At 60.0% G+C, this 57,671-nt stretch carries 50 protein-coding genes and 1 pseudogene (2 of these 51 running past the window's edge); 23 read left to right on the forward strand and 28 right to left on the reverse strand.

Annotated features, from left to right (window positions below; all coding sequences use genetic code 11):
* From N2601_RS13510 to N2601_RS13530, 5 genes are all read right to left on the reverse strand, one after another.
* Positions 1 to 820, reverse strand: the 5' portion of a protein-coding gene (locus N2601_RS13510) for a Re/Si-specific NAD(P)(+) transhydrogenase subunit alpha (protein WP_260303143.1). It extends 344 nt beyond the left edge of the window; the window shows 820 of its 1,164 coding nt (coding positions 1–820); the start codon lies at positions 818 to 820; its stop codon lies beyond the left edge, outside the window.
* A gap of 126 nt (positions 821 to 946) precedes the next feature.
* Positions 947 to 1,171, reverse strand: a complete 225-nt coding sequence (locus N2601_RS13515; RefSeq protein ID WP_104824295.1) for an aa3-type cytochrome c oxidase subunit IV — start codon at positions 1,169 to 1,171, stop codon at positions 947 to 949.
* Positions 1,172 to 1,353: 182 nt separating this feature from the next.
* A complete protein-coding gene (locus tag N2601_RS13520) occupies positions 1,354 to 2,109 on the reverse strand; it encodes an N-acyl amino acid synthase FeeM domain-containing protein (RefSeq protein ID WP_104824296.1) in 756 nt (251 codons plus the stop codon).
* A gap of 351 nt (positions 2,110 to 2,460) precedes the next feature.
* A complete protein-coding gene (locus tag N2601_RS13525; RefSeq protein ID WP_104824297.1) occupies positions 2,461 to 4,764 on the reverse strand; it encodes a putative bifunctional diguanylate cyclase/phosphodiesterase in 2,304 nt (767 codons plus the stop codon).
* Positions 4,765 to 4,994: 230 nt separating this feature from the next.
* The gene (locus tag N2601_RS13530; RefSeq protein WP_104824298.1) at positions 4,995 to 6,101 is read right to left on the reverse strand and encodes a TRAP transporter substrate-binding protein; all 1,107 of its coding nucleotides are present in this window, start codon (positions 6,099 to 6,101) and stop codon (positions 4,995 to 4,997) included.
* Between the two features lie 286 nt (positions 6,102 to 6,387).
* Between N2601_RS13530 and N2601_RS13535 the strand changes: the two genes are divergently transcribed.
* Complete coding sequence (locus tag N2601_RS13535; protein WP_104824299.1) at positions 6,388 to 7,176, forward strand: gamma-glutamyl-gamma-aminobutyrate hydrolase family protein; 789 nt, start codon at positions 6,388 to 6,390, stop codon at positions 7,174 to 7,176.
* Here the strand turns inward: N2601_RS13535 and N2601_RS13540 are convergent, their stop codons facing one another.
* From N2601_RS13540 to N2601_RS13550, 3 genes are all read right to left on the reverse strand, one after another.
* Complete coding sequence (locus tag N2601_RS13540; protein WP_104824300.1) at positions 7,177 to 8,145, reverse strand: 2-hydroxyacid dehydrogenase; 969 nt, start codon at positions 8,143 to 8,145, stop codon at positions 7,177 to 7,179.
* Between the two features lie 32 nt (positions 8,146 to 8,177).
* The gene (locus N2601_RS13545) at positions 8,178 to 9,200 is read right to left on the reverse strand and encodes a LacI family DNA-binding transcriptional regulator (RefSeq protein ID WP_104824301.1); all 1,023 of its coding nucleotides are present in this window, start codon (positions 9,198 to 9,200) and stop codon (positions 8,178 to 8,180) included.
* A 120-nt stretch (positions 9,201 to 9,320) separates the two neighbouring features.
* Entirely contained in the window at positions 9,321 to 9,833 is a 513-nt protein-coding gene (locus tag N2601_RS13550; protein ID WP_104824302.1) for a MarR family winged helix-turn-helix transcriptional regulator, read from the reverse strand.
* A gap of 86 nt (positions 9,834 to 9,919) precedes the next feature.
* Between N2601_RS13550 and N2601_RS13555 the strand changes: the two genes are divergently transcribed.
* The 6 genes from N2601_RS13555 to N2601_RS13580 all read left to right on the forward strand — a co-directional run bounded on the left by N2601_RS13555 (position 9,920) and on the right by N2601_RS13580 (position 17,292).
* The gene (locus N2601_RS13555) at positions 9,920 to 10,711 is read left to right on the forward strand and encodes a creatininase family protein (RefSeq protein ID WP_104824303.1); all 792 of its coding nucleotides are present in this window, start codon (positions 9,920 to 9,922) and stop codon (positions 10,709 to 10,711) included.
* Positions 10,712 to 10,901: 190 nt separating this feature from the next.
* Complete coding sequence (locus tag N2601_RS13560; protein ID WP_104824304.1) at positions 10,902 to 11,996, forward strand: CobW family GTP-binding protein; 1,095 nt, start codon at positions 10,902 to 10,904, stop codon at positions 11,994 to 11,996.
* On the forward strand, positions 11,996 to 12,985 hold the full coding sequence (locus N2601_RS13565) for a WD40 repeat domain-containing protein (protein ID WP_104824305.1): 990 nt from the start codon (positions 11,996 to 11,998) through the stop codon (positions 12,983 to 12,985). The genes N2601_RS13560 and N2601_RS13565 overlap by 1 nt, the downstream gene beginning before the upstream one ends.
* A 16-nt stretch (positions 12,986 to 13,001) precedes the next feature.
* Positions 13,002 to 13,817, forward strand: coding sequence for a serine O-acetyltransferase (cysE, locus tag N2601_RS13570; RefSeq protein WP_104824306.1), 816 nt, complete (start codon positions 13,002 to 13,004; stop codon positions 13,815 to 13,817).
* Positions 13,818 to 14,264: 447 nt separating this feature from the next.
* Positions 14,265 to 15,890, forward strand: coding sequence for a phospholipase C (locus N2601_RS13575; protein ID WP_104824307.1), 1,626 nt, complete (start codon positions 14,265 to 14,267; stop codon positions 15,888 to 15,890).
* Between the two features lie 22 nt (positions 15,891 to 15,912).
* Positions 15,913 to 17,292: a cytochrome-c peroxidase gene (locus N2601_RS13580; RefSeq protein WP_104824308.1), complete on the forward strand. Its 1,380-nt coding sequence runs from the start codon at positions 15,913 to 15,915 to the stop codon at positions 17,290 to 17,292.
* A 40-nt stretch (positions 17,293 to 17,332) separates the two neighbouring features.
* Here the strand turns inward: N2601_RS13580 and N2601_RS13585 are convergent, their stop codons facing one another.
* Together N2601_RS13585 and odc2 are read right to left on the reverse strand one after the other, a co-directional pair.
* On the reverse strand, positions 17,333 to 17,923 hold the full coding sequence (locus tag N2601_RS13585; protein ID WP_104824309.1) for a GNAT family N-acetyltransferase: 591 nt from the start codon (positions 17,921 to 17,923) through the stop codon (positions 17,333 to 17,335).
* A gap of 113 nt (positions 17,924 to 18,036) precedes the next feature.
* Positions 18,037 to 19,170 carry an ornithine/lysine decarboxylase gene (odc2, locus tag N2601_RS13590; RefSeq protein WP_104824310.1) on the reverse strand — a complete coding sequence of 378 codons (1,134 nt, stop codon included), beginning with the start codon at positions 19,168 to 19,170 and terminating at the stop codon, positions 18,037 to 18,039.
* Positions 19,171 to 19,700: 530 nt separating this feature from the next.
* Here odc2 and N2601_RS13595 point away from each other — a divergent pair.
* From N2601_RS13595 to N2601_RS13605, 3 genes are all read left to right on the forward strand, one after another.
* Positions 19,701 to 20,594, forward strand: coding sequence for a LysR family transcriptional regulator (locus N2601_RS13595; protein ID WP_104824311.1), 894 nt, complete (start codon positions 19,701 to 19,703; stop codon positions 20,592 to 20,594).
* Between the two features lie 90 nt (positions 20,595 to 20,684).
* Positions 20,685 to 21,341 carry a DUF1007 family protein gene (locus N2601_RS13600; protein ID WP_199773487.1) on the forward strand — a complete coding sequence of 219 codons (657 nt, stop codon included), beginning with the start codon at positions 20,685 to 20,687 and terminating at the stop codon, positions 21,339 to 21,341.
* Positions 21,335 to 22,447, forward strand: coding sequence for a nickel/cobalt transporter (locus tag N2601_RS13605; protein WP_104824313.1), 1,113 nt, complete (start codon positions 21,335 to 21,337; stop codon positions 22,445 to 22,447). Before N2601_RS13600 ends, N2601_RS13605 begins: the two co-directional genes overlap by 7 nt.
* A gap of 9 nt (positions 22,448 to 22,456) precedes the next feature.
* Here the strand turns inward: N2601_RS13605 and N2601_RS13610 are convergent, their stop codons facing one another.
* From N2601_RS13610 to N2601_RS13620, 3 genes are all read right to left on the reverse strand, one after another.
* Entirely contained in the window at positions 22,457 to 22,672 is a 216-nt protein-coding gene (locus N2601_RS13610) for a hypothetical protein (protein ID WP_199773488.1), read from the reverse strand.
* A 92-nt stretch (positions 22,673 to 22,764) separates the two neighbouring features.
* Positions 22,765 to 23,472 (reverse strand): tellurite resistance TerB family protein, encoded by a 708-nt coding sequence (locus N2601_RS13615; protein ID WP_104824315.1) that lies wholly within the window; start codon positions 23,470 to 23,472, stop codon positions 22,765 to 22,767.
* 184 nt (positions 23,473 to 23,656) lie between these two features.
* Positions 23,657 to 24,295, reverse strand: coding sequence for a 2-dehydro-3-deoxy-phosphogluconate aldolase (locus N2601_RS13620; RefSeq protein WP_104824316.1), 639 nt, complete (start codon positions 24,293 to 24,295; stop codon positions 23,657 to 23,659).
* A 160-nt stretch (positions 24,296 to 24,455) separates the two neighbouring features.
* Here N2601_RS13620 and N2601_RS13625 point away from each other — a divergent pair, with 160 nt between their 5' ends.
* From N2601_RS13625 to N2601_RS13635, 3 genes and pseudogenes are all read left to right on the forward strand, one after another.
* Positions 24,456 to 24,941, forward strand: coding sequence for a CYTH domain-containing protein (locus tag N2601_RS13625; RefSeq protein ID WP_104825212.1), 486 nt, complete (start codon positions 24,456 to 24,458; stop codon positions 24,939 to 24,941).
* 14 nt (positions 24,942 to 24,955) lie between these two features.
* On the forward strand, positions 24,956 to 25,378 hold the full coding sequence (locus N2601_RS13630; protein WP_245463895.1) for a CHAD domain-containing protein: 423 nt from the start codon (positions 24,956 to 24,958) through the stop codon (positions 25,376 to 25,378).
* Between the two features lie 241 nt (positions 25,379 to 25,619).
* Positions 25,620 to 28,009: pseudogene (locus N2601_RS13635) on the forward strand (arylsulfatase).
* A gap of 60 nt (positions 28,010 to 28,069) precedes the next feature.
* On the opposite strand, the gene N2601_RS13640 reads toward N2601_RS13635, so the two are convergent.
* On the reverse strand, positions 28,070 to 28,531 hold the full coding sequence (locus tag N2601_RS13640; protein ID WP_104824317.1) for a GNAT family N-acetyltransferase: 462 nt from the start codon (positions 28,529 to 28,531) through the stop codon (positions 28,070 to 28,072).
* A gap of 144 nt (positions 28,532 to 28,675) precedes the next feature.
* On the opposite strand from N2601_RS13640, the gene trhO reads away from it, so the two are divergent.
* The gene (trhO, locus tag N2601_RS13645; RefSeq protein ID WP_104825213.1) at positions 28,676 to 29,620 is read left to right on the forward strand and encodes an oxygen-dependent tRNA uridine(34) hydroxylase TrhO; all 945 of its coding nucleotides are present in this window, start codon (positions 28,676 to 28,678) and stop codon (positions 29,618 to 29,620) included.
* Positions 29,621 to 29,728: 108 nt separating this feature from the next.
* On the opposite strand, the gene N2601_RS13650 is transcribed toward trhO, so the two are convergent.
* The 8 genes from N2601_RS13650 to N2601_RS13685 form a co-directional block, all read right to left on the reverse strand.
* Positions 29,729 to 31,942 (reverse strand): bifunctional diguanylate cyclase/phosphodiesterase, encoded by a 2,214-nt coding sequence (locus tag N2601_RS13650; protein WP_104824318.1) that lies wholly within the window; start codon positions 31,940 to 31,942, stop codon positions 29,729 to 29,731.
* 109 nt (positions 31,943 to 32,051) lie between these two features.
* The gene (locus N2601_RS13655; protein ID WP_104825214.1) at positions 32,052 to 32,597 is read right to left on the reverse strand and encodes an NADPH-dependent FMN reductase; all 546 of its coding nucleotides are present in this window, start codon (positions 32,595 to 32,597) and stop codon (positions 32,052 to 32,054) included.
* A 74-nt stretch (positions 32,598 to 32,671) separates the two neighbouring features.
* Positions 32,672 to 34,045 (reverse strand): GH1 family beta-glucosidase, encoded by a 1,374-nt coding sequence (locus N2601_RS13660; RefSeq protein ID WP_104824319.1) that lies wholly within the window; start codon positions 34,043 to 34,045, stop codon positions 32,672 to 32,674.
* Between the two features lie 193 nt (positions 34,046 to 34,238).
* Positions 34,239 to 35,426, reverse strand: a complete 1,188-nt coding sequence (locus N2601_RS13665) for a Gfo/Idh/MocA family protein (protein WP_104824320.1) — start codon at positions 35,424 to 35,426, stop codon at positions 34,239 to 34,241.
* Between the two features lie 319 nt (positions 35,427 to 35,745).
* Positions 35,746 to 36,798: a sugar phosphate isomerase/epimerase family protein gene (locus N2601_RS13670; protein ID WP_104824321.1), complete on the reverse strand. Its 1,053-nt coding sequence runs from the start codon at positions 36,796 to 36,798 to the stop codon at positions 35,746 to 35,748.
* 261 nt (positions 36,799 to 37,059) lie between these two features.
* On the reverse strand, positions 37,060 to 38,007 hold the full coding sequence (locus N2601_RS13675) for a substrate-binding domain-containing protein (protein ID WP_104824322.1): 948 nt from the start codon (positions 38,005 to 38,007) through the stop codon (positions 37,060 to 37,062).
* A 62-nt stretch (positions 38,008 to 38,069) separates the two neighbouring features.
* Positions 38,070 to 39,086, reverse strand: a complete 1,017-nt coding sequence (locus N2601_RS13680; RefSeq protein ID WP_104824323.1) for an ABC transporter permease — start codon at positions 39,084 to 39,086, stop codon at positions 38,070 to 38,072.
* Between the two features lie 61 nt (positions 39,087 to 39,147).
* Complete coding sequence (locus N2601_RS13685) at positions 39,148 to 40,671, reverse strand: sugar ABC transporter ATP-binding protein (protein WP_104824324.1); 1,524 nt, start codon at positions 40,669 to 40,671, stop codon at positions 39,148 to 39,150.
* Positions 40,672 to 40,837: 166 nt separating this feature from the next.
* Between N2601_RS13685 and N2601_RS13690 the strand changes: the two genes are divergently transcribed.
* The gene (locus N2601_RS13690) at positions 40,838 to 41,863 is read left to right on the forward strand and encodes a LacI family DNA-binding transcriptional regulator (protein ID WP_104824325.1); all 1,026 of its coding nucleotides are present in this window, start codon (positions 40,838 to 40,840) and stop codon (positions 41,861 to 41,863) included.
* A 10-nt stretch (positions 41,864 to 41,873) separates the two neighbouring features.
* The gene (locus N2601_RS13695) at positions 41,874 to 42,230 is read left to right on the forward strand and encodes a VOC family protein (protein WP_104824326.1); all 357 of its coding nucleotides are present in this window, start codon (positions 41,874 to 41,876) and stop codon (positions 42,228 to 42,230) included.
* A 39-nt stretch (positions 42,231 to 42,269) separates the two neighbouring features.
* Here N2601_RS13695 and xylA read toward each other — a convergent pair whose 3' ends face one another.
* The 5 genes from xylA to N2601_RS13720 form a co-directional block, all read right to left on the reverse strand.
* Entirely contained in the window at positions 42,270 to 43,580 is a 1,311-nt protein-coding gene (gene xylA / locus N2601_RS13700) for a xylose isomerase (protein ID WP_104824327.1), read from the reverse strand.
* A 163-nt stretch (positions 43,581 to 43,743) separates the two neighbouring features.
* A complete protein-coding gene (gene xylB, locus N2601_RS13705; RefSeq protein WP_104824328.1) occupies positions 43,744 to 45,201 on the reverse strand; it encodes a xylulokinase in 1,458 nt (485 codons plus the stop codon).
* A gap of 39 nt (positions 45,202 to 45,240) precedes the next feature.
* On the reverse strand, positions 45,241 to 46,266 hold the full coding sequence (locus tag N2601_RS13710) for a LacI family DNA-binding transcriptional regulator (RefSeq protein ID WP_104824329.1): 1,026 nt from the start codon (positions 46,264 to 46,266) through the stop codon (positions 45,241 to 45,243).
* Between the two features lie 158 nt (positions 46,267 to 46,424).
* Positions 46,425 to 48,023, reverse strand: a complete 1,599-nt coding sequence (locus N2601_RS13715) for a DHA2 family efflux MFS transporter permease subunit (RefSeq protein ID WP_104824330.1) — start codon at positions 48,021 to 48,023, stop codon at positions 46,425 to 46,427.
* Between the two features lie 15 nt (positions 48,024 to 48,038).
* Entirely contained in the window at positions 48,039 to 49,271 is a 1,233-nt protein-coding gene (locus tag N2601_RS13720; RefSeq protein WP_104824331.1) for an HlyD family secretion protein, read from the reverse strand.
* A gap of 160 nt (positions 49,272 to 49,431) precedes the next feature.
* Between N2601_RS13720 and N2601_RS13725 the strand changes: the two genes are divergently transcribed.
* From N2601_RS13725 to N2601_RS13755, 7 genes are all read left to right on the forward strand, one after another.
* On the forward strand, positions 49,432 to 50,112 hold the full coding sequence (locus tag N2601_RS13725) for a TetR/AcrR family transcriptional regulator (RefSeq protein ID WP_104824332.1): 681 nt from the start codon (positions 49,432 to 49,434) through the stop codon (positions 50,110 to 50,112).
* A 105-nt stretch (positions 50,113 to 50,217) separates the two neighbouring features.
* Positions 50,218 to 51,057: a GyrI-like domain-containing protein gene (locus N2601_RS13730; RefSeq protein WP_104824333.1), complete on the forward strand. Its 840-nt coding sequence runs from the start codon at positions 50,218 to 50,220 to the stop codon at positions 51,055 to 51,057.
* 133 nt (positions 51,058 to 51,190) lie between these two features.
* Positions 51,191 to 51,934 (forward strand): TerC family protein, encoded by a 744-nt coding sequence (locus N2601_RS13735; RefSeq protein ID WP_104824334.1) that lies wholly within the window; start codon positions 51,191 to 51,193, stop codon positions 51,932 to 51,934.
* 165 nt (positions 51,935 to 52,099) lie between these two features.
* Entirely contained in the window at positions 52,100 to 53,872 is a 1,773-nt protein-coding gene (locus N2601_RS13740) for an SLC13 family permease (protein WP_104824335.1), read from the forward strand.
* A gap of 174 nt (positions 53,873 to 54,046) precedes the next feature.
* Complete coding sequence (gene gltX / locus N2601_RS13745; protein WP_104824336.1) at positions 54,047 to 55,504, forward strand: glutamate--tRNA ligase; 1,458 nt, start codon at positions 54,047 to 54,049, stop codon at positions 55,502 to 55,504.
* A 16-nt stretch (positions 55,505 to 55,520) separates the two neighbouring features.
* Positions 55,521 to 57,017 carry a lysine--tRNA ligase gene (lysS, locus tag N2601_RS13750; RefSeq protein ID WP_104824337.1) on the forward strand — a complete coding sequence of 499 codons (1,497 nt, stop codon included), beginning with the start codon at positions 55,521 to 55,523 and terminating at the stop codon, positions 57,015 to 57,017.
* Positions 57,018 to 57,255: 238 nt separating this feature from the next.
* Positions 57,256 to 57,540: a hypothetical protein gene (locus N2601_RS13755; RefSeq protein ID WP_104824338.1), complete on the forward strand. Its 285-nt coding sequence runs from the start codon at positions 57,256 to 57,258 to the stop codon at positions 57,538 to 57,540.
* A gap of 36 nt (positions 57,541 to 57,576) precedes the next feature.
* On the opposite strand, the gene N2601_RS13760 is transcribed toward N2601_RS13755, so the two are convergent.
* On the reverse strand, positions 57,577 to 57,671 hold the 3' end of the coding sequence (locus N2601_RS13760; protein WP_104824339.1) for a hypothetical protein. The gene runs 754 nt beyond the window's last position; only the last 95 of its 849 coding nucleotides appear in the window; its start codon lies off the right edge, out of view — the gene reads right to left on this strand; its stop codon occupies positions 57,577 to 57,579.

Below are 57,671 nucleotides of genomic sequence, written 5' to 3' on the forward strand. Positions count from 1 at the left end.
CGCGGCTGACAAGCCGCGGCGCCGGACGGCCGGGGATCAACGCCGTGGTGATGACGATATCCTGCTTGGAGATATGTTCGGCAACCAACGCCGCCTGCTTGACCTGATAGTCCTTGGACATCTCCTTGGCATAGCCGCCGGCGGTTTCCGCCGCCTTGAACTCTTCGTCCTCGACGGCCACGAATCTCGCGCCGAGCGAGGCGACCTGTTCCTTGGCCGCAGGACGAACATCCGTTGCCGACACCTGCGCGCCCAATCGCCTCGCTGTCGCGATCGCCTGCAGGCCTGCGACGCCGGCACCCATGACGAAGACCTTCGCCGCCGGCACGGTGCCGGCCGCCGTCATCATCATTGGCAAGGCCCGGTCATAGACCGCGGCTGCCTCGATCACGGCCTGATAGCCGGCAAGATTGACTTGCGATGACAGCACGTCCATCGACTGCGCACGGGTGATGCGCGGCATCAGCTCCATGGAGAAGCTTGTGAGCCCGGCCCGCGCCATGTCAGCGAGCGCTGCTTCATTGCCATAGGGATCCATGATGGCGATAACGATCGCGCCGCTCTTGTAACCGGCAATCTCTTCGCTCGTCGGCCGGCGCACTTTGAGAATGACATCGGCGCGCGCAGCATCCCGAGCGGAGCCGATACGCGCGCCGATGGCTTCATATTCATCATCCGGGATGCGCGACAGAGCACCGGCGCCGGCTTCGACCACAATGTCAAAGCCAAGGCTTTTCATTTTCTTCACCGTTTCGATGGACGCTGCGACACGCGTCTCATCCGCCACGGTCTCCTTGGCGACAAAAACCAGATTGCCCAACGACACCACCTCACGTCAAACGACAGCGCCACTGGATACAGCAGCGCATAGCCTGCAGACCCAGGGCTGAGATTCCATGGAAGGCGCGGGCCGGACGGCCCTGCATCGATTAGCGCGCTTGAAATATCAGCGCACGAGCATGGTGCCAACGATTGAAAGAACGAAGAAAATAAGCAGACCGCCAAGGAAGCCGGCATGACCGAAGAAGCCAGCCGCCATCGCTATCATCAACGCGGCGATGATCGCCGATCCGGCCCTGGCGACGAAAAGGAACCCGTGATAGGTCTTGTCGTGCTCTTTGTAGTCCATAGGAGCACCGGTTTCGACCGGTCCGGCTTGATGTTCGGCCATGCAAAAATCTCCCCTCTATGCACTCCCCGACCGGCTTTGCAAATCGCGTGTCGGCTGGAGTTCAGCCTCGAAAGCCGCGGTAGATCCCGAAGAGACACCGCGGCCAAATTTCCTCAATCGAGGGGTTACACAAAGCGACGAAAAATGCAATGCACGAGAACGCCGCAGCGGCTTGAGAAGGCTTAGCTGAACTGCTGCCGACCAGCAGCGCGGCCGCCAGCAGCCATTCGCGCCGTCGGCAGAATGGTCAGCGGATGCGTGCCGCCGTCAGCGCCGCGCGAGAACATCATCCGCCGCTCATAGGGTTCCGAATCGAAAAAGGGGTATCGCTGCATCAACTTGCCGCGAATCTCCTTCGACCGCGAAGCCAGCAGCGTCAGTTCGAAACCATAGGTCTCCGTCATGCGCGGCGGCACGATCGTATCTGCATAAAAGACACGTTTGTAGAAGGCGGCATGCGCCGGGCGGATATGCTGCATGACTCGGTCGGTATCGAAATAGACAGCGCCGACAATTGCCGGTCTCAGCGTCAAATAAGGCAGCGCCGGCATTTCAAGTTCGAAATCGGGATCGATGGCGAAGCGCGCCGGATCGATCAGCGTCATGCCGGCATCGAGAAAGGCATGGATTTCATCGGGAAAAATGCCTGTTGACTGGCAGACACGATGGTCCGGCGTGACATGGTGCACCCGCACCGTACTCACCAGCTCTTCGTAATAATAGACGCCGAAAATATAGGCCTGCTCGTCGAAATCGATATCGTCGATCATGGTCTGGGCCGCAACCGGCAAAACCGCACGCGCTTTATAGGCCTTGTAACGCAACCGAGCGACATCCTCCATGTCCTCGCTGCTCTCGATCCGGCGATATTCGATATGATCAAGCACCTCCATTAGCTTGCCGGCGAAGCTATTTTTCAAAGTACTTATATAAGACATGGTCGTTATTCCAAAACGTTAACGGACCATTATTGGTATTAATAGAAAAATTGATCAATAATCGTTTTAATTTTTATTAATTATCTTTTCGTTAAGGTTAATTTTTGATTAAAAATACCGGTATAGATTCGAATATTAACAAATTCTCATCTACAGATTATTGGGGATAAACTGACCGCGCTACCGGCTTTGCTGGGAAGAACCTAACGTAACGGCAGGCTAGGAAGTATCGGCGGCGGAAATGCCTGTCTGCCATCGAAAATGAAGGGGCTTGCACTGAGCGGCTTGAGTCCGGCTTGGTGTCCGAGGCAGTCGTAAAGGACGCTTTGTAACCGACCTCCCCGGCGAGGTCTAAGCCACATTATCCTGCCGGATGGCCGGCTGGTGGCGACCGAGATTGTCCACCATCTCAATGACGCTATCCCGCGGCACGGGAACCGAAAAGACATAGCCCTGGACGATGTCGGCCAAATCATATTGTTCAATGAGCGATAGTTGTTCCGGCGTCTCCACGCCCTCGATGACGATTTCCAGGCTGAGAGCCCGGGAAAGATCGGCGATACCGCACAGGAGCTTGAAACGGCGGCTGTCCGTGGTGATGTCGCGCACGAAGGAGCGGTCGATTTTGACGATATCCACAGGCAGCGTGTCGAGATAGCTGAGGCTGGAGAAGCCGGTGCCGAAATCATCGATGGCGATGGTGATGCCTCTGGCGCGCAGATCGGTGAGAACGGATCGCGTGATCGCGATTTCGTCCATCAGGCAGCTTTCGGTTACTTCCAGATGCAGCCGCGATGGGTCCAGCCCCGATGCATCGAGCGCTTCCATGACCATGGTGACGATATCGTTGCTGCGCAGATCCTGCGCCGAGAGATTGACCGAGACCGAGATCGGCTCCGGCCAGTTGGCACAGTCCCGGCAGGCCTGATTGAGCACGAAGCGGGTGATGCCGGTCACGATGCCCATTTCCTCGGCGATCTGCACGAAGACGTTGGGCGGGATCGAGCCCTTTTCCGGATGCACCCAGCGCGACAGCGCCTCGCAGCAATCGATGCGGCTGCCATCCGGCGTAAACATCGGCTGATAGACGGCATGCAGCTTACCGCCTTCGATTGCCTCGCGCAGATCCTCTTTCAGTTTCTGCCGCTCGACGTAACGGGCATCCATTTCCTGCTCGAAGGCGGAGCATCCGCCCTTCATCCGCGACTTGGTTTCGAACAGCGCCAGATCAGCCTTGATCTGCCATTCCTCCGGACGGAACTCGCGGCTCGACATGGTCACATAGCCGCCGCTGAAGGAAACGCGGAAACTATTGCGGTCCACCTCGTAGATGCCCGACATGGCGGCGTGCAGCGCATGCACGCGGCTATCCAAATCCGGCTCGCCATCCTCGTTCGGAAAAAACAAGACGAATTGATCCCCGACGAGGCGCGCACAAAGCGCCATGTCTCCCGCCCTCTCCTTCAGTCGCGCTGCTATGGCGACCAGCAGCCGATCGCCGATGAAATGCCCCTTAGTATCGTTGACGTGCTTGAAGTCGTCCACATCGAGAACCAGAAGGCCAATTTGGCCTTCCTGGGCGCGAGCGGCGAGCTTTTCCTTGACCATCTGGACGAAATATTCGCGGTTCGGCAGACCCGTCAGCGGATCGAAGCGCACCATATGCAGGATCTTGCGCTCGGCGCGAATGCGTGGCGTCACATCCTCGAAAATCAGAATGACAATGCCATCGGCACGACGGCTTGCCGAAAATTCCAGAAACAGATCCTCATTGAACTGAATGAGGGTGCGCGATAGCGAGCCGCTGACGAGCTGCGCCATCTGCCGCTGGATCAGGCCGGGCAGCGAACCGTCGATGAAGGCATGGCGGGCACCGTAGCGCAGCACGACATCGAACTCGCAATCCCTGAGCTGCTCCTGATGCGCCAGGTTCAACAGCTCGCAGGCTTTGCGGTTCACCACCAGGATCCGATTGTCGGCATCCAGCATGAACAGGCCGTGCGTCATATTGTTGAGCGCCGTATCGAACCGGTCGGCAATCAACGATATTTCGCGTGACGCGATGACGTTCTTGTAGAGAAATTCGCGCACGCCATTGGCCATCGAGCGCGTCGTCAACCCGAAGGGCACGAGCATGATGGAGACGATGGACTTGTAAAGCTGTTCCGACATCAGGCAGGCGACGATAATCGGCAGGCAGCAGGCCATGGTCTGGAGGTCGATCGCTTTCTGCGAACCATAGTTGCGGCCGACGATCGACACCATCGAGGCCATGGTCACGGCGATGCAGATGAACTCCGCCAACGGATCCTGGACGATCAGGATCGCATAGCCGCTGCCGATGCCGAGGATAGCCGCTGTCCCTGCGGCGCCAAGCACGTAGCGCGTTTCCCAATGAGCAATATCGGCGCGCGAAAAGGCATGTTTATCGGCAGCGTCGAACTGCCAGAAGGAATACATGCGGAAAGCGAAAACGGCGGCGAAAGCGAGACAGAGACCGAGATAGATGCCGGCGTCCGTGCTCAGAAACACGATGACATATGTCAGGATGTGAACAAACACACCCGTAAACAACGTTTTACGGTTTCCGAAAAGCGAACTTACGAACGACAGATAAACATCTGTCGGCACGGTGTCCGGGCTTTGAGGCTTCATTCAGAGTTCCCCTGATGCGGCAGGCACTCTAGTTGAAACTTTTTAAAATTTGATTGCCCAAATAGGGGGTATCTGGACGGATTTTCTAATCATCTCGGTCACTTACACTAATTTTGAGTGATATTTTGCATCGTATTCGTGCAATCAGTTAAAACTGATTCTACTCAGGCTATACTTATTAAATCATCAATTACTAAAACATAAACTAATGAAAATAGAGGGGCGATCGCTCAGAGTTTACCTGCCCGCTGCTGGATCATCATGAAAGTATCGAAGGTGTATTCGGAAAGTTGCATCCAGAGATAGGAGTCCTTCTTGTAAGCAACTTGATCGTCGTAGATCCGCTTGAAATAATTGTTGGATTTCGAGAGATCGGCATAAATTACGGTAGCCGCTTGGAAACAGGCCTCGAGAATTTCCTGGCTGAACGGGCGCAGCGTTACGCCCTGGTGCACGATCTCCTTCAGCGCCTGCGGATTTTTCAGATCATATTTCGCCAGCATATTGGTGTTGGCGAAAGCGCAGGCGTCCGCGAGGATCGTCTGATAGGTCTTCGGCAGCGCGTTCCATTTTTCCAAATTGAAGAAGGCGTGCACGACGGCACCGCCCTCCCACCATCCGGGATAGTAATAATATTTGGCGATCTTCTCGAAACCGAGTTTCAGATCGTCATAAGGGCCGACCCACTCCACGGCGTCGATCGTACCTTTGTCGAGCGCAGCGTAGACGTCATTGATGGGAATATCCTGTTGCGGCACGATGCCGATCTTTTCGATGATCTTTCCGGCGAGGCCGGCAATGCGCATCTTCAAGCCCTTGAGATCGTCCAGCGTATTGATTTCCTTGCGGAACCAGCCGCCCATCTGCGCGCCGGTATTGCCCGCCGGCAGACCGAACATGCCCTGCGTGGCATAAAACTCGTTCATCAGCTTGTTGCCATTGCCCTGGTAGAACCAGGCATTGGTAAGCCGGGCATTGAGGCCGAAAGGCAGAGCTGTGCCGATGGCATAAGTCGGGTCCTTGTTCCAGAAATAATAGGAACAGGTGTGAGCCGCATCGACGGTGCCGGCGCTCACCGCGTCGACCGCCTGCGCGCCTGGCACGATCTCACCGGCTTCAAAGGTCTGGATGACGAAATTACCGCCCGTCGCGTCCGAAACATGCGTCGCGATGTCTTCTGCACCGCCATAGATCGTATCCAGGCTCTTGGGAAAGGAGGAAGTCATCTTCCAGTTGATCTTCGGATAGTCCTGAGCCAGAGCGGGACTGGCGAGCGCCGAGGCGGCCACGCCCGCGCCAACCGCTCCGGCCCGCCTGATGAACGAACGGCGATCCATCGAAACCTCCCGTATATATGGCATTGCGGGAAACATGCTCTCCCGCTCATGGCGCAAGCGCTGGAGCTAACCACGCCATGCATTGTCTTTCAAGGTTGCTTTTGCACTGCATTATGGCGATTCCTGTACATCGTTATGACGAATAGAGACAAAGCTCGCCCGCAACCATTCCGCGTTGCCGAAGTCCCGCTCTTCGCTTAGATTTGACGGGCCTCGGCATCGACACCATATTCGTTCCGGGGTCCCAACCGATCCCCGATTGTCTCGCAATTCTCCGGAGCCTTGCATGCCCAGACCGATCATCGCCATTCCTGCCGATCTCCGCGAATTCGATGGTGTGACCTGGCATGCGGTGCAGCAGCAATATATCCGGGCAGCCGTCAATGCCGCCGGCCTGACGGCACTGATCGTCCCCGCGCTGGAAGACGGCAACGATATCGACGCCATTCTCGATCGCGTCGACGGCCTGCTCGTCTCCGGTTCCGCCAGCAACGTACATCCCTCGCTCTACGGCAAGGAAGCGCTCGAAAGCGACGGCCCCTTCGATCCGGCCCGCGACGCGACGTCGCTGCCGCTCATTCGCCGCGCCATCGATCGTGCCATCCCAATGCTCGCCATCTGTCGCGGCATTCAGGAGCTGAACGTCGCATTGGGCGGCACGCTCGCCAGCGAAATCCAGGAACAGCCGGGCATATGGGATCACCGCAAACCGCCGAATGTCGATCGCGACACGATGTATTCGATCCGCCAGAGCGTGTTCGTCAAGGAAGGCTCCTGCATCGCCCGCGTCATCGGCCCAGGCGAAGTGCGGGTCAACTCGCTGCACCGCCAGGCAATCGCCGAAACGGCGCCGCGGCTGCAAGTGGAAGCGATCGCCGAAGACGGCACGATCGAAGCCGTCTCGGTCATCGACGCCAAGGCTTTCGCCGTCGGCGTGCAGTGGCACCCGGAATATTGGGCGGAAACGGATTCGCCTTCGCGCAAGCTGTTTGCCGCCTTCGGCGATGCGGTGCGCGATTATGCGGCGAGCAAGGAGCAGCCTTTGGCAACCCCTCGCCACCAGCAGGCCGTTTGATCAAGCTTTTGATTTTACTGGTGTTTCCGGCACCGGCGTCAACGGGTTGCCGTTGCCGAACCACGCGATGATATTGTCCGCCACGAGATCGGCCATGGCGTTGCGCGTCGGCACCGAGGCAGATGCTACATGCGGCAGCAGCGAGACATTCGGCAGAGAGAGGTAAGCTGAGGGAACGTTCGGCTCGTCGTAGAAAACATCGAGGCCGGCAGCACCAAGCGTGCCGTTCCGAAGGGCGGCGATCAGCGCGTCGTCATCCACCGACCAGCCGCGTCCAACATTGATGAACACGCCCTGCGGCCCAAGTGCCGATAGTACCTCAGCATTGATCACCTTATGCGTCTCCGGCGTCTTCGGAACGATGGAAATCAACGTGTCCACCGATTGTGCCATCTCCTTCAGGGTCGGATAGTAATCGTAAGGCAACGAGTCGCGCGGCGAGCGCGTGTGATAGCCGATCTTCACCTTGAACGGCTCCAGCCGTCTGGCAATCTCCAGGCCGATGCGGCCGAGGCCGTAGATGCCGACGCGACGTCCCTTCAGGGAGAAAGGCGAGAGCGGAAAGGCTCCTTCCTTCACCCAGCGTCCCTCGCGCAGCCAGGTTTCCGCATTTGGAAATTGTCGTATCGTATTCAGCAACAGCGCGATGGCCGTATCGGCCACCTCATCGTTCAGCACATCGGGCGTGTTCGTAACCACGATGCCTTTCGAGGCCGCATGCCCGACATCGACGCCGTCATAGCCAACACCGAGATTGGCGATGACTTCGATATTGGGGAAGGCATCCATCCAGACGGCATTGAAACCGCCGGACACCGCCACGCCACGCACACGCGCCGCCGTCTCAGCATCGACCTTCGGGCTCTCGCCGGAGTCCAGCGCAATGATATCGAAGCGGCCTTTGAGCGTTTCGAGAACACGCGGGTGTATCTTCCCCGGAACGAGGACGGCAATGCGATTATCGGACAATGATCTTTCCTCTTGAAGATGCGGGTTCGACGCTATTGGCGCGCCTGATAGGGAGATGTCGACTGACGGATGCGCATTTCCGGCTTGATGAGATGAATTCCATCCGGCTCATGGCTGCCGGCAAGCCTATCCAAAAGCGCGCGCGCCGCAAGCCTTCCGACCTCGGCCTGACCGTTCCACACCGTCGTCAGCGCCGGAGTCGCGATCGCCGCCTCTTCCAGATCGTCATAGCCGGTCACAGAAATATCCTTGCCCGGCACAAGGCCGGCGCGGGAAATGCCGTTCATCAAACCGATCGCCACCAGATCGTTCCAGCAGACGGCGGCCGTCGGCTTCTGCGGCAGTGACAGGAGATGTACCGCCGCCTCGAAACCGCCCTGCTTGGAACGAGCGCCGGGAATGCGCAGATTGGGATCGACCTCGATGCCCGCCTTGCGCAGAGCGTTCACATAGCCCTGGTAACGATCACGGCCGGTTGAGGTCTGGTCCGTGCCGCCGATCATCGCGATGGTGCGGTGACCGAGGCTGATCAGATGGTTCGTCGCGAGCGAAATGCCATAGCTGTCGTCACCGCGAAAGGTCGGCAGGTCCAGCCCCTCCATCGAACGGGCGACGAGGATGGCCGGCATGCCGTTTTCCTCCGCCAGATCGAAATCCTCCGGCGGCGTGCCGATTGCCGGCGACATGATGATGCCGTCGCCGCCGAGCTGCAGCAGGGTTTCGAGGAAGGTCCGCTGCTTCTCGACCGAATCATAGTGGTTGGAGAGAATGAATGTATGACGGCTGCGGTCGAGCTCGCTTTCGATCGCCTTCAGAATCTCGCCGTAGAACGGATTCATGATGTCATGCACGACGACGCCGATAATTCCGGAACGCGATGTCCTGAGGCTCGCCGCACGGCGGTTGTAGATATAGCCGAGCGTGCGCGCCTGGTCCTTGATCTTCTCGCGCGTATTCACCGCCACCAGCGGACTGTCGCGTAAGGCAAGGGATACGGTCGCCGTTGAAATACCCAGCGTTTCCGCAATGGTCGAAAGCTTTATCTTTTGCGCCATGCGCTCCCCTCCTCGTGAAACGCAGCCAAATATATGATCCCGGCGCCTCACGAATCCGGAATTTAAAAACTTTAATTAAAAGCTTAAATCGCGCCGTGCAACTTGAATCCTCAAGGGAGCTCAGAATTCCCCATCATCTTCGTCATGGTCGCCGGCCTGAAGATTGCCGTCGATCGCCTTCAACAGACGCACGAGCGAACGGACATCCTTCTCCGAAAAACCGCGAGTGGCGAGTTCGTCGCAAGCCGCGGCCGAACTTGTAATCTCGGTGACGCTGTTGCGCCCGATCTCGGTGAGATAGACCTTTGTCAACCGGGCGTCCGCGGCATCGGGCCGCCGCTCGACGAAGCCCTGCGCCTCCATGCGCCCGATCGTGCGGGTCATGGTCGGCGCCTTGACGCCGAGCTTCTGCGCCAGCGTCCCCGCCGGCAGGCCATCGCTCTCCGCCAGCGCGAGGATGACGCCATCCTGGCCCGCGTAAAGGCCACTTGCAGTCAGGTTGCGGGTCAGAACCGTGCGCATCGACCGCGCCGCCTGCGTCAATGCCGGCGACAAATCGGCAAGCGTGTAGTCGCCGTGATCCTTCTTCTTACCCGACTTACCTTTTTTTCCGTCCTTGTTCTTCTTACCCATCGTGATTCCGTTGATCTTTCCGCCGCTGCAGCATCACGGTATGACATTGCGCAGGTTATTGACATAAACAAGAGGCACATCCGCAGATGGCACAGCCTATGCCGCGTTTCGATGACAATGATAGGACGCTGACGCCAACAGAACGGGCAAATTGGATCGTCGTCCTGCCGCTTGGCGCCCATGAACAACACGGGCCCCATCTGCCTTTCGAGACCGACACCTTGATTGCGGAGGGCATCGTCGCCCGCCTGAAGACTGCCCTACCATCTGATTTGCCCGTCACTTTCCTGCCCGTCGAGCCGGTCGGCTATTCCATCGAGCATATGGATATCGCCGGTACCAAAACACTCGCCTTCGACGACGCTGTCAATCGATGGCTTGATATCGCCGAAAACATGCACCATCTCGGCATCCGCAAATTCGTCATGCTGAACGCTCACGGCGGCAACTCGCCCTTGATGACCATCGTCGCGACGGAAGCACGCGTTCGCTTCGACATGCTGGCCGTCGCGACCAGTTGGACACGCTTTGGCGTACCTGAAGGGCTGATCGCGCCGGAGAACAAGGCCATCGATATCCACGGTGGCGATATCGAAACATCGGCAATGCTGGCACTCAACCCGGAGAGGGTCGACATGACCAAGGCTGCCGATTTCCCTTCGCAGCAATCCGATTTCATCAGGCGCTTCAAGCACCTGCGAGCCTATGGCCAGCACGCCTTCGGCTGGAGGATGTCTGATCTGAGCAAAGAGGGCGTAGCCGGCAACGCCAGTGCTGCGACTGCGGAGAAGGGTGAGCGGCTGATCGGCCATGCGGTGCAGGGATTGGTGGAGCTTTTGCGGGATGTCGATGAGTTTGATGTGGAGGCGTTGAGATAGCCGATCACTTGTGGCTGCCCTCTCCTCTTCGTCGGAAACGATTTCTCTCAGACCGACATCGAACCCGCCACTCCAAACCTGATGTGATCTTATAACATACAAAAGCCTTTGAACTGACGCCGCCAACTCCTTATATGGAAGCCGATCATTTTCCGCTCTCCGGAGAAAACTCCGATATTTCGAGGCTCCCATGACCGAAACAGCCACGCAGAAGCCCATTCCCGTCACCGTTCTCACCGGCTACCTCGGCGCCGGCAAGACGACGCTGCTGAACCGTATCCTCTCCGAAAACCACGGCAAGAAATACGCAGTCATCGTCAATGAGTTCGGCGAGATCGGCATCGACAACGATCTGATCGTCGAATCGGACGAGGAAATCTATGAGATGAACAATGGCTGCGTTTGCTGCACGGTGCGCGGCGACCTCATCCGCGTCGTCGAAGGTCTGATGCGCCGTCCGGGCCGCTTCGACGGCATTATCGTCGAGACCACCGGCCTCGCCGATCCGGTTCCCGTCGCGCAGACCTTCTTCATGGATGACGATGTCCGCGCCAAGACCGAACTCGACGCCGTCGTCGCGCTCGTCGATGCCAAGCACCTGCCGCTGCGACTGAAGGACAGCCGCGAAGCCGAAGACCAGATCGCCTTCGCCGACGTCGTCGTCATCAACAAGTCCGATCTCGTCTCTGCGGAAGAGCTGGCTCAGATCGAAGATATCGTCCGCGCCATCAATCCTGCCGCCCGCGTCTACAAGACCACCCGCTCCGGCGTCGATCTCGCCCGCGTTCTGAACCAGGGTGCTTTCAACCTCGAGCGCGCCTTGGAAAACGATCCGCATTTCCTCGAGCACGGCCATGAAGATCATGTCTGCGGCCCGGATTGCGATCACCACCATCATGACCATAATCATGATCATGATCACGACCATCACCACCATGATCATGATCACGACCACCATCACCATAGCCTGTCGGCCATTCATGACGTAACGGTGCAGTCGGTCTCGCTGCGTGGCGGCGAGATGAATCCGGAGCGCTTCTTCCCGTGGATCCAGAAGGTCACGCAGACCGACGGCCCGAACATTCTGCGCCTCAAGGGCATCATTGCCTTCAAGGGCGACGCTGAGCGCTACGTCGTCCAGGGCGTCCACATGATCATCGAGGGCGATCACCAGCGCCCCTGGAAAGACGGCGAAAAGCATGAGAGCCGCTTGGTCTTTATCGGCCGCGAACTCGACCGCGAAAAGCTGGAAAAGAGCTTCAAGGCCTGCGAGGCGGCCGCCTGATGCCGACTGTTGCTCCGCTTGATATCGACGGCCACGTTCTGGCCGTCGAATTTTTAGGTGATACCCCCTTCTTCGCCAGTGCTGCCGGCGCGATTCATCGGCTGGAAGGCGGCGAGAAGGTGACCGAAGCCCATCAGGGCATGCTCACCTGCGTTCGCGATCCCTACAACGACAGCTTGATTTCCGGCGGCGAGGACGGGAAGGTTCTCCGGATTGCCGCTGACGGCGGCGTTACCGTGCTTGCCGAGGCGCCGCGCAAATGGATCACCCAGCTCGCCGCCGGCCCGCAGGGCGCGGTTGCTTATGCCTACGGGAAAAGCAGCTTCGTGCGGCTGGCAGACGGCTCGATCAAGGAATTTGCCGAGGAGCGCACCGTCGAAGGCATCGCCTTCGCGCCGAAGGGCCTGCGCATCGCGGTCGCGCGCTATAACGGCGTGTCGCTGCATTGGGTCGGGATGGCAGGGCAGCCGATCAATCTCGAATGGAAGGGCGCCCATACCGGGGTCACCTTCTCGCCCGACGGTCAGTTTGTCGTCACCACCATGCAGGAAAACGCCTTGCACGGCTGGAAGATGGATACGAAGCCCGGCGCCGAGGCCAGGCACATGCGCATGACCGGCTATCCCGCCAAGGTGAAATCGCTCTCCTGGTCCAACAAAGGCAAGTGGCTTGCCTCCTCCGGCGCACCGGCGGCGATCGTCTGGCCGTTTCAGGGCAAGGATGGCCCGATGGGCAAAGCGCCGCTGGAACTCGGCACACGCGGCAACATCATGGCGACCTCGGTCAAGTTTCATCCGGTGGAAGACATCCTGGCGATCGGCTTCATTGATGGCATGATCCTGGCGGTGCGCATTGGCGACTCCAAGGAAGCGCTCTTGCGCCGTCCAGGCAAAGGTGCGATCACCTCGATGAGCTGGAGCAAATCCGGCAAGCTGCTCGCCTTTGCCTCCGAAACCGGCGATTGCGGCGTGGTTGACGTTTCCGCTTGATCAGAAAGATATGGTTATGTCCCAGACAGGAACGGCAATCGCCGGACATTCCCCTGCCGCAGCCGGCAGCGTCTGGGACGTAATCCGCCATGAAGCGGCCGACCTCGCCGGCCGCGAGCCGACCTTGCGCCCGCTGCTCGCAGCGCAGATCATCGCGACGCAGTCGGATGCCGAAAGCCTCGCCAATGTCCTGGTCGCCCGGCTTTCCGTCGCCGGCATCGAAACCGACGCTCTTTTCGCCCTGTTTCATGATGTGCTGACGCGGCATGCCGCAATCCTCCAGGCGACGGAGGCCGATCTCGTCGCGGTCCGCACCCGCGATCCCGCCTGTACGACCTATCTGCATGCGCTCCTGAATCTCAAGGGCTTCCACGCCCTTCAGACCCACCGCATCGCCCACGCCCTCTGGACGGAGGGCCGGCCGGAAATCGCCAGTTGGCTTTCCAACCTGGCCTCGCTCGTCTTCGGCCCGGATATTCATCCGGCGGCGAGGATCGGCTCGTCCATCATGCTCGATCACGGCTCCGGCATTGTCATCGGCGAGACTGCCGTTATCGAGGATGAAGTCTCGATCCTGCAGAACGTCACGCTCGGCGGCACCGGCAAGGAAACCGGCGACCGGCACCCGAAAATCCGCCATGGCGTGATGATCGGCGCCGGCGCAAAGATCCTCGGCAACATCGAAGTCGGCGCCTTCAGCAAGGTCGCGGCCGGTAGCGTCGTGGTAAAGCCGGTACCGGCCCACTGCACCGTCGCCGGCGTTCCCGCGACCGTCGTTCGCATCCATCGCGCCGATGAGATACCGGCCGAGACGATGGATCAGAATATCTAGCTTTAGTCCCTGAACGTCAGTGGCCGCCTCGTCCTTCGAGGCTGCGCCCGACGGGCTACGCGCCTCAGGATGAGGCGGAGTGGGCTCGTCGTCACAGTAAAGTAGAGACCGAACGATAGCCCGTTGCGGCCGGAGCCAAAAGATCAGCCCTCACCCTGAGGCGGGAGCGAAGCGACCCTCGAAGGGCGGGGGCGGGTGGATCGCATCAATGTCAGCCGTGACATAAGGTAGCAGGATACGGGCATCCGCAACACCTGTCCGCGACCTCCTTTTTCATGTCAGCAAAAACAACCCTTTAGTTACGTCCTTCATGGGCAACGCCTCCCTCTCCCGCCGCCCCCTTCACGGAACTGTCATATGCGCTTGCTAGCCCGGCATGGTTCCTTCCGCCTCGGCGCGGCGCACCTTAAGCGTCGGGGCAAAGCCCCCACTCGAGAGGATATGGCAATGATCTGTCTTTCGCGTCGCGCTGCCCTTGCCGCCGGCAGCGCGCTTACTCTGATTTCGCTCTGTTCCACCGCCGGTGCCGCCGACAAGGCGCCGACGAATACCGCGACGCCGATCAAGCATCTGGTCGTCGTCTTCCAGGAAAACGTCTCCTTCGACCACTATTTCGCGACCTACCCCAAGGCCGCAAACGTCGACGGTGAGCCGGCATTCAAGGCCGCCGACAACACGCCGACCGATATCAACACGCTGGCCAATGCCGGTCTTCTCGACAGCAATCCGAATAAGACCAACGCGGCAAACGGAGCCGATGCGGCCGCCCCGTTCCGCCTCGACCGCACGCAGGCAGCGACCCAATCGCAGAACCACGGCTACACCGCCGAGCAGGCGGCCTACAACAACTTCGCCATGGACCTTTTCCCGGCCAATACCGGCAGGGGCACCAAGGGTGCTGCCGGCGCTTTCGGCACCAAGGGCCAGGTCATGGGCTATTATGACGGCAACACCGTCACGGCGCTCTGGAACTACGCTCAGCACTATGCCCTGAACGACAATTCCTTCTCCACCAATTTCGGCCCGTCGACCCCCGGCGCGCTGAACCTCATCTCCGGCCAGACCAACGGCGCCATCCTGCCGCCCGGCTATGCGCTGGAGAAGGACGGCACCTATTCCAAGGGCCGCATCGTGCCCGACGGCAATGGCGGCTGGACCGTCATCAGCGACTTCGATCCGACCGGCGATGTCTGCTCGGTCGGCCAGACAGGGCTGATGTACGGCAAGAACATTGGCGACATGCTGAACGAACACAACATCACCTGGGGCTTCTTCGAAGGCGGCTTCGACCTGACGCAGACGAACCCAGACGGCACGACGGGCTGCAAGCGTGCGACGACCTCAACCGTCACCCAGGTCAACAGCGCTGACTATATCCCGCATCACCAGCCGTTCCAGTACTACGCCTCGACCGCCAACCCGACGCATGCGCGCCCGTCCTCGGTCGCTGCAATCGGCACCACCGACGCAGCCAACCACCAGTATGATGTGACGGACTTCTACGCGGCCCTGAAGAACGGCAACATGCCGATCGTCAGCTTCCTGAAGGCGCCGGCATATCAGGACGGCCATGCCGGCTATTCTGATCCGCTCGACGAGCAGGAGTTCGTCACCCAGGTGGTCAACACCGTTCAGAATTCGCCGGACTGGAAAGACACCGCTATCATCGTCCTCTACGACGATTCCGACGGCTGGTATGACCATGCCCACGCCGTCGTCAATCCATCGAAGCTTGGCGTCAAGGGTTATGACGTGCTGAACGGAGATGGCTGCTCGACCGGCACGCCGCTGCCGGGCGTCAACGGCCAGCCGGCCCAGGGCCGTTGTGGCTACGGCACGCGCCAGCCGCTGTTGGTTATCTCGCCCTACTCCAAGGTCAACTTCGTCGACCATACTTTGACCGACCAGACCTCCGTCATGCGCTTCATCGAAGACAACTGGATGGGCGGCGAACGTCTCGGTGGCGGCTCGTTCGATGCCATTTCCGGCTCGCTGAACAACATGTTCGACTGGTCGAAGGGCGATGCACAGAAGCTGATCCTCGACACAAAGACCGGCAATAGCGCTTCCTAAGCTGAAAATAAGGGGATGGACAATGTCCTTGAAGAAGCACCATTTCCTTCCCCTGATCGCACTCGCGAGCATCTCGCTCGCGGGGGCGACCATCGGCTTGGCAAGCGAACCCGCCGCCAATGCCGTCGCGGCAAATACCCGTGACGACACGGCTTCGCTGAGCGCCGTCGCGCAGCTCGGCCGGAAGCTGTTCTACGATCCCTCACTGTCAGGCGGCGGCCAGATGTCCTGCGCCACCTGCCACGATCCCGCCAATCACTACGCACCGGCCAATGACCGCGCCGTGCAGCTCGGTGGCCCGCATTTCGATCAGCCGGGCATCCGCGCAGTGCCGAGCCTCGCCTATAAGATGTCGACGCCTTCCTTCTCCGTCGGCGCGGAAAGTGCTGCCGACGAGGCGGCCGAGGCAGCCCCAATGACCGAAGCCTCCGGCGTGGCGCTTGCAAACACCCCGGCGACGGTCGCGGGGCCACTGACCGCACAGGCCGTCGTCAAAGCCAATTCGAACGCGCCCGATCTGGTGCCGCAAGGCGGCATGTTCTGGGACGGCCGTGTCGACTCGCTGGAGGAACAAGCGCTGCAGCCGATGATCTCGCCCTTCGAGATGGCCAATGCCGATGCAGCCGCTGTCTATGCCGAGCTGAAACAGGGTTACGGCAAGGACATCGGCGCCCTCTTCGGCAACAATGTCCTCAACGATCAGGATATGACGATCGCCGAAGCCGGTTTTGCGCTCGCCCGCTACCAGATCGAAGAGCCCTCCTTCCATCCCTATTCGAGCAAATACGACTATTATCTGCGCGGCAAGGCGATGTTATCAGACGCCGAAATGCGCGGGCTGAAACTGTTCGATGATCCCAACAAGGGTAACTGCGCCTCTTGCCATCTCGACAAGATGACGGGAGACGGCCAGATGCCGAACTTCACCGATTTCGAATTCGAGGCGCTTGGCGCACCGCGCAATCCGGACATTCCAGCCAATGCCGACGCGCATTATTACGACACCGGCATCTGCGGCCCGCTACGCAACGACACTTATTCCGCCCAGCCGCAGAATTGCGGACTGTTCAAGACACCGACGCTACGCAATGTCGCCAGCCGCCATGTCTTCTTCCACAATGGCGTCTACCGCTCGCTGGAGGACGTCACCCGCTTCTATGTCAAGCGGGACACCAATCCCGACGAGATCTACCCGAAGGACGCCGGCGGGAAGGCACAGAAATACAACGATCTTCCGGCGCAATATCAGGCCAATATCGACGTCATCGACGCGCCGATGAACCGCAAGCTAGGCGATGCGCCGGCTCTGAACGATACGGAAATCGCCGATGTCGTTGCGTTTCTGAAGACGCTGACTGATGGTTACGACCCGGCTAAGGATGGGGTGAAGGCGGCCAAATAGAAACGCCTCCGCCCGAACGGGCGAAGGCGGATTTGAAACCTCAGGCCGCCTTGGCGACCGGCGGCTGGGCCAGCTTGCGGCCGCTGGCGACGATCATGCCGACGGCACTGCCCAGCCAACCATCCTTGAGTTCCAGCGCGAGGAAACGGTCGCGCTGGAATGGGCCAGGCATGACCAGATGGCGCGCCTTTTCGGCGAAGAAGCCGAAACGCTCGTAATAGGGTGCATCGCCGACGAGCAGGACAGCGCCATGGCCGCGCTTCTTGGCTTCGAGGATGGCGGCACGCATCAGCGCCGAGCCGACACCCTTGCCTTCGTGGGCGCCATCGACCGCCAGCGGGCCGAGCAGCAGCGCATCGACCGGGCGGGTCTCACGATCGACGCCAGCTTCGACGTTCCACAGGCGAACGGTGCCGATGACATGGCCGGCGCGATCGCGGGCGACAAGCGCCAGGCCCTCGGCCGGAACGCGGCCACGGCGAAGCTTTTCGGACGACTTCTTGCGGCGATCGGCGCCCATGACGCGATCAAGCAGATTTTCGCGCGCGACGACATCGCCTGCGTTTTCCAGGTCGAGGGTGAAGGTGGACGGCGCAAAGAATGCGCGCACAGAATCAAGAACAGCGGCCATACCGGCCTCCCGTGCCCAATACCGTTATCAGCGGTGGTGACAAACTATTGTGAGGGTGCCGCCCCGGCTGGCTACGGGGGCGGCTTTGTCGGAGTTTAGATCCTTACGGGATCTTAGATGATGTAGGCCTTCAGCGGGTCGAAGCCGTTGAACGCTACAGCCGAGTAGGTCGTCGTATAGGCGCCCGTGCCTTCAATCAGGACCTCGTCGCCGATCGTGAGCGTCACGGGCAGCGGATAGAGGTTCTTCTCGTAGAGCACGTCGGCCGAATCGCAGGTCGGACCGGCAATGATGCAGGCTTCCATCTCGTCGGCGTCGCGCTCGGTGCGGATCGGATAGCGGATCGCCTCGTCCATGGTTTCGGCGAGACCACCGAATTTGCCGATGTCGAGGAAGACCCAGCGAGCGGCATCGTTGTCCGACTTCTTCGAAATCAGGACGACTTCAGCCTTGATCACGCCGGCATTGCCGACCATGCCGCGGCCCGGCTCGATGATGGTGTGCGGGATCTGGTTGCCGAAATGGGCGCGCAGAGCCGCAAAGATCGCCTTGCCGTATGCTTCCGCCGACGGAACGTCACGCAGGTACTTGGTCGGGAAACCGCCGCCCATGTTGACCATCTGCAGGTGAATGCCCTGCTTGGCGAGCGAGACGAAGACGCGCTTGGCATCGGCGAGAGCCGCATCCCAGGCATCGACCTTGGTCATCTGCGAGCCGACGTGGAACGACACGCCGTAGGATGCCAGACCGAGCTGATGGGCATAGACGAGAACGTCGACAGCCATCTGCGGAACGCAGCCGAACTTGCGCGACAGCGGCCATTCGGCGCCTTCACCATCCGTCAGGACGCGGCAGAACACACGAGCGCCGGGAGCGGCACGGGAAATCTTCTCGACTTCCTCGTGGCTATCGACGGCAAAGAGGTTGATGCCGAGTGCATGCGCACGGGCGATATCGCGTTCCTTCTTGATCGTGTTGCCGAAGGAGATGCGGGCAGGGGTCGCACCGGCGTCGAGCGCCATTTCGATTTCAGCGACGGACGCGCAATCGAAGTTGGAGCCGAGGCTTGCCAGCAGGCGCAGCACTTCCGGAGCCGGGTTGGCCTTGACGGCGTAATAGATGGCGCTGTCCGGCATGGCATGACGGAAGGCGTGAAAATTGTCGCGGACGACATCGAGATCAACCACCAGGCAGGGACCGTCCGGACGTCGGGTAGCGAGAAAGTCGCGAATACGTTGCGTGGTCATGTCAATTCCCTTTTCAATTCCAAAAGCTCCGGGAAAAAGACCCAGAGGACAAAGGGCGACGCTCATTCGCTCAGGTACCAGCCGGTGGAGACCCCGGAACCGTGCAAATGCGCGAAGCGCGGATGATGAACGAGTGCCGCAAGCGGCGCTAATTCGCTTTGTCTGCCATGGATTGGAGGGATAATCCCAACCGCACTTCCGGCAATGAAGGTGTGCCTCTTCAGTAACCCCGGCTGATGGAAAGCCGGGAGAGAACAAAAAGGCCCGCACCGTCGTTGCTTCAGATGTCCTCGCATTTTCCGGTTGGCCGGAATAGCGACTGGAGGGGTTAATTCCAAGTACCTTACCGATTTTCTCACCACATCGAGGATCGGCGGACACCCACGGGCACGTGCGACTTTGGGCTGAACCCGAAATAGGAATATTCGCCGACATAATCAAGAATTTTTTTCGCCTATGCCCGAAAAAAATAATTGAACAAATCGGCGCATTTTGTTCAATAACTTGCGACAGTTAACGAGGGCTTCGCCATGGACACTTTGACCCGGATTCGCGCCTTCATCGACGTGGTCGAAGCAGAAGGTTTCTCCGCGGCCGCCAGGAAAACCGGACGCTCCAAGGCGCTGCTCTCCAAATATGTCCGAGAGCTCGAGGATGAGCTTGGCGCGCTTCTGCTCAATCGCACCACCCGGCAATTCTCGATGACCGAGGCCGGCCACACCTATTACCGCACCGCTTCCGACATATTGAAAGAAATCGACAATCTCGCCGATCTCGTGCGCGAGAACAATCAGCAGCTTAAAGGGCGGCTTCGTGTTTCCGTGCCGCGTACCTTTGTCGACGCCGATGTCGGGCAATCGCTGATCGACTTCGCCAGGGAGAACCCCGATCTCGCGCTGGAGATCGCCGCCGAAGATCGATTCGTCGATCTGATCGAGGAAGGCTTCGACGTTGCAGTGCGCGTCACCAAGCTTGAGGATTCCGGCATGATCGCCCGCAAGATCTCGGATTTCCGCGTTCATCTTTGTGCAACCCAGGAATTCCTCGATCGTTATCCGACGCTGGAGCATCCGAGCGATCTTGCGCGTGTGCCTTTCATTATCGACACCAACAATCGCTCACAGGGCAATGTTCGCTTCGTCGATGCCGACAGCTCGACCTTTAATGTCGCGATCAATGGCACGCTCGAAGTCAATAGCCCGCATGCGACGCTGCGCGCGGCTTTGGCAAGCTTGGGCATTGCCGTCGTGCCGGACTTCATCGGCCGCAAGGCGATCGAAAGCGGGCAGTTGCTGACGCTGTTCAACGATTATCTTCCGACCGATCGCGGCATTTATGCTGTCTATCCGCACCGTCGTTATCTCCCGGCCAAGGTGCGCATCTTCGTCGACTACCTCCATAGCTGGTTCCGCAAGCACGGCTGAGCCCTTCAGCTCTGCCAACCGGTCCCAATTCCGTCTCATTTCCTGACCAGAAGTCGAGGTGAATCAATGCTCGCGAAGCACATCGGACGCATGAGAAAATCCACGCCTATCTCTATTGCAGCCCTCGCCGGAGGTCTGATGCTCGCGCCTGTTGCGGCATCGGCGCATCCGCATATCTTCGTGGAAGCGCGGCTGGAAGTGCTGGCGGGCTCCGACGGCGCCGTGCAGGAGCTACGCAATGTCTGGCGCTTCGACGAGGTCTTCTCCTCCTCGGTGCTGATGGATTTCGACAAGAACACCAATCTGAAGCTCGATCCGGACGAGCTCAAGGAAGTCGGCAAAACGGTGCGCGATTCGCTCGCCGACTACGACTACTACACAAACCTGACGCTGAACGGCAAAGCCATCAAGGTGAACAAGCCCGACATCATCAATGTCGACTACAGGGACGGCCAGCTCCTGATGTTCTTTGCCGTCAAGCCGTCCGAACCGATGCCGCTCAAGGGCAACAAGCTGAGCTTCGGCATCTACGATCCTACACTCTATACCTCGATCGATTTCCCCAGCGACAATGAGCTGGTGACAGAGGGCGATGGCTTCAAAGGCTGCACGCAAAAGGTCGTGCGCCCCAATCCGGACGAGGTCATCGCCGAAAACAAGTCGACTTTGACGGATGCCTTCTTCAACGATCCGACGGGAACGACCATGTCGAAGCTCTTCGCAACGCGGTTAGACGTTCAATGCTGACGTTCCGGATAGCGCGGTTGCTTCCGGCTATGGCCCTCGCCTTCCTAGCGATGGCAAGCCTCGCCCACGCCACCGGATCGCCGCTCGGTATCGGCACGGCGGAGCCGAGCTTCCAGCCGGTCGGAGGGCCGCTGGCGCCGATCTTTCTCTATGTGAATTACGAGCAGCAGGCCTTCTATCGGGCGCTCACCAAATCCATCGAGGCCATGCGCCAGGACCCTTGGCAGCTCTGGACGCTGATCGGCCTCTCCTTCGCCTACGGCATCTTCCATGCCGCCGGCCCCGGCCACGGCAAGGCCGTCATCTCCTCCTACATGGTCGCCAACGAGATCGAGCTGAAGCGCGGCATCATCATCTCGTTCATTTCGGCCTTCATCCAGGGCCTCGTCGCCGTCCTCGTCGTCGGTGCCGCTTATTTCGTGCTGCGCGGCTCGGGCATCACCATGACGATGGCCACCAATGCGATGGAGATCACCAGCTTCGTGATGGTGATCATCTTTGGCGGCTGGCTGCTGTTCCGCAAGCTGCGCTCGATGATCCAGGCCCGGCCACAGCGCCAGGAAGTGCAGCTCGCGACATCGGTCGGCCCGATCAGCATGTCGCTATTCGAAGATGCTCCGAACGGCTCCGCTCCCGCCCAAAGGCTATCGCACTTCCGCGCAGCGCCGCAGACGGGCAACCGCTATAATTGTGACGATCCGACGCATGATGCGGGCAATGGCATGGTCTGCGAGACCTGCGGCCATTCGCATCTGCCGGATCCGAAAATGCTGTCGAATGAAAATTTCAGTGTCCGCGAGGCCTGGTCGGCGATCATCACCGTCGGCTTGCGCCCCTGTTCCGGCGCCCTGCTGGTCATGACCTTCTCGATGCTGAACGGGCTCTATCTCGGCGGCTTGCTATCCGTCATCGCCATGTCGGTCGGCACGGCGCTGACCGTGTCGCTGCTCGCCATCATCGCTGTCTTCGCCAAGGGCACCGCCGTGCACTTCACCGGTCGCGGCTCGAGGCTCTCGATGTGGGTCGGCAATGGCATTGAGATTCTTGGCGCGCTGCTGGTCATCTGCACCGGCATCGTTCTGCTCGGCGCATCGCTGCAGACTTGACGCTGCGGACTACCGGCTGTTGCGCCTCTGGTAGCGGGCTCTCAGCCAGAAGACCAGGAAGAACGCAAGGATGACGAGGACGCCGAAGCCGGTGCCGAGCCATGGCGAAACATCGCCGAGCCGGAGGATGATATCCGGCATCAGGTACAGCAGCACCATGGCGGCCAGCAGGATAATGGCGGCGGCGATCGCCGTGGAGCGGGTTTCGCTTTTCTTATCCGTCAAAATGGCCAATCCTCCGCGCACTGCTGCTTACTTTCCGGCGAAGGCTTAGGCCAGCCGCCCGCGAAAGGCAACCGGCCCTTTCCTGGCAACGATCAGACCTTGGCGCTCACGACCGTCGCTTCGATGTGATCGACCAGCGCGTCGGGGAGACCGAGCCGGCCGGCGAGAAGATCGAGATAGCCGCGCTCCGCCCGCGAATCCGGCTCGATCGCCAGGCGCGACGCAGCGTAGACCTGCACGCGCTGCTCTTCCGTTTGCGCCGATGCGACGATGGCGTCGAGATCGACGGGATTGGCAAGCTCGCGCTCGAAAAAGGCTTCCGCTTCAGCACCGACGCCCGCTTCGTGCACCTTGCCGAGAATATGCTGCCGCTCGGCATCGTCGATATGCCCATCGGCGCGAGCCGCGGCGATCATGGCGCGGACCAGCGAAAGTGCAAAATCATTGCTGGCAATCGCCGGCGCAGTGCTGAAGCCGGAATTGGAAGGCGGCGGCAGAAATTGCGGCTCCGCCTGCTGGGCAGGCTGCGGCGCCGGCTGTGGTGCATTGCCGGCCTGATAGTTCTTGTAGGCCTGATAGCCGAGCCCGGCGATGGCGGCGAGACCACCGAGCGTCAGTACGTTGCCGGCAATGTCGCGGCCAGTCTTCGTGCCCAGCAGCACGCCGGCGATGGCGCTGGTCGCCAGCGGATTGTCCCTGGCGAGATTGATGGCCTCGCTCGCCTTGTCTCTCACGCTTCCCTGCATTCCCGGAACTTGCGATCCGAGGAACTGGTCCAGAAGCTTGCGGGCGTCGATCATGTGGATGGTCCTCCGTCCTTTGTGAAGCATGATCCCAGTACGCAGCGGTTTTGGGACGAGATCATGCGCAAACGAAATTGCGAGAGGGAGATAGGAAGGTAGGACCGCAAATACAAATCCGCTGAAAAGCAAAAAGGGCGCGCATGAAGCCATGCACGCCCTTTAATCGACTTTTCAGGAAGGCTCAGCCCTTCAGCGCGGCGGCTTCGGCGGCGAGCTTGGTGATCCCGGCCCAATCGCCGGCCGCGACCAGTTCCTTCGGCGCAACCCAGGAGCCGCCGACACAGATGACGTTCGGCAGCGACAGGTAATCATGGGCGTTCTTCAGCGAAATGCCGCCGGTCGGGCAGAACAGCGTGCCGGCCAGCGGCGAAGACAGTGCCTTCAGATAGGCAGCGCCGCCAGCCTGTTCGGCCGGGAAGAACTTCAGCACCTTGTAGCCTTCCTCACGCAACGCCATGACTTCGCTCGCCGTCGCCGCACCCGGCAGCAGCGGAACGTGGGAGGTGCGGGCCACATCAAGAAGTTCCTGCGTGGTGCCGGGGCTGACGATGAATTTGGAGCCGGCCTCGACGGCAGCTTCCCACTGCGCGACATTCAGGATCGTACCGGCGCCCACTTCGGCGCCTTCGACTTCCTCGGCGACGGCCCGAACGGCATCCAGTGCACCGGCGGTCCGCAGCGTAATCTCGATCGCCTTCAAGCCGCCGGCGACAAGCGCGCGGGCGAGCGGAACGGCCGACTTCGCATCTTCCACGATGAGGACGGGGACGACAGGCTGCAGTTTCAGGATGGAAAGAAGCTTTTCGGTTTTCTCGCCCATGGTCGGCGTGCTCCCTTAAAACGATTGAAATCCGGTTTCCGAATAGCCTTCCCGAGGGTCCTTGTCGAGACAAAAGCTAAGTTTGAATACAACGGGTAGGAAATGCCGATAAGTTACGTTAGTCTATTTAAATGGGATGCGGGCGGAGCATGTCGAGCATATGGCAAAAGAGATCGAGCGAAAGTTTCTGGTCCGTGGCGATCATTGGCGAGACCTCGTTTCCGAGAAACTCACCCTACGGCAGGCCTATGTCGCCTCGATGGACGATCGTTCCGTTCGCGTTCGCCTGACGAACCACACGGTCGCGACCCTGACGATGAAGATCGGCAAGGCGATGATCCGGGATGAATTCGAATATGAAATCCCCGTCGCCGATGCCGAAGAGCTGCTCGGCAATGCCATCGGTCTGGTCATAGAAAAGATCCGCTACAAGGTTCCCTTCAAAGGCTTCGTCTGGGAAGTCGACGTTTTTCGCGGCATGCATCGCGGCCTGGTGATCGCCGAAGTCGAGATGGAAGACGAAAGCGACGATCCGGAATTGCCGGACTGGATTGGCCGCGAGGTGACCGGCGAATACCGCTACTCTAACCAGGCGCTCGCGACGCAATTCGAACAGGAATACGATGAGTTATCGCATTCGGCCTGACCTGCCGCGAAGCATTGGAAGCGCTGAAAGCCGCCTCCTTCGGCAGCGGCCGGCGCCAGACCGCGCGTATCTTTCAAAATAGCTGGCGCAAGACCGGTCGTAAGGCGACGAGGGCACTCTCAGAATGCCATGCCGAAGCTCATACCGACCAGTTTCACGAGCTGCGCAAACGCAGCCAGGATTGCTGGATGCATCATGCGCTGCTGCGCGACATCTGGCCGGCAGCCATGCATGCAAAACAGCTCGAAGCCAAGGCGCTGGTCGATGTGCTCGGCCGCTATCTCGATCTGTCGATACTATCCGAGGTCACCGATCGCGAGCCGCATCTCTTCAACGGCAGCGACGACCGCGCCCGCCTGCTGGAGGCAATCATCTCTCGCCAGCAAAGCGCCCGCCAGGAAGCACTGACCAAAGCACGCTGGATTTTTTTCGGATAAGCCGAAGCGGGAAGCGCGGACGATCAGACGGCTTTGGCTGGAAGCGGGGGATTGAGGAAACCAATTCCGTCCGCCCAGGACAGGCAAGCAATTTCTCGCGCTCGGTAGCGATTGTCGCCGATCGCTCCCAGTCGAAAGCCGTCCGACGCAACAGCGATTACGTCTCATTAACTGTAACGTACTTGTTACTTTTCAGCATCGTGCCAACGTTTCGACTTCATCGAGTTGGGAGGACACGACGATGTTGAGAATTGGAACATTATTTCTCGCCACATTGAGTTTAACCGCCGTTTCATTCGACCGGGCAAGCGCCCAGCAGGTCACAGGCGAACCTGGTTCGCCCAGCGCAACAACGACGATCGACGGAAGATATCTTCCGAACCCGCCCGCGGCATTTGGCGGACAAATTGGCCTCGACGCCAAGAACTCCAAACCTTATTGGCCGCCGCAGATTGTGCCCCCAAGGGCGCGCCGAATATCCTGCTCATCATGACCGATGATGCGGGTTACGGCGTTGCTGGCACTTTCGGCGGCGTCATCCCGACGCCTGCCCTGGATCGCGTTGCGAAAGCGGGCCTGCGCTACACGCAGTTCCATTCGACAGCGCTCTGTTCTCCGACGAGGGCAGCGCTGATTACCGGACGAAACCATCATTCGTCGGGTTTCGGGGTCATTTCCGAGCAGGCAACCGGTTACCCCGGTTACGATTCCGTCATTGGGGTAAACAACGCCACGATCGGTGAAATTCTGAAGCAGAACGGCTTTGCAACGTCTTGGTTCGGCAAGAACCATAACACCCCTGCTTTCCAATACAGCAGTGCCGGGCCGTTCGATCAATGGCCCGTGGGGATGGGCTTCGAATATTTCTACGGCTTCATGGGCGGCGACAGCAACCAATGGACTCCATACTTGTTCCAAAACACGACCCAGATTTTCCCCTGGGTTGGCAAGCCGGACTACAACCTTATCACGGACGAAGCCGACAATGCCATCGACCATATCAAGCAACTGAATGCAGCCGCTCCTGACAAACCGTTCTTCGTCTATTTCGTACCCGGAGCTACCCATGCGCCTCACCATCCGACCCAGGAGTGGATAGACAAGTTCAAAGGCAAGTTCGACATGGGTTGGAACGAAATGCGCGAACAGATTTTCGCCAACCAGAAGCGGCTCGGGGTCATTCCCGCGAATACGCAGCTAACCCCATGGCCTGACGACCTGCCGAAGTGGGACAGCTTAGATGCCGACAGCAAGAAGCTGTTTGCACGACAGGCTGAGGTTTTCGCCGCCTATGTCGCCTATTCCGATCACGAGATCGGAAGAGTGATCCAGGCGGTCGACGACCTGGGCAAGCTCGATAACACGCTTGTCATCTACATCGAAGGCGACAACGGTACGAGTGCCGAAGGCAGCACTCTTGGCACCCCCAACGAATTGATCACCATCGAGGGTATGCAGATTCCGGTCGCGGATCAGATGAAGTTCTACGACGTCTGGGGTTCCGACAAGACGTATCCGCATATGTCGGTGGCCTGGTCCTGGGCCTTTGACACGCCGTTCAAATGGACGAAGCAGGTCGCCTCGCATTTCGGCGGTACGAGGCAGGGCATGGCTATGGCCTGGCCAGCACGGATCAAGGAAGCCGGCGGCATCCGCAGTCAGCTCCACCATGTGATCGACATCGTTCCCACCATTCTCGAGGCGACTGGAATCCAACCTCCTGTCATGGTCAACGGCGTGGCGCAAAAGCCGATCGAAGGTGTCAGCATGGCCTATAGCTGGGACAATGCCCAAGCCCCGTCAGCGCGCACGACGCAGTATTTCGAGATGTTCGGCAACCGCGCGATCTACAATGACGGCTGGATCGCAGCCACGACGCCGCCCGCAGCGCCTTGGCTGATGGGCACGACCAAAATGCCCGACGTCGTCGATGGCTACAAATGGGAATTGTACAACCTCACGGAGGATTTTTCGGAAAACAACGATCTCGCCGCCAAGATGCCGGACAAGCTGCACGAGATGCAGGAATTGTTTCTCATGGAAGCGGCGAAATACAATGTCTTCCCGCTTGATAACTCTATCCTGGAGCGTCTCCTCACCCCGCGGCCGAGTGCCACGGCCGGGCGAAATAACTTCACCTATTCAGGCGTGATATCCGGTATTCCGTCCAGCAACGCTCCGAGCATCGTGAACAAATCGTACACGATCACCGCGGAGGTGGAGATACCGCAGGGTGGTGGTGAAGGCATGCTTGTCACCACGGGTGGACGCTTTGGCGGATACGGTTTCTATCTGCTCAAAGGCAAGCCGGTGTTCCTGTACAATTTTGTCGATATGGAGCGCTTTCGCTGGGAAGGTCATGACGCCTTGGCACCCGGCAAGCACACCCTTGTGTTCGATTTCAAATCCGATGGCCCCGGTTTCGGCAAGGGCGGAACGGGCGTCCTCAAGGTGGATGGTACCGAGGTTGCCAACGAGAAAATTCCACACACAATTCCAGCACTGATGCCGTGGGATGAAACCTTCGATGTGGGGGTCGATACGCGGACAGGCGTAGAGGACAACGACTATCAGGTGCCGTTCCCCTTCAATGGAAATATCGGAAAACTGGAAGTGGCGTTGCAGCCGTAGACAATGCCGGACGGGGGGACATTGATACCGATGTCCCCTCAATCCCGCTGCAGCCGCCTCTCAGAGAAATTTCTCCATCCGGAAATTTTCGAGCGTCTGCCCGCGCTTTTCCACGATTTGCGATGCCAGGACGCGGAAGCCTCGTCGCTCGAAAAACGCTCTGGCGGTAAGGCTCGCTTCCGTAAAAATGCGCCCGAGCCTCTGTTTTCTTGCCTCTGCCTCGACCGTCGTCAGGAGCAGGCTGGCGGCACCCATGCCTTGATAATCGGGATGGACAAACATCATATCCAGGAGCCCATCGGGCACCAGATCCGCAAATCCGATCGACACGTCCCCATATTGAACGATCCAGGCCGGCCTGCTTGACCGTCGTTTCGCCCACGCGTCCCTGTCTTCCACCTTGGCCCAGGCGTCGATTTGAGCTTGGTTGTAGTCCTTCGACGCCACCTCCCGGATTGCTCTCAGGAATATGTCCATGGTCAGATCGGCATCCGCGGGGACATATGGTCTTACCATCAGCATGTTGTCAGACACATCAACCTCATCGCCGCGCAACGATCGTTGCTGCACACAAACGCAGACTAGCACGAGTCGTATAACGGCCACCGTAATGCCATCAGATAAATCCCGATTGCTTGCCGACGCGCAAAATTGTATTTCCGCGGCATGACAGACATCCTTTCCACTCCGCGGCATGAGGCAGGGGGCGCGTTCCTCGTTGCCGCCCTCTATCATTTTGCCTCCTTCCCGCGCTTCGAAGCCCTGCGCGAGCCGCTGCTTGCGCTCTGTGAAGCAAACGGCGTCAAGGGTACGCTGCTGCTCGCCCATGAGGGCATCAACGGCACCATCGCCGGCACCGATGCAGGCATTGGCGCCGTCCTCTCCTTCCTGCGCGCCCAGCCGGAATTTTCGACGCTGGAGCACAAGGAAAGCCGGGCCTCGAAAATGCCCTTCGTCCGCATGAAGGTGAAGCTGAAGAAAGAGATCGTCACCATGGGCGTCGAGAACATCGACCCCACCAAGATCGTCGGCACTTATGTCGCGCCGCAGGACTGGAACGCGCTGATCTCCGACCCCGACACCATCGTCATCGACACACGCAACGACTACGAGACGGCGATCGGCGTGTTCAAGGGCGCGGTCGATCCGAAGACGAAGACATTCCGCGAATTTCCGGAATGGGTGCGCCAGAACGAGGGCCTGCACAACAAGCCGAAGATTGCTATGTATTGCACCGGCGGTATCCGCTGCGAGAAGGCGACCGCCTTCATGAAGGAGCAGGGTTTCGATGAAGTTTACCACCTCAAGGGCGGCATTCTGAAATATCTCGAAGAAGTGCCCGCCGAGGAAAGCCTCTGGGAAGGCGCCTGCTTCGTCTTCGACGAGCGCGTTTCCGTCGAACATGGCCTGAAGGAAGGCAACCACAAGCTCTGCCATGCCTGCCGCAACCCGATCACTGCGGAAGAGGTCACGTCACCCTTCTATGAAGCCGGCGTCTCCTGCAGCCATTGCTATCACGACCGCACTGAGGAAGACCGCAAGCGCTTCCGCGAGCGCCAGCGCCAAGTGATGCTCGCCCGCAAGCGTGGCCAGGAGCATATTGGCGGCTAAAGCGCATCGCGATCTCTGGGATTCGCCCTTGCGCTTTAGGTTCTTGATTTTGCGCATGTCGTTATCGCAAAACCGCTGCACACTTTTGCGCGACATGCTTTAGGGAATTTAGGCGGCTGCGTCGCGCTCGACGTCGAGCACGCGAGCCGTCTGCGCCATCAGCCGCTTGCTGATCTCGGCTTCCGGCAGCGGTTTGCCGAAGAAATAGCCCTGCAGCTCGTCGCAACCGAAGTGCTCCAGGGCGGCCCCCTGCTCTTTCGTCTCGATGCCTTCCGCCGTCACGGGGATGTCGAGCGAACGCGCCAAAGCCACCGTTGCCTGCAGCATCTCGCGGGCGCGGCTGTCTTCCAGCACATCCATGGTCAGCGACCGGTCGATCTTGATGCGGTCGAAGCCGAATTGGCGGAGATAGCCGATCGACGAGAAGCCCGAGCCGAAATCGTCCAGCGCCACCTTGACCCCAAGCCGTTTCAGCCGCTCGATCGATTGGCGGGTGCGCTCGGGGTTCTGGATGATATAGCCTTCGGTGATTTCCAGCGTGACGCGTTCGGCTTCGATCTCCGTATGGTTCAGGACATGCCGAACATAGTCCGCGAAGGCGGGGTTGCGGAACTGTCCGGGTGAGACATTGACTGCAATCCGCAGATCCGGCCATTGCCGCGCCGTCTCGCAGGCTTTTCTTAGTACGAACAGCCCGAGTGCTTCGATCAAACCACTGGTTTCGGCGACAGGAATGAAGGCTTCAGGCGAAATCGGCCCGTGACCTGGCCTGTTCCAGCGTACCAACGCCTCGACGCCAGTGATCTCATGGCTCGTGGCGTCGACCAGCGGCTGGTAGGCGAGCGTCAGCTCTTCTTTTTCGATGGCATTGCGCAGATCCAGTTCCAGTGCATTGCGCTCCTCGCGATCGGCATCCATCGCCGTCTCATAGCAAGCCATACGGGCGCGTCCGGCTTCCTTGGCCTTGTACATGGCTAGGTCGGCGCGGCGCACCAGCTCCTCGCGGCCGATGCGGCCCTCCGGCGAGCTGGCAATGCCGATACTGGCGCCGACGACCACCACGCGGCGACCGATCTCCAGCGGCTCGGCAAAGAAATCCAGCACCTGCTCGGCAAGCCTGAGCGCCGGCGCATCGTTCAGTTCCTTGGTCGGAAAGGCGACGGCGAATTCATCGCCGCCGAGCCGCGCAAGAATCGCCTTCGGCGGGATAAGCACATTCAACCCGGCTGCGACGGCGCGGATCAACTGGTCGCCAGTGCCGTGGCCATAGGAGTCGTTGATTTCCTTGAAACCGTCGAGGTCGAGATAGAGCAACAGGACATTGCTGCCGTCGGCGCGGGCGCTCTCCACTAGTCGGTCGACATCGAGACGAAGACCCTCCCGATTGAGAAGGCCGCTGAGCCGGTCCCGCAGCGAGCCCTGCCGCGCCAGCGCCTCTTCCGCCCTGAGCCGGCGTCCTGCCAGAGACCCCAGAATCAGCAGCACCAAGAAGAACATGCCGACCAGGCCGAGTGCACCAACCACCAGCGGACGGGCCTGTTGATAGCTGACGTCACCAGGCCCGCGCGAGGTCCAGACCAGCCGCCCGAGCGGCTTGCCAAGCGGATCGACGATCGAAACGGCATAGCGCGCAATCGTATCCGGCGGGACCAGCTTGAGGCCGCTGATGACATAGGTATTGGAAAGCATCTTGATCTTGGCTGCATCGAGGTGCCGGACGAAGATCAAATAGCGGCGCTTGCCTTCCGGCACGGGGATTCGGCCGGATTTTTCGCGGATTGTCCCCACGCCAACGGCGGCGATGCCCTTATTGGTCATCACATAGCCGCTCGCCTCCGGAACGCTGGTCACCCGCGCCTTGCGCACCTGATCCACCAAGGCCCAGAGCGAGGGACCGAAGACATCCTCGATCCTGTCGGTCATCGGCTTGCCGTCCTGATAGGCAATAATCGGCTTGTTATTGTCGTCGACCACCAGCGCCATGTCGAACAGGGCGCCATCCGAGGACATCTCGCCGTAGTTGCCGGCGATCCAGTCCTGGTCGTTTTCATCGTAGACATTCCTGGCGGCGGTGTTGCGCGCAGCATAGTCATGCAGCGTGGCATCGAGCAGGCCTTCGAAGGTCTTCAGCGCACCGGCAGTGGTTTCCCAGGAGCGTTCGTCATCCAATTTGTTGGAATAGTCCGCGACGCGGCCGATCGCTGTCAGCACCATCAAGGTAACCACAGTGACCACCAAAGCGAACGAAAACAAAACGGCCGTCACGATGGAATGACGACCGATTTGCGTATTCCGCTGGATTGACTTGAAAACTGCACCCAACGCACTTCTCCTTGACTTTGGAGTGTGCCGTCAGGTCTTCAAGAAACGGTTAAAGCGAGCCTACGATTCTTGCAGGAAATGGTTGTATATTTATCGGTATCGCAGGCATTCATGCGGATGCGCGGATCGCCTGTGCAAAACGATCGAGGCTGGCTTGCAACGTGCCGTTCTGTTGCGCCTCCGCCAGGGTCGTCGCCTGCGCCTCATCGCTCTTGCCGGCGAGCGGCACACGCAGAAAAGCCTCCGGCACAATGCGGAGCGACATTGTCTTCAGCACCTCGGTCAGTTGTTCCAGCACAAGATCGCCTCGATGCGAGGCATGCGCAAACATCAGCGGCTTGAACGGCACTTCGTCGCGCGACACCAGCCAATCCAATGCGTTCTTGAATCCGCCGGGAATGCCATGGGCATATTCCGGGCAAGAGACGATCACCCCGTCTACATCGCGGATTTTCGCGGCAAAGGTTTCGACAATAGGAGGCGTCCTGTCGCCCTCATGATCGGGATTGAAGATCGGCAGGCTGCCGATCAAATCGCAGATTTCGATGGAAACGCCGTCTGGCGAAATCAGCCGCAGGGCTTCCAGCAACCGAAGGCTGGTCGAGGCCTGCCTTTGGCTGCCGCAGAGCGCGTAGAGGGAGAGCGGACGCTGGATCATGCCCAAGGCTTATCAGGTGCCAGCGATTCGGGCGACCTTCCCCCTCTTTCGGAAGGAGCCGAAAGGCGGCATCAAGCCGCCTTGTGGTTCCCCTTCGGGAACTGACCGGCGAGTTCACGGTACCACTTGCCGCTCTTCTTCACCGTCCGCACCTGCGTCTCGTAATCGACGTGCACGAGGCCGAAACGCATGCGATAGCCTTCCGCCCATTCGAAATTATCCATCAGGCTCCAGGCGAAATAACCGCGCATGGGATAACCGTCCTTGATCAGGTCGGCGACCACGCCGAGATGGTCGATGTAGTAATCGAGGCGCGGCTGGTCGTCGACTTCACCGTTGACGACCTCCATGTTGTAGCAGGCGCCGTTTTCGGTGATGTAGCATTCCGGCAATTCGTAGCGCTTGTAGAGGTCCTGCACGACATGCTTCAGGCCCGGCGCGTAGATTTCCCAGCCGATGTCGGTCTTCACGTCGCTTGCAGGCGGCGCTTCCTTCGTCCAGGGGAAATCGCCGCTCTTGGACACGTCATCGGCGACACGCATCGGCATGTAGTAGTTCAGGCCCCACCAGTCGAGCTTCTGGTTGATGATCTTCAGATCGCCATCCTCGACAACAGGCATGCGGTCGCTGAGTACCTCGACGAATTCCTTCGGGTACTGCCCCTTGAAGATCGGATCGAAGAAGGCACCGTTGTGGAACTGATGCGCGCGCTCGACGGCAGCCTGATCTTCGGCGCTATCGGAACCCGGAAGGATCGAGGCCGCATTCAGCACGATACCGACCGGCACCTTCGGCGCGACGGCCCGGATTGCCTCGACGCCGAGACCGTGCGCGAGGTTCATGGTGTGCATGGCATAAAGCGCGGCCTGCATGTTACGCTCGCCCGGCGCATGAACGCCATAGAGATGGCTGAGCCAGACAATGCACCAGGGTTCGTTGAAGGTGGCAACCGAATCCAGACGGTCGCCGAGGCGTGCCATGACGGTCTTGGCATAACGCTGATAGGCATAGGCCGTGGAACGTGCCGTCCAGCCGCCGTCGCCGGCGAGCGTCAGCGGCAGATCCCAGTGATAGAGCGTCGCGAAGGTCTTGATGCCACGCGCCTTACAGCCATCGACGAGACGATCGTAGAAATCGAGGCCGGCTTCGTTCACCGGGCCGGTGCCGTCCGGAATGATGCGCGGCCAGGCGATCGAGAAGCGATAGGCTTCGACGCCCATGTCCTTGATCAGATCGAGATCCTGTTCCAGCCGGTTGTAGTGATCGCAGGCGACATCGCCGTTGTGCCGCTGATAGACGCGGCCCGGCATGTTCGCGAAGGCATCCCAGATCGACGGCTTGCGGCCATCCGCCTTGGTGGCGCCTTCGATCTGGAAGGCGGCAGTGGCAACGCCGAACGTGAAATCGCCCGGGAAACGGGCAGCGAAGCTCTTTGGATCAATCATGACTAATCTCGTTTCTTTCAAACGGCGGGACGGCGGTTGATGCGATCGACCGCGCTCACGATATTGGGCCCGCGCGCGGTTTAAACCAACGAAAACGTCCTTGTACAGTCCTGAAATGACAAATCTGCAACGTTGCAGTTATAAGTCGAAAAGCATGGGACGGCGGACAACCCGCCGCCCTCTTACTCGCAGATCAAAGCTTGACCCAGGCACCGTTACGCTTCGAGGAAGCAACGCAGGCCTCGACGAAAGCCACACCCTTCACACCGTCATCGACGGTCGGGTAAACCACGGCCGGATCGACCGCCACGCCCTTCTTGCGGGCATTGATGGCGCGCGCAGCCTCGGTGTAGATCGTGGCGAAGGCTTCGAGATAGCCTTCCGGATGTCCCGATGGGATGCGCGAAACACGCGCCGCGGCCGCACCGGAGCCTGCGCCATTACGGGTGATCAGGCGCTTCGGCTCACCGAATGGCGTGTACCAGAGATAGTTGGGATCGGCCTGCGTCCATTCGAGGCCGCCCTTGGTGCCGTAGACGCGGACCTTCAGGCCGTTCTCATGACCCGGTGCCACCTGGCTGCACCACAGCATGCCCTTAGCCGGCTTCTCCGAACCCTTGGCTTTGAAGCGCAGCAATAGATGACCATTGTCGTCCAGACGGCGGCCTTCGACGAAACTGTCGAGATCGGCAGCGAGGCTATCGAGTTCCAGGCCGCTAACAAAAGAGGCGAGATTATAGGCATGCGTGCCGATATCGCCGGTCGAGCCACCCGCGCCGGACTGCGACGGATCGGTACGCCAGGCCGCCTGCTTCTGGCCCGACTGCTCGATGTTTTCCGTCAGCCAGTCCTGGGGATATTCCGCATGCACGATGCGGATATCGCCGAGCTCGCCATTGGCGATCATCTCGCGCGCCTGGCGAACCATCGGATAGCCGGTGTAGTTGTGCGTCAGGATGAACAGCGCGCCGCTCTCGTCAGCCACCTTCTTCAGCTTCTTGGCGTCGGCAAGATTGGAGGTCAGCGGCTTGTCGCAGATGACGTGGATGCCGCGCTTCAGGAATTCCTTGGCGGCATCATAGTGAACATGGTTCGGCGTGACGATCGAAACCGCTTCGATGCCGTTCTTCAGTTTGGCTTCGCGGATCGCCATCTCGCGATAGCTGGAATAGGTGCGGGACGGATCGAGACCGAGATCACGGCCCGAAGCGATAGCCTTGTCCGGCGAGGCAGACAGCGCGCCGGCGACGAGATCGAACTGGTCGTCAATGCGCGCGGCGATACGATGCACCGCACCGATAAAGGCGCCCGCGCCTCCGCCCACCATGCCAAGCCGAATGCGCGGCTCTCGCGTCTGCTCCGATGATCCTTCGATTGCCATATGGTCCTCCTGAATGAATTAGAATTCGCCCCTCGCGGGGGAAGATTTGGTGCCTGCTGTTCCAAACAACCCGCCTCGCCCTTCGAGGGCCCTGCGGGCCACCTCAGGGTGAGGCTGATCTTTTGCGCCGAAACCCGCGCTCCTCCATCCATTGATGCCACGGATGGCTCCTATGAAAATTCGCCAAAGCCCGCTCCACCTTCATCCTGAGGTGCGGAGCCTCCTGAGCCTTGCGAAGGAGTGAAGCCTCGAAGGACGAGGTGGCCTCCACCTTCCCCGCCCCTTCGACAAGCTCAGGACGGGGAGAAGGGACCTGGCTCTAAAGCCCCAGCATGCGCCGGTTGGCCGCCTGATCCGTGCCGCTGCCGGCAAAGTCGTCGAACGCCTTTTCGGTGACGCGGATGATGTGCGACTTGACGAATTCGGCACCTTCGCGTGCGCCGTCTTCCGGATGCTTGAGGCAGCATTCCCACTCGACCACGGCCCAGCCGTCGAAATCATTGGCGGTCAGCTTCGAGAAGATCGAGCCGAAATCGACTTGGCCATCGCCCGGTGAACGGAAGCGGCCAGCGCGGTTGACCCAGCTCTGATAGCCGCCATAGACGCCCTGACGTCCGGTCGGATTGAACTCCGCATCCTTGACGTGGAACATCTTGATGCGGTCCTTGTAGATGTCGAGGTGGTCGAGATAGTCGAGGCACTGCAGGACATAGTGCGATGGGTCGTAGAGCATGTTGGCACGCGGATGGTTGCCGACGCGTTCCAGGAACATCTCGAAGGTGACGCCGTCATGCAGGTCTTCACCGGGATGGATTTCGTAGGCGACATCGACGCCGCAGGAATCGGCATGGTCGAGGATCGGCGTCCAGCGGCGGGCGAGTTCGTCGAAGGCGGTTTCGACCAGCCCGGCCGGACGCTGCGGCCAGGGATAGAGGAACGGCCAGGCGAGCGCGCCGGAGAAGGTCGCATGCGCCTTGATGCCGAGATGCTTGGAAGCCGACAGCGCCATCTTCACCTGCTCGACCGCCCATTCCTGGCGAGCCTTGGGATTGCCCCGCACTTCCGGCGCTGCAAAGCCGTCGAAAGCCTCGTCATAGGCCGGATGCACGGCGACGAGCTGGCCCTGCAGATGGGTGGAGAGCTCGGTGACTTCGACACCGTTGGCGCGGGCGACGCCGGCGAATTCGTCGCAATAGTCCTTGGAGGAGGCCGCCTTCTTCAGGTCGATGAGCTGGCCTGCCCAGGTCGGCACCTGCACGCCGACATAGCCGGCGTCGGCAGCCCATTTCGTGATCGAATCCCACGAGTTGAACGGCGCCGCGTCACCGGCGAACTGGCCAAGAAACAGGCCTGGACCCTTGATCGTCTTCATGCGTAATTCCTCCCTAATTGCGTTCTGTAAACGTTTCCGATGCCTTTCCGGCCCATATCCGAGGCGGCCGGGACGCCGTAACCTCAAAAAACAATAGGGTCGTCAGGATGAAAGTCGAATGCCTTGCGACCTAATCATGGCCAGTCGCCGACGGCAAGAGGTACGTGCCGCAAAATTTCCTCGGGCCGCGAAACGAAGCGGCGGAACATTTAAAAAGCGCCCGCCGGAACCGGCGGGCGCCTCTGTCGGAATCCGTGCCGATCAGAACGGCGAGTCGGGGAAGTAGAAATCCTTGGCATTGTCCTTGGTGACCAAGGTCGCGTCCAGGATATAGTTGCCGCGAACCGGAACCTGATCGTAGAAGTTGGCGGCCGTCAGTTCCATGGCCGTCCCGACCATTGCCGGCGGATAGAGCACATCGACCGGGATCAGCTTGTCGCCGTCCATGACCTTCTTGACCATGTCCTTGGAACCAGCGCCGGCGATAATGTACTGGATGTCGGTACGCTTGGCCTGGTCGATCGCCTGCAGCACGCCGACAGCCATATCGTCATCCTGGCACCAGACGACATCGATCTTCGGGAACTTCGTCAGATAATCCTGCATGACCTTGAAGGCGTCGTCGCGGTTCCAGTTGCCGTACTGCCGGTCGAGAACCTTGACGTTGGAGCCGGCAATGCCCTTGTCGAAACCGTCCTGACGCTGCTGGTCGATCGGGATCGGCAGACCACGGATGACGACGACCTGAGCATTCGGTGTATTGGCCTTGATATACTCGCCCGCCGTCTGGCCGAGAGCAGGATTGTTGCCCGCAACATAGAGGTCGCGGACGGAATTGTCGTTGTTGCTCGGCGCGCGGTCGACGAGAGCAACGAACTTGCCCTTGTCCTTGACTTCCTTGATCGCATTGACCAGCGGATCTGGATCCGACGGCAGGATCACGAGAGCGTCGATGCCCTGAGTCTCAAGGTCCTGTACCGCATTTGCCTGGCTTGCGGCGTCGGGCGAGGTCTTGACAATGACATTCAGCCCCGGATGTTCGGCCATCAAGAGTTTGGCGACGCGTTCGGCATGGAAGACGACGCCGGAGGTCCAGCCATGGTCCGCCGCCGGAATGGAAACGCCGATGGTGACCTTTTTGTCCTCGGCATGAACCGCACTGGCCAGAGCCACCAGCGCGACGGCCAGACCAAATAGTCTTTTACGCATATTTCATCCTCCCAGATAGAAACAGGGCATTGTCCTAATGACCGGGCGCCCCTTAGACCCGGTTATTGCTGTTTGCGAGCAAGCGAGCGCTGGACGAGCATGGCGATGATGATGATCGCGCCCTGGATAGCGCTGAGCAAATACTCGCTGATGAAATTGGAAAGCAGCATGATGTTGCCGACCAGCTCGAGGATGAAGGCTCCGCAAACGGTACCCCATACCCTGCCCGCGCCGCCCTTCAGCGCCGTGCCGCCGACGACGACGGCCGTGATTGCCTGCAGCTCCCACAAGCTACCCGTCGTCGCCGATGTCGAACCAAGCCGCGGCACGTAGAGAAGCACGGCGATCGCCACACACAGGCCCTGGATGACGAAGGCGATGGTGCGCACGCGATTGACCGCCACGCCGGAATAACGCGCAACGTCGCGGCTGGAGCCGACGGCGATGACATGCCGCCCGTAACGGGTGCGATAAAGAATGAAGGCCGCGATGCAGGTAACGACAATGATGACGACGATCGGCACCGGCACACCGAGCACGGAGCCGTAATAAGCGGGCTTGTACAGCGCCTGCAGGTTCGCCGGGCGCAAGGTGATCGCGCCGCCCTGCGACAGCCAAGTCGTCAAGCCTCGGTAGACACCCATCGTGCCAAGCGTCGCAATGAACGGCTCAATCTTACCCATGGTCGTGATCAGACCATTGGCCAAGCCGCACAGGAGGCCGGCGACGATCGAGAACAACACGGCCGCCGCCAACATCAGGCCAGGATCGGCGATGACACCGGAGTTCATCAAGAGGATCATCAGGCTTGCGACGAAGGCGACCATAGCGCCAACGGACAGATCGAGATCGCCCGCCGAGATGACGAAGGTGGCACCGACCGCGATAATCGCAATATAGGCGCATCGCGTCGCGACATTGGTGAGATTGGTAATGCCGATGAAGTTCGGGTTGACCAGTGCGCCTACGATCAGAAGCAGCACCAGCGCTGCAAACGGTGCCACGGCCCTGAGATCGACATCACGCCAGGAACGCCCTCGCCGACCGGTCTTGCCGCTGCTGTCTTCGCCCACGCTCATAACCAAAACCAACCTCCCATCCCAATGACTGCTGGGAATTCGCCCTGCCTCTGCTGCCCGTTCAGGCAGCGGTCTTTTTCTTCAGGCCCGCCGCATAACGCATGATTTCCTGCTCGGAGATCTCGTCGCCTTCAAGCATGCCGACGATCCGGCCCTCGCGCATCACCGCGATCCGCGTGCACAGCCCGATGACCTCGGGCATTTCCGAGGAGACCACGATGATCGAATGGCCATCGCGGGCCAGTGCCGAAATGAAGTGATAGATCTGCTGCTTCGTGCCGACATCGATACCGCGTGTCGGCTCGTCGATGATGATGATCTGCGGGTCGGTTTCCATGACCTTGGCCAGAAGCAATTTCTGCTGATTGCCGCCGGACATGCGGCCGGCAACGATATTTCCGTCGCGAACCCGGATGTCGAAGCGCCGGCGCGCCCGCGTCAGCGCACTGGCCTCGCTGGAGGCGCTGAGATAACCGAACTTGCCGTGCCGATCCAAGGATTGGAGGGTCAGGTTGACGGCCATGCCGGAATTCAGAAGGAGACCCTTGGACTTCCGGTCCTTGGTCATATAGGCAAGCCCGGCATCGATGGCCGCATGCACGTCATGCGGCGGCACCGTTTGGCCATTGGCAACGACCTCACCGGCGGCGCGTGAGCGCAGGCCGACGATCGCTTCCATCAGCTCCGTCCGGCCCGAGCCGATCATACCGGAAAAGCCCAATATCTCGCCCTTGCGCAGCTCGAAGCTCGCATCGTGAACGTAGCCGGTCGAAAGCGAGCTGACACTGAGCACGACTTTCTCGTCGACATCCGGCTCGTTCTTGGCCGGATAGAGGCTGGAAAGCTCACGCCCGACCATCAACTGGGCAATCGATTCGCCGTCGAGCAGCGAGGTTTGCGATGTCTTCACCCACTGGCCGTCGCGCAGGACCGTGACGCGGTCCGTCAGCTCCATGACTTCGTCGAGCTTGTGCGACACGAACACGAAGCTTGTTCCCTGGTCCCTAAGCTTGCGCACCTGCTTGAACAGGAAGTTGGTCTCCTCCCGAGACAAGACGGCGGTCGGCTCGTCCATGAAGACGATCCTCGCATCCCGGCTGATCGCCTTGGCGATCTCCACCATCTGCTTGTCGGCGATGGAAAGCGTGCCGATCAGCGCATTCTCGTCGACATGCGAACCGAGGAGATCGAGGACACGCCGCGTTTCGGCGCGCATATATTTGCGATCAAGCACACCAAAACGCGTGACTTCGCGACCGAGAAACAGGCTTTCGGTCACAGTCAGATGTTCGGCTAGATTGAATTCCTGGTGGATGATGACAATGCCGAGCGCTTCGGCGCCACCGTTGGGCGGCAGCTTCACCGGCTCACCGTCAAGCAGGATCTCGCCGGAGCTTGGCTGCTCGAAACCGGAGAGGACTTTCACGAGCGTCGACTTGCCGGCGCCGTTCTCCCCCATGAGCGCATGGATTTCGCCGGCCCGAAGATCGAAATTGACGCTGAACAGCACCTGCACGCCGCTGAAGGACTTGGAAATTCGCCTCGCGGACAGCACCACCGCGCCGTCGACGGTCTCCGAACTCATTATTTCCTCCCTGTGGCCCCACACCACTTCCATGTTGTGTAAACCTTTACATACTCTGTGTAAAGGTTTACATCATTGCATGTCGCACAATTTTACGCGGTCGCCTTTGATCTCCGCGGAAGTCTGTGTAGTGTCCGGTCCGAGACGAGACCCAAGGCAGAGCGCAGTGTCTAATTCCACGCCCGCAACCATCGAAGACGTCGCCCGCATTGCCAATGTTTCGATCGCTACGGTCTCGCGGGCAATTCATATGCCTGAAAAGGTCGCGAACTCGACGCGGCTGAAGGTCAATCAGGCGATCGCGATCACCGGTTATACCACCAATGCCATGGCGCGCAGCCTGCGGCTCGGTCGATCGAACATGATCCTCGTCGTCGCACCCGATATCGGCGATCCTAATTTCTCCAACATTCTTATCGGGTTGGAAAATGAGGCGCGCTCGCACGGCTACGGCGTCCTGATCGGCCACACGCAGAACGATGCGCAACGCGGGCTGGAATATCTGAAGTTCCTGAATTCCAACCAGGCGGCGGGCTTGATCCTGTTCACCGGTATCCTGCCCTTCGGACACCAGACGATGACGGCGCGGCTTCCGCCGAGCGTCGGCGTCTTCGAGCCGGTCTTCAACGGCGGCATTCCCTATGTCGGCGTGGACGATATCGCCGGAGCGCGCAAGGCGGTCGACCTTCTGATTGCCGAGGGTCATCGCAAGATTGCATTCATCGGCGATTCGCGCACCCGCCTCGCCTATAGCCGGCGCCGCATGGGCTACGAGGCTGGACTGGATGCCGCCAACGTCAGTCCCGACCTTCGTATCGTATTCGAGGGCGACGGCACCATCGAGAGCGGCAGGCTGGCCGTCGAGCAGCTTTTCATGCGCGACACGCTGCCGACTGCCTTCATGTGTGTCAACGATCAGACGGCCATTGGCGTGATGATCGGGCTGAAAGCGCGCGGCTACGACATTCCCGGGGATTTTTCGGTGACCGGCTTCGACGATGTGCCGCAGGCCGTTTTCATGTCACCCTCGTTGACGACGATCCGGCAGCCGCGAACCGCCATCGGCAAGCATGCAATGTCGCTCCTGATTGAGCTGTTGTCGGACGGCCAGCCGGCTGAGACGGAAATCTTGCTGCGGCCGGATTTGGTGGTGCGCAACTCGGTCTCGGCGCCGTCCCGCGCCCGGCGATAAGGACATAGCCGTGCCGCTCGGCAGACTCGTCCTTTATGCCCGCGACGTGGACGCGACGATCAGCTTTTACGAGAAGCATTTTGGGTTCAAACCGCTGCGGCAGGACGGCGATCGAATTGTCGAGCTGCTGGCACCGGACGGCGGCGCCAATCTGATGATCCATCCGGCAGGAAAAGCACAGAAAATGGGCCAGGTGCTGGTAAAGCTGGTCTTCGACGTCGAGGATGTGGAAGCCTTTCGCGCCAAATGTGCCGGCAACGGACTTGAGTTCGGCCCCTTGCACCAGGCCGACGGCTATGCGTACGCCAACGCCAAGGACCCCTGCGGAAATTCCATATCCATTTCCAGCCGCGCCTTCCGGCGATAATCTGGGAGGCGATGAACCACCGCCTCCCGGTTTTGTCGATCAAACGTAACGATTGACGATGTTTTCCAGCAGTTCCTGCTTGCCGGACTTCGGCTGCGGATTGATGTCCTTGCTCTCGACCCATTGAGCGATCTGATCGAGCGAATATTCGCCGCGCAGCAGCTTCTGGCCTTCAGCCGAATCCCAACCGGCGTAACGGTCGGCGAGCGGCTTGGAGAGCGCCTTGTCCTCGATCATCTTGGCAGCGGCCTTGAGGCCACGGGCGCAGCAATCCATGCCGCCGATGTGACCGATGATCAGATCTTCCGGATCGAGCGACTGACGGCGCAGCTTGGCGTCGAAGTTGGTGCCGCCGGTCTTGAAGCCGCCGCCTGCCAGCACGTGGTAGTATGCGAGCGACATTTCCGGAACATTGTTCGGGAACTGGTCGGTGTCCCAACCGGACTGGTAGTCGTTGCGGTTCATGTCGATTGAGCCGAAGATGCCGAGCGCGTTGGCAAGCGCCAGTTCGTGCTCGAAGGAATGGCCGGCAAGGATCGCATGGCCCTGCTCGATGTTGACCTTCACTTCGTTTTCAAGGCCATTCTTCTTCAGGAAGCCGTAGACGGTCGCGACGTCGTAATCATACTGATGCTTGGTCGGCTCCTGCGGCTTCGGCTCGATCAGGATCGTGCCCTTGAAGCCGATCTTGTGCTTGTACTCGACCACAAGGTTGAGGAAGCGGCCCATCTGGTCCAGCTCACGCTTCAGGTCGGTGTTGAGAAGGGTTTCGTAGCCTTCGCGGCCGCCCCAGAGAACGTAGTTTTCACCGCCGAGTTTGTGCGTTGCGTCCATGCAGGTCTTCACGGTCGCAGCCGAGAAAGCAAAGACATCCGGATCCGGGTTGGTGGCGGCACCTGACATGAAGCGGCGGTTGGAGAACAGGTTCGCCGTGCCCCACAACAGCTTGACGCCCGTCTCGGCCTGCTTCTCGGCGAAGTAATCGACGATCTCGTTGAGGTTCCTGGTGTTCTCGGCGAAATTCTTGCCTTCCGGACGCACGTCGGCGTCATGGAAGCAGTAGTAGGGCGAGCCGAGCAGGGTGAAGAATTCGAAGGCGACGTCAGCCTTCAGCTTGGCCGCTTCCATCGTGTCCTGGAACCAGGGGCGCAGAAAGGTCTGGCCGCCGAAGGGGTCGCCGCCCGGCCAGGTGAAGGTGTGCCAGTAGGCAACGGCAAAACGCAGATGGTCTTCCATGCGCTTGCCAAGAACCACTTCATCCTTGTTGTAGTGGCGAAAGGCCAGCGGGTTGGTGCTCTCAGGCCCTTCGTACTTCACTTTCTTGATGTCACCAAAAAATCCGGTGCCCATAACTCATCTCCTTGGGTTTGGTATTCGATATTGTTTCGTCGCTGGTAGCGCGCCCTCATCCGACCCTTCGGGCCACCTTCTCCCTGCCGGGGAGAAGGTATGGGTGGCTGCAGCAAGCTCGATCTCACCCTCTCCCCTCGGGGAGAGGGCAGGGTGAGGAGTATTAGCCGGCGCTCAGCGACTTGATCGCCGGATAAAGCGCGCGGTAACGCTTGTAGGCATCCTCGTAAGCACCGCCCAGCGCTATGACCGGTTCGATCGTGCCGGCGGTTTCCGGCGGCGTGCAGACCGCGACCGGATCGGCGCCGGTTGCCGCGATCAGGCCGAGACGGGCAGCGCCAAAAGCGGCTCCGAAATCGCCGTCGGCCGGCAAATCGACGGGAACGCCGAGCGCCGTCGCGATCGAAGCCAGCCAGTAGCGCGAACGCGAGCCGCCGCCGATGGCGGTAACGCGGGCGATATCGGTTCCCGCCGAGCGCAGCGCTTCGAGATTGTCGCGAATGGCAAAGGTGACGCCTTCGAGCACCGCCTGGGTGAGGACGGCACGGCTGCTCTCATGGCCGAGACCGATGAAAGCACCACGGATGATCGCATCATTATGCGGGGTGCGTTCGCCGGAAAGATAGGGAAGGAAGGTGACGCCAGACGGTGCCTTCAGCGCATCCCCCAATTCGCTGGTCAGTTCGGCGGCGGATTTGCCGGTGACATTCGAATGCCAGTTCAACGCATCGGTCGCCGACAGGATGACGCCCATCTGATGCCATGTGTTCGGCAGCGCATGGCAGAAGGCATGAACGGCGCTTTCCGGCTTCGGCAGGTAGGAGCCGTTGGCAGCAAAGAGCACGCCGGAAGTACCGAGCGAGACAAAGGCGGCGCCATGGCTGACCGTGCCCATGCCGCAGGCCGAGGCGGCATTGTCCCCTGCCCCGCCGGCCACGACGACGTCGCCGGCGATACCCCACTTCGATGCCAGCTCGCCGCGCAGCTTGCCGGCGACTTCGGTGCCTTCCACCAGCGTCGGCATCTGCTTTTCATCAAGATTGGTAGCGGCGAGCAGCTCGGAAGACCACTTGCGCTTGCCGGTATCCAGCCAGGACGTGCCGGCGGAGTCGGACATTTCCGACATGTGCTCGCCCGTCAGCCACAGGCGCAGATAATCCTTCGGAAGCAGCACCCAGCGCACTTTGGCGAAAATGTCAGGCTCATGCTTGGCGACCCAGGCGAGCTTCGGCGCGGTGAAGCCGGGGAAAACGATATTGCCGGTCAAGGCGCGAAAGCGCGGATCGGCATCGAGGGCGGCGGCTTCCTGATAGCTGCGCGTGTCGTTCCAGAGGATGCAGGGACGCAGAACCTTGTCATCCGCATCGAGCAGCGTCGCGCCATGCATCTGGCCGGACAGACCGATGCCGCGCACGGCAGCCAGCTCCTTCGGGTGCGCTGCCTTCAGGCCAGCAACCGCCTCCTCGGTGGCACGAACCCAGTGCGCCGGCTCCTGTTCCGACCAGCCCGGATGCGGCCGCGACACGTCGAGCCCGCCATTGGCCGATCCGATGATCTTCTGGTTGCCGTCGATCAGCATCGCTTTGACGCCGGACGTTCCGAGATCAAGACCCAAATACATCAGATGTAACTCCCTATGCTCTGCCGCAGATTTTGATGATCAGGGCAGATTGTCCTTCAAGAAAATGTCGAGGCGGATGCGCTCCTGGCCGGCGATGACATCCTGGCCGTCCGCCGTCGCCTTCATGACGCGGATGGCACTGCGCACCTCATGGCCGGCGTCCTGGTTGAGAACGGCATCGATGGTGCCCTCCTGCAGCGCTGCGCGTGTATGTTCCGTCAATTCGTGGACGACGACCGTCAGCCCGCGCCCCTGCCCTGTCTCCTTCAGCGCCCTGAGCAGACCGCGATTGCCGGCGCCGAGACTATAGACGCCGATGATGCTGTTGCTGCCGGAAAGCGTTTCCGAGACGAGCGTGTTGGCGATTTCCGGATCGTCGCGGCCTTCCAGCACCGGCAGCAGGCGCAGTTGCGGAAATTCCTCCGCCATGACGGAGGAAAATCCTTCCAGACGCTCCCGATGGTCGCGCACCAACATGGAGCCGGCGAGAACGGTGACATCGCCTTTCTGCCCGCCGAGAAAACGGCCGAGCAGCCGGGCAGCCGTCCGGCCCGCAGCAATATTGTCGACGCCAGCATAGTGGTGCCGGGTGGAGTCGGTGAGATCGGAAACGAGCGTGACTACAGGAATTCGTGCCGCCACCAGTCGGTCGACGGCGGCGCGGACCTCCGGCGCATCGGTCGCCACCAAAGCCACGCCGGCGAGATTCAGTCCCTGCAGCGCGTCTAGCGCGGCAACCAGCGCCGGCGCGTCGAAGGCGGGCACCTCGACGATGCGAATCTCGGTGCGATCGAAGGTCGAGCGCATCATCGCCTGACGCACCTCGGCATAGAGCCCGTTCATGAAGGAATTGTCGCCGGTCGGCAGGATGAAGACGAGCGGATAGACGCGGCCCTTGGCAAGATTGGCTGCCGCCACGTCGCGGACATAGCCGATGTCGCGAATTGCCGCTTCCACCTTCTCGCGCGTCACGAGACGCACGCCCGGGCGCCGGTTCAGCACGCGATCCACGGTCGCGAGGCTGACGCCCGCAGCAGCGGCGATGTCGTAAACGGTGGGTCTCATCGGCTCCTCCTGGCGAAATCCTTTACTGCGATTTCTGATGTACGTAAATCAAAAACTTTTGAAACCTGAAATTCCCTGTCGACAAGCACAAAAGAAAAAAGGCCTCTCGATCAGAGAAGCCTTTCAATTACAGGAAGATAGGAAGGAAACGGTTAAGCCTAGTGGCCGCCGCCGCCCGCGCCTCTCGGTGGGGCGTTCGGCTTGCTCAGCATCAATACGCCAAAAATCATCGCAAGGAACAATACGGTCAACATCAGGAAGACATCGCCGAAGGACATGATGACCGCCTGCTGCTCCGCCATGTTGACCAACTGCCGCAACGCTGCCTGCGGGCCATCCAGACCGTTAGCGGTGAAATTGGCGGTCATATTATTGAGCTTATCGACGGCGGCGGGGCTACCCCAATGAACATGATCGCGCAGATGCATGTAATGGGCGTCCTGACGGGTGCTAAGCACCGTATTGATGATGGCGAGCCCGACGGCGCCGCCGAGATTGCGGGTCAGGTTAAACAGCCCGGAAGCACCGCGCATGCGGGCGGGAGGCATCGTTCCGAGCGCGATGTTATTGATCGGCACCATGCACAACATCAGCCCGAAACCGCGAAGAATCTGCGGGATGAAGAGCTCCCAGAAATCCCAGTCCGTCGTCAAGCCCGTCATGATCCACGTGCCGGTCGCGAAACTGCAGAAGCCGATGATCATCATGAGCCGAAGATCCATCTTGCCGGAAAGAATACCGGCGAGAGGCGCAGTGAAGAACATCGCCAGGCCAGAGACGAACATCGTTTCGCCGATCATCAGCGAATCATACCCACGGATACGGCTGAGATAGACCGGATAGATATAGGTCAGACCATAAAGCCCGATGCCCATGACGAAGGAGAACATCGAACCAAACGCGAAGTTCTTATTGCCGAAGGCCTTCAGATCGACGACAGGAAAATCGACAGTGAAGGCCCGGTAAAAGAAGATGAGCGCGCCGATCGCCGAAGCAATCGCGGCAATCACGATATAGTCGTCGTTGAACCAGTCGTTGGTGTTGCCTTCTTCAAGCACATATTCCAGCGCGCCGAGAAACAGCGCCATGGAGAACAATCCCCACCAGTCGAATTTCTTCATCAACGACAGCTCTGGCTTATCGAAGTCGATGAAATTCCAGGTGACAATGGTGACGATGATGCCAGGCCCAATGTTGACGAGGAACAGCCAGTGCCAGGAAAATGCGTGGCTGAGATAGCCACCGACCGTCGGGCCGATGGTCGGCGCAAGTGTTGCGATCAAACCGATAATCGGCGACACGATGTTGCGCTTTGACGGCGGGAAAATGGTGAAGGCCGCCGCGAAAACCGACGGGATCATGCCGCCGCCGATAAAGCCCTGCAGCGCACGATAGACGATCATCTGATCGATGTTCGTCGCCGTCGCACAAAGACCGCTGGCAATGGTGAAGCCGGCAGCGGAAGCCGCGAAAAGATATCGTGTCGAGATGATGCGGGCCAGCGTTCCCGAAAGCGGGATCATGATGACTTCAGCGATCAGATAGGCTGTCTGGACCCACGGAATTTCATCCGAGCCGGCGCTAAGGCCGGCCTGGATTTCGCTGAGGGAGGCGGAAACGACCTGAATGTCGAGGATCGACATGAACATGCCGAGCACCATCGCAAAGAAAGCGATGAGTTTGCGGGGGTCCATGTGGTCCGCCGCTGGGACGACGGGACCGGCTGTCGAACCTACGGTCGCTGCTGTCGAGGCCATCGGCGCTCTCCGAACTTAGTTGCTGGCCACCCGATCAGGCGCAGTGCGCGTATCGACATCGACGACGACACTCAGACCAGCGCGCAGACGACCGCTGTCGAGCGCGTCCTGCGGCAGTGCGATACGAACCGGCACGCGCTGGACCACCTTGGTGAAATTGCCCGTCGCATTTTCCGGCGGCAACAGCGAGAAGACCGAACCAGAGGCCGGTGAGATCGACGTTACCGTACCGACGATCGGATGATCGCTATAGGCATCGACATGGACGTTCACCTTGGAACCGGCAACCAGATGCTGGATCTGCGTTTCCTTGAAGTTGGCGTCGATATAGAGCTGGCGGGTCGGAACCAGTGCCATCAGCTTCTGGCCAGGCGAAACGAGATCGCCTTCCTGAACCGAACGATTGCCGACAATGCCGTCATAAGGCGCCTTCAACACTGTAAAGGAGAGATCGCGGGCGGCCTTGTCGCGAGCGGCCTCCAGGCCCTTGATCGTGCTTTCGGCCTGGCGACGCTGCGCCTGCAGCAGGTTGATATTGGCCTGAGCCGACGCGATGGCGGCATCGCCGCCGACGAGATTGGCCTTGGCCTGGTCGAGAGCGATATTGGCGCTGTCCAGCGACGCAGTGGTGCCGACGGACTTCGACTGAAGTTCGGCAGCGCGTGTCTGGGTGATCTGCGCGCCGCGTACCGTCGCTTCCAGAGCAACCTTTTGAGCCTGCGACTGGGCAAGAGCAGCCTGGCCGGCGGCGATCTGCGCATCGATGGTGTGCAGTGAAAGCTGCTCGGTATCGAGCGATGCCTGGGCCTGTTCAAGCGCCAGCTTGTAGTCGCCGTCGTCGAGCGTGGCGAGCACATCGCCCGCCTTGACCTGCTGGTTAGCGACGACGTTCACCTTGGCGACATAGCCCGTCACTTTCGGCTGGATGGTCGCGATGTCACCTTCGATATAGGCGTCATCGGTCGACACCAGGAAGCGGCCGTTCGTCCACCAGTCATAGCCGTACCAACCGCCGCCAACGAGCACCAGAACGGCGATGATGGGCAGTGCCAGGCTGCGCCGCTTCTTCTCGGTCGGCGGTGGGGCCGCTTGGACCGGGTGAGCAGGCGCAGCCTGGGCGGGGGGCGGGCTGTTAGGCTTTTCCGTGGCAGGAGCCTCAGCGGTTGCACCGGCATTCCGTGCTTCCACTTCGACGTCAGCGGAATCATCAACGATGCGCGCTACATTGTTACTATGACTTGACGACATTGCCCTACCACCGGAAATCTGACTAAATAATCGAACCGTACGGTTCAGTTCAGTTGACATAGATCGTTTTTCATTCCATATCAAGTCATATCGAACCACCCGGTTCGATTTAATTAACGAATCTGATTAAGATTCTGAAAAAGTGATCGCGAAGGAGACGATGAAACACGAACCGCAAAATACCGCCGTCTTGAACGCACCCGCATCCGGGGGGCGTTGGGCCGCTGGAGAAGACCCAGTCAAGCGCCAGCAAATTTTGGATGGCGCCAAGCGTGTCTTCATGAAAATGGGGTTCGATGCCGCGAGCATGAACGACGTCACGCGCGAAGCAGGCGTCTCCAAGGGCACGCTCTACGTCTATTTCGCCAACAAGGAAGATTTGTTCGCTGCCATGGTGGACAGCGAACGTGCGCATTTCGTCGAGACCGTGCGCACAGCGCTTGCCGACGATACCGACGTCGCCACCAATCTCTATGAATTCGGCATGGTGTTCGTCACCCACGTCACATCGGACAAGACCATCAGCGCCATGCGCACCATCATCGGTGTGCGCGAACGCATGCCCTCCCTCTGTCAACGCTTCTTCACCGGCCCGGAAAACCTGCGCACTGTTCTGCGCGGTTTCCTCGAACGTCAGGTTGCGGCCGGTCATCTCCGCATCGAGGACTTCGATATGGCAGCCCGTCATTTCCTCGACATGGCCAGCGGCAGCTACTTCAAGCTGAGACTGTTCGGCGACATGGATTTCCCGCCCTCGAAAGAGGAGATCGACTATGTTGTGCGCGGCGCCGTTCGCGTTTTCATGGCTGCTTATGGTATCAATCGGAAAGATCAGGCCTGACCGCCTGCCGATAGCCAGCGGATATCTGACCCCAATCCCGCAATCGCGATCAAACCCGATAGCCGGTCGGCGCCTAACAATGGGCGGGCAACCAGGGAATCGAACATGAGCGCGATCGGAAGAGCGATATGGTTCATCGAAAGCCATTTCTCGTCGGACATCTCGCTGGACGAAATTGCCGATACGGCCGGCCTGTCGCGCTATCATCTGTCGCGCGTCTTCGGGCTCACCACCGGCCATTCGATCAGCGGGTACATCAGGGGCCGACGCCTTAGCGGGGCGGCTCTTGCGCTGATCAACAGCTCATCGACCATTCTCGAGGTTGCCCTCGATGCGGGCTACGGCTCGCATGAGGCTTTCACCCGTGCCTTCCGCGAGCAATTCGGCATGACGCCGGACAGCTTGCGCAAACAGGGGCACGCCCGAAACCTTGTTTTGCTGGAGCCTATCAGAATGGACGACACCCGCCTTCCCAAACTCGACGCGCCGCGTTTCGAGACCCTCCCCGCAATGCTGTTCGCCGGCCTTGCGGAAACCTATGCCTATGAAGCCACGCAAGGGATTCCCTCGCTTTGGCAGAAATTCAACCAGCATTTCGGCCATATTCCCGGCCAGGTCGGCAATGTCGCCTATGGCGTCTGCATCCTCGCCGAAGACGAGAGCGAAACCTTCCGCTATATCGCCGCCGCCGAGGTTAGCGCGGTCGACGATCTGCCGGAGGGTTTTACGACCTTGAAACTGCCGCAGCAGCGCTATGCCGTCTTTACCCATCGCGGCCATATTTCCGGCATCTCCGCCACCGTGCATCAGATCTTCGGTGACTGGCTGCCGCAATCCGGCCAGGAGCACGCCGGCGTGCCCGACACGATGGAGCGTTACGACGACCGTTTCGATCCCCGCACCGGCACCGGCGTAACGGAGATCTGGATTCCTCTCAAGGCATAGAAATATGCGCGCGTGCCGCGAAAATAGTCGTGGCGCTTGCACCTGCGATTTCGCTCCTTACATAAGCGACCATCATTGAGGAGCCGGAGCTGGGGGTCAGCGTCGGCAGACGCTGACCAGAGGAAAATCATCAATGGACATTGTTGGCTTGGTGCAGGATCCGAGCGCATGGATCGCGCTTGTCACGCTCGTCGTCATGGAGGTGGTCCTCGGTATCGACAACCTCATCTTCATCTCGATCCTGACCAACAAGCTGCCGGTCGAGCACCGGGAAAAAGCACGCAAGATCGGCATCGGCCTTGCCTTGGTCATGCGCCTTGCCCTGCTCGGCACCGTCGCCTGGATCGTGCAATTGACGGAACCGGTCTTCGAAGTCTTCGGCCAGGGCTTCTCCTGGAAGGATATGATCCTGATCGGCGGTGGCCTGTTCCTGGTCTGGAAGGCGACCAAGGAAATCCATCACAATGTCGATCCGCTGGAACATGGCGAGGATTTCATCGCCAAATCCACGACGACCGGCTTTGCCTCGGCCATCGGCCAGATTCTGCTGCTCGATCTCGTCTTTTCGATCGACAGCATCATCACCGCCGTCGGCATGACGCCGCATCTGCCGATCATGTTCATCGCCGTCATCGCCGCAGTCACCGTCATGCTGGTGGCCGCAACGCCGCTTGCCAACTTCATCGAGAAGAACCCGACCATCGTCATGCTGGCGCTGGCCTTCCTGCTGATGATCGGCACGACGCTGATTGCCGAAGGCATGGGCTTCCATGTTCCCAAGGGCTACGTCTACGCCGCAATGGCCTTCTCCGCTGCGGTCGAGGTGCTGAACATGCTGGCCCGGAACCGGCGGAAAAGAGCTGCCGGCGGGCACTGAAACCATCGGCCATGACTATATGTAGGCCCGCCTGTCGCCGGCGGGCTTTGCGTCGGCGGAACTTTGCAGCGAAACCTGCATTGATTCATCTCGGCGATATGTATCGGCAAAAGCTGGCGTCACGATCCGGCCTTGGATCCTTGGCAACAATATCATCGGAGCGGCATGTCCACTCAGCAAGCACTTGCATTTGGTGTTATTGCCCTGATGATGGCCGCCTTCATCTGGGGTAGGATCCGCTACGATATTGTAGCGTGCTCGGTACTCGTTCTCGCTGTAGCGCTGGGCCTCGTCCCTGCCGAGAATGCTTTTTCCGGCTTCAGTGATGATATCGTCATCATCGTCGGCAGCGCGCTAGTGGTGAGCGCCGGTGTCGCCCGATCAGGCATAATCGATTCTGCCATACGGCGCTTCTTTCCGAAGCTTGAATCCCCCCATACGCAGCTCGCACTGCTGACGATCGTGGTTGCGGTGCTGTCGGCTTTCATCAAGAACATCGGCGCTTTGGCGATCATGATGCCGGTTGCCTTTCAGTTTTCGAAAAAGACGGGCGTTTCACCCTCGCGCTATCTGATGCCGATGAGCTTCGCCGCGCTTCTGGGCGGCCTGATGACGCAAATCGGCACCTCGCCGAACATCGTGGTGTCGCGGCTGCGGCAGGAGATCAGCGGAACGCCCTTCTCCATGTTCGACTTCACGCCTGTCGGCGCACTCCTGACCTTGGTCGGTGTTCTCTTCCTGATTTTCTTCCATCGCCTCGTACCTGAACGCAGCCACAAGAATCCCTCGCTGGAAGACGCACTGGACATTGAAGCCTATTTTTCCGAGGCGTCGGTCCCCGAAGGCTCGGGTGCCGTTGGCAAACCTCTGCACGAAGTTCTTCGCAACGGTGATGGAGAAGTTGTGGCAACCGCGATCCTGCGCGGCGATCTACGCCTTTCACCGGTTCCCGACGTCATGCTCCAGGCCGGGGACACTATCCTGCTGGAGGGCGGCCCAAAGGCTCTGGACCTAGTCGTTTCCGGCGCCAGCCTGAAGCTTTCCGGCAAGCCGATGGCCGAGGTGCATAAGGAGGACGGCGACATCATCGCGGTCGAGGCTGTCATCGCGCAGGATTCCAGCCTGGTCGGCGTATCGGCCCGCGATCTTTCGCTGTTTCACACCCGCGGTATCAACCTGCTGGCGGTCAGCCGCAAGGGTGAGCGCCTCGGCGAAAGGCTCGCTGGCATTTCGTTGCAGGCAGGCGATGTCGTGGTCTTGCAGGGCAGCCGCAACGCCATGCCGGCCTTCCTGCAGGAAAATGGCTGCCTGCCGCTGGCCAAACGGGAGATCATGCTCGGGACGAGGCGGCGTGCCTACATACCGCTTCTGATCCTCGTCGCAGCCATGGGGACGACCGCCACCGGCCTGGCGCCTGTATCGGTTGGCTTCTTTGCCGCCGCTCTCGCCATGTTGCTTTTTCGGGTCATTCCATTGGCCGACGTCTACAAAGCCGTCGACGGGCCAATCCTCGTGATGCTTGCAGCATTGATCCCGGTCTCGGATACGCTTCGCACAACTGGTGGCAGCGAGCTGATTGCCCACTGGCTCGGGCACTTCGCCACTCAGTTGCCACCCTATGGCGCGCTTGCACTGATCCTGGTCACTGCCATGGCGGTAACACCTTTCCTCAACAACGCCGCCACGGTGCTCGTCATGGCGCCAATCACCATCAGCTTTGCGCAGACGTTGGGTTACCGCCCCGAGGCGTTTCTGATGGCGGTGGCGGTCGGCGCCGGCTGCGATTTCCTGACGCCTATCGGTCATCAGTGCAACACCCTCGTGATGGGACCCGGCGGCTACAAATTCAGCGATTATCCACGTCTCGGGCTGCCATTATCGTTCATCATTATCATCGTGAGCGTGCCAGCCCTGCTTTATGTCTGGCCGGTGAGCTGAGCAGTTTCCCTTGACGTTATCCGTTGAATATGGCCTAAGCCTGCCAAACGGAAAACGCGGGATTGAAGCGGCAAGGCGCCCTTTTCCGGCCGGTTTCCTGATCCAGATAAACATCCCCAGCCGGGCAGCGCTTATCCCAAGCAGCGGCCTGGCTTTTTCTGACGGGCAAACAAGATGACAACATCAGGCGTTCGCGTCCGCATCGCACCCTCCCCGACCGGCGAGCCGCATGTCGGCACAGCCTACATTGCGCTGTTCAATTATCTCTTCGCCAAAAAGCATGGCGGCGAGTTCATCCTGCGCATCGAAGACACCGACGCGACGCGCTCGACCCCGGAATTCGAGACCAAGGTGCTCGATGCGCTGAAATGGTGCGGCCTGAAGTGGTCCGAAGGCCCCGATATCGGTGGTCCCTACGGCCCTTATCGCCAGAGCGACCGCAAGGACATTTACAAGCCCTTCGTCGAGAAGATCGTCGATGCCGGCCACGGCTTCCGCTGCTTCTGCACGCCCGAGCGCCTCGAAAAGATGCGCGAAGCCCAGCGCGCCGCCGGGCTGCCGCCGAAGTATGACGGGCACTGTTTGAACCTGACGGCCGAGGAAGTCTCCACGCGCGTTGCCGCCGGCGAGCCGCATGTCGTACGCATGAAGATCCCGACCGAAGGTTCCTGCAAATTCCATGACGGCGTCTATGGCGATGTCGAAATCCCGTGGGACGCAGTCGACATGCAGGTCCTTCTCAAGGCCGACGGCATGCCGACCTACCATATGGCCAACGTCGTCGACGACCATCTGATGAGGATCACCCATGTGGCGCGCGGCGAGGAATGGCTCGCCTCGGTGCCGAAGCATATTCTGATCTACCAGTATCTCGGCCTCGAACCGCCGCAGTTCATGCACCTGTCGCTGATGCGCAATGCCGACAAGTCGAAGCTGTCGAAGCGCAAGAACCCGACGTCGATCTCCTATTACACCGCACTCGGCTATATTCCCGAGGCGCTGATGAACTTCCTCGGCCTGTTCTTCATCCAGATCGCCGAGGGCGAAGAACTGCTGACCATGGACGAGCTTGCCGAAAAGTTCGATCCGGAAAACCTCTCCAAGGCCGGCGCGATCTTCGATATCCAGAAGCTCGACTGGCTGAACGGCCGCTGGATTCGCGAGAAGCTGTCGGAGGAGGAGTTCCAACATCGGGTGCTCACCTGGGCCATGGAAAACAGCCGCCTGAGGGAAGGCCTGAAGCTGTCGCAGTCGCGCATCTCCAAGCTCGGCGAACTGCCCGACCTAACCGGTTTCCTGTTCAAGTCCGACCTCAACCTCGATCCCTCGGCTTTTGCCAAGATCAAGTCGACGCCGGAAGAGCTGCTGGAAATCCTGAACACGGTACAGCCCGATCTCGAAAAGATCCTCGAATGGAATGTCGAGACGATCGAAGCCGAACTGCGCGCCATTGCCGACCGCATGGGCAAGAAGCTGAAGGTGGTGGTCGCTCCCCTCTTCGTCGCCGTATCGGGCTCGTCGCGCTCGCTGCCGCTTTTCGACAGCATGGCGATCCTCGGCCGCTCCGTCGTGCGTCAGCGGCTGAAACTTGCCGCCCAGACCGTTGCGACCCTCGTCGGCCCGAAGAACTGAACCGGACGTAAAAATCATGAACGACAAGACCGAAACATCAGGCCTTTCCTCTGACGCGACGGAAGTCCGCCGGCAGAAGCTAAAGCTGCTGCGCGAACAGATCGGAGACGTCTATCCGGCGCATTTCCACCGGACGCTGACCAATGCCGAGCTGGCTGCAAAATACGAGGGCCTTGAGCCGGACACCGAAACGGGCGACGTCGTCACCGTCGCCGGCCGCGTCTATTCCTCCCGCAATTCCGGCATGTTCATGGATATCCATGACGCCTCCGGCAAGATCCAGATCTTCAGCCACAAGGATGTAACGTCCGAAGAGGCCCGCGCCCTGCTGCCGATGATCGACATCGGCGACATCATCGGCGTGACCGGCGTCGTGCGCCGCACCAAGCGCGGCGAGCTGACGATCAACGCTCAGCAAATCACCATGCTGACCAAGTCGTTGTTGCCGATGCCGGAAAAGTGGCATGGCCTGTCAGATATCGAGCTGCGCTACCGCAAGCGCCATCTCGACATCATGACCAACGAGGAATCGAAGCTTCGCTTCCAGCAGCGCAGCCGCATCGTCTCCGGCATCCGCCGCTTCATGGAGACTGACGGCTTCATGGAAGTCGAGACGCCGATGCTGCATTCGGTCTATGGCGGCGCCACGGCCGAGCCGTTCAAGACGCATCACAACACGCTGAAGCTCGACATGTATCTGCGCATCGCGCCGGAACTGTTCCTGAAGCGCACGCTGGTTTCGGCCCTCGCAGACAAGGTGTTCGAGATCAACCGCAACTTCCGCAACGAAGGCGTCTCCACCCGGCACAATCCAGAATTCACGATGATGGAGTGTTACTGGGCCTATGCCGACTACGAGGACATGATGGACCTCGTGGAACGCCTGTTCTCGACGCTGGCGATATCGATCCACGGCAGCACCGAATTCGCCTTCGGCGACAAGCAGATCTCCTTCAAGGGCCCGTTCCGCCGCGTGCCGATGCCCGACGCCGTCAAGGAAGCGACCGGCATCGACTTCCTGGCGATCAAGACCGATGAGGAAGCGCGCGCCGCCGCCAAGGCCGCCGGCTTTGCCGTCGAGAAGGACGCCACATGGGGCGAATGCCTCGCGTTCATTTTCGAAGAGAAGGTCGAGGGCACGCTGATCCAGCCGGCTCACGTCACGCATTTCCCGAAGGACATCTCGCCCTTCGCCAAGGAAGTGCCGGGCGAACCGCGCCTCGTGGAACGCTTCGAGACCTATTGCAACACCTGGGAACTCGGCAACGCCTTCTCGGAACTCAACGATCCGGAAGAGCAGCGCGCCCGCATGGTCGAACAGCTCGAACAAGCCCATGCGCGCGGCGAGAAGCAGAAGGAACTGGACGAGGAATTCCTCGACGCCATCGATCAGGGGATGCCGCCCGCCGGCGGCCTCGGCATCGGTGTCGACCGCCTGATCATGCTGCTCACCAATTCCCCGTCGATCCGCGACATCATCCTGTTCCCAGCGCGGCGCAGCAAGGCGGACTAAAGCAATTCCAGGAAAAGTGCGCAGCGGTTTTCCGCCCGGAATGCGTAAGAACAAAGGGATAGAGCGGGAAAGCGATCCCCTGAAACGCTGAACCGCTCTAACACGGTTTCGCACAGACGACAGGCCGCCAGGTTAAGCCATGGCGGCCTTTTTTATTGGGCCATTGCCTGCGAATTGCGTATAAGTTCCCGCCAACGCGCGGCGAATCCTCGCCCTCCGGAAACAAGAGGCACGAACAATGACTGAAAAAGAAAATCCGACCGCCGACGCCGATCACGAGCAGCAGCGCCTCGACGATCTCGCCGAACTGGGCGATATCGATCTGACGCAATTCGCGCCGGGCACATTCGGCTGCCATGAGGCGATGCACACGACCTCGCTCATGCTCGACATGACCGACGACCATCTCCTGCAGCACCCCGCCATCCTCGCCAATCCGGAATTCTACCGCCTTGCCGGCGACGTCCACGAAGCCTTGTTTGCGCTTTATCAGGCCATCGGCGAGAAACATCTGGCGGATTGAGGGATTATCCTGGCCCCGGCCAGGTGACGTCTGCCGTCAATTGGTGACCGGCGACCGCCGGTTGCTGGCGCCTGTCATCGTCGGATCCAGACCCGGCGATGGTGCCGCATTTGGTTCGGTGGCGTCGGCGC

This window comes from Rhizobium sp. CB3060 (assembly GCF_025200735.1).
In the GTDB taxonomy this organism is placed as follows: domain Bacteria; phylum Pseudomonadota; class Alphaproteobacteria; order Rhizobiales; family Rhizobiaceae; genus Rhizobium.

Coding starts and splice junctions, on each gene's coding strand:
- N2601_RS13515 (WP_104824295.1), bottom strand. CDS start 1,171: ATGGCCGAACATCAAGCCGGACCGGTCGAAACCGGTGCTCCTATGGAC.
- N2601_RS13520 (WP_104824296.1), bottom strand. CDS start 2,109: ATGTCTTATATAAGTACTTTGAAAAATAGCTTCGCCGGCAAGCTAATG.
- N2601_RS13525 (WP_104824297.1), bottom strand. CDS start 4,764: ATGAAGCCTCAAAGCCCGGACACCGTGCCGACAGATGTTTATCTGTCG.
- N2601_RS13530 (WP_104824298.1), bottom strand. CDS start 6,101: ATGGATCGCCGTTCGTTCATCAGGCGGGCCGGAGCGGTTGGCGCGGGC.
- N2601_RS13535 (WP_104824299.1), top strand. CDS start 6,388: ATGCCCAGACCGATCATCGCCATTCCTGCCGATCTCCGCGAATTCGAT.
- N2601_RS13545 (WP_104824301.1), bottom strand. CDS start 9,200: ATGGCGCAAAAGATAAAGCTTTCGACCATTGCGGAAACGCTGGGTATT.
- N2601_RS13550 (WP_104824302.1), bottom strand. CDS start 9,833: ATGGGTAAGAAGAACAAGGACGGAAAAAAAGGTAAGTCGGGTAAGAAG.
- N2601_RS13555 (WP_104824303.1), top strand. CDS start 9,920: ATGGCACAGCCTATGCCGCGTTTCGATGACAATGATAGGACGCTGACG.
- N2601_RS13560 (WP_104824304.1), top strand. CDS start 10,902: ATGACCGAAACAGCCACGCAGAAGCCCATTCCCGTCACCGTTCTCACC.
- N2601_RS13565 (WP_104824305.1), top strand. CDS start 11,996: ATGCCGACTGTTGCTCCGCTTGATATCGACGGCCACGTTCTGGCCGTC.
- cysE (WP_104824306.1), top strand. CDS start 13,002: ATGTCCCAGACAGGAACGGCAATCGCCGGACATTCCCCTGCCGCAGCC.
- N2601_RS13575 (WP_104824307.1), top strand. CDS start 14,265: ATGATCTGTCTTTCGCGTCGCGCTGCCCTTGCCGCCGGCAGCGCGCTT.
- N2601_RS13580 (WP_104824308.1), top strand. CDS start 15,913: ATGTCCTTGAAGAAGCACCATTTCCTTCCCCTGATCGCACTCGCGAGC.
- N2601_RS13585 (WP_104824309.1), bottom strand. CDS start 17,923: ATGGCCGCTGTTCTTGATTCTGTGCGCGCATTCTTTGCGCCGTCCACC.
- odc2 (WP_104824310.1), bottom strand. CDS start 19,170: ATGACCACGCAACGTATTCGCGACTTTCTCGCTACCCGACGTCCGGAC.
- N2601_RS13595 (WP_104824311.1), top strand. CDS start 19,701: ATGGACACTTTGACCCGGATTCGCGCCTTCATCGACGTGGTCGAAGCA.
- N2601_RS13600 (WP_199773487.1), top strand. CDS start 20,685: ATGAGAAAATCCACGCCTATCTCTATTGCAGCCCTCGCCGGAGGTCTG.
- N2601_RS13605 (WP_104824313.1), top strand. CDS start 21,335: ATGCTGACGTTCCGGATAGCGCGGTTGCTTCCGGCTATGGCCCTCGCC.
- N2601_RS13615 (WP_104824315.1), bottom strand. CDS start 23,472: ATGATCGACGCCCGCAAGCTTCTGGACCAGTTCCTCGGATCGCAAGTT.
- N2601_RS13620 (WP_104824316.1), bottom strand. CDS start 24,295: ATGGGCGAGAAAACCGAAAAGCTTCTTTCCATCCTGAAACTGCAGCCT.
- N2601_RS13625 (WP_104825212.1), top strand. CDS start 24,456: ATGGCAAAAGAGATCGAGCGAAAGTTTCTGGTCCGTGGCGATCATTGG.
- N2601_RS13640 (WP_104824317.1), bottom strand. CDS start 28,531: ATGCTGATGGTAAGACCATATGTCCCCGCGGATGCCGATCTGACCATG.
- trhO (WP_104825213.1), top strand. CDS start 28,676: ATGACAGACATCCTTTCCACTCCGCGGCATGAGGCAGGGGGCGCGTTC.
- N2601_RS13660 (WP_104824319.1), bottom strand. CDS start 34,045: ATGATTGATCCAAAGAGCTTCGCTGCCCGTTTCCCGGGCGATTTCACG.
- N2601_RS13665 (WP_104824320.1), bottom strand. CDS start 35,426: ATGGCAATCGAAGGATCATCGGAGCAGACGCGAGAGCCGCGCATTCGG.
- N2601_RS13670 (WP_104824321.1), bottom strand. CDS start 36,798: ATGAAGACGATCAAGGGTCCAGGCCTGTTTCTTGGCCAGTTCGCCGGT.
- N2601_RS13675 (WP_104824322.1), bottom strand. CDS start 38,007: ATGCGTAAAAGACTATTTGGTCTGGCCGTCGCGCTGGTGGCTCTGGCC.
- N2601_RS13680 (WP_104824323.1), bottom strand. CDS start 39,086: ATGAGCGTGGGCGAAGACAGCAGCGGCAAGACCGGTCGGCGAGGGCGT.
- N2601_RS13685 (WP_104824324.1), bottom strand. CDS start 40,671: ATGAGTTCGGAGACCGTCGACGGCGCGGTGGTGCTGTCCGCGAGGCGA.
- xylA (WP_104824327.1), bottom strand. CDS start 43,580: ATGGGCACCGGATTTTTTGGTGACATCAAGAAAGTGAAGTACGAAGGG.
- xylB (WP_104824328.1), bottom strand. CDS start 45,201: ATGTATTTGGGTCTTGATCTCGGAACGTCCGGCGTCAAAGCGATGCTG.
- N2601_RS13710 (WP_104824329.1), bottom strand. CDS start 46,266: ATGAGACCCACCGTTTACGACATCGCCGCTGCTGCGGGCGTCAGCCTC.
- N2601_RS13715 (WP_104824330.1), bottom strand. CDS start 48,023: ATGGCCTCGACAGCAGCGACCGTAGGTTCGACAGCCGGTCCCGTCGTC.
- N2601_RS13720 (WP_104824331.1), bottom strand. CDS start 49,271: ATGTCGTCAAGTCATAGTAACAATGTAGCGCGCATCGTTGATGATTCC.
- N2601_RS13725 (WP_104824332.1), top strand. CDS start 49,432: ATGAAACACGAACCGCAAAATACCGCCGTCTTGAACGCACCCGCATCC.
- N2601_RS13730 (WP_104824333.1), top strand. CDS start 50,218: ATGAGCGCGATCGGAAGAGCGATATGGTTCATCGAAAGCCATTTCTCG.
- N2601_RS13735 (WP_104824334.1), top strand. CDS start 51,191: ATGGACATTGTTGGCTTGGTGCAGGATCCGAGCGCATGGATCGCGCTT.
- N2601_RS13740 (WP_104824335.1), top strand. CDS start 52,100: ATGTCCACTCAGCAAGCACTTGCATTTGGTGTTATTGCCCTGATGATG.
- gltX (WP_104824336.1), top strand. CDS start 54,047: ATGACAACATCAGGCGTTCGCGTCCGCATCGCACCCTCCCCGACCGGC.
- lysS (WP_104824337.1), top strand. CDS start 55,521: ATGAACGACAAGACCGAAACATCAGGCCTTTCCTCTGACGCGACGGAA.
- N2601_RS13755 (WP_104824338.1), top strand. CDS start 57,256: ATGACTGAAAAAGAAAATCCGACCGCCGACGCCGATCACGAGCAGCAG.